We start from the raw sequence: 56385 nt of genomic DNA on the forward strand, positions 1-56385 counted from the left end.
GCGCGCGCAATCGCACCGTGAGCCGGCCCGACTCGAGATCGTTCAGGATCCCGTCGACCCGGCGGGGCAGCTCTCGCGCACGCTCGATCCCGAGCTGCACCTGCACCTGAGCGGTCATCGCCGCCGACCGCGGGTCGCCCATGTGCAGGGCGTACTGCGGCGCGCGCGAGAGGGCGCGCTTGATCATGTCGTAGTCGGGATCGAGTCGCCGCAGCGTTCCCTCGATGGCGCCGAGCGTGCGGAACCCGAGCAGCAGACCGGGCGGGAGTGCGAGTCGGTGGCGCCGGAGCACCTCGATCAGCGCGGTGAAGAGGTGCTGGTCGGAGTTGGAGTTGTGTAGTCGTGTGAGGATGACGCCGATGTCGTGCTGCAGCGCCCCGACGTCGAGCTCGGCGTCGGCGCGGGGCTTCACGAGCATCAGCACGGCATCCGTCGCGCCGGAGTCGTCCTCGTTGTGGAGCGCGACGAGCATCGGCAGCAGTAGCCGCCGCATGCTGCGTTCGATGATGCCGACCGAGCCGAAGTCGATGAGGGCGACGATGCCGTCGGGCTGGAGGATGAGATTGCCCGGGTGCAGGTCGGCATGGAAGACGCCCCGCAGGGCGATCTGCCCGACGATGACGTCGAGCACGGCGTCGGCGATGCGCGTGGCCTGCTCGGGATCCACGGCCCCCGGTGCGTCGCTTCCCGGCTCGGGCAGTCGGCTGAACGGGATGCCCTGGACGTGCTCCATGACGATGAGCTGTTCCGTGCACAGGTCGGGATAGACGTCGGGTATCCGCACCGCGCGGGCATCGGCGGCCGTCATCGAGTCGCGCAGCATCTGCATGTTGCCCACCTCGACGCGGTAGTCGAGCTCTTCACGCAGGGCGACCGCGAACTGCGCGGCGAGGGCCGAGGCCCCGACATCCTTCGCCCACGTCGTGCGCCGCTCGAGGTCGGCGGCCGCCCGCTCGATGATGTCGAGGTCAGTGGCGACCTGCGCGCGTGCCTTCGGGCGCTGGATCTTCACCACGACGGGGCGGCCGTCCTTCAGATGAGCGCTGTGGACCTGGCCGACGGATGCCGCCGCCAGCGGCGTCTCGTCGATGTCGGCGAAGACGAGCTCGATCGGCCGGCCCAGCTGCTTCTCGATCGCCGCCTTCGCCTCGTGCCAGGGGATGGGGGTCGTGTCCATCTGCAGGGAGGCGAGCGCGCTGGTGATCTCGGCGGGGAGCAGGTCGTTGCGCGTGGAGAGGATCTGGCCGAGCTTGACGAAAGTGACGCCCGCGTCGTCGAGGGTGGCCGCGAGTGCCCGGGGCAGCTCGGCCCGCGCGGATTCGCTGCGCATCCCACCGAGACCGTGGCGCGAGGCGATCGCGACGATGCGGGCGTACCGCACCGCGCGTCGGCGCCGGTGCAGTGCCTCGCGCACGTAGGTGATGGGGCCGACCGGAGGGCGCGCCGGCCACATGAGCTCGAGCGTGATGAGGGCGATGAGGACGATCGCGAACAGCCAGGCCAGCACGAGGAACACGAAGCCGATGGCGACGGGCGCGTCGGTGAGCAGCCCGTTCTCCTGCAGCACGCCGGCGCCGCGCAGCACCCAGATGCCGAGCGGCCCGAAGACGATGAAGACCACGAGCGAGACGAGCGGTCCGCGCACCCAGCCGACGCGGGCCTCGAGCGCTCGCTTGGCCAACCACGTCGCGGCGACGGAGAAGACCACCGCCGCGATGGTGAAGAGCAGCCACTCCGGCATCGGTACCCCCTCGAGTCCGTCGACCTGCTTCGAGGCTAGGGCACCGGGCTCTGCCACGCCGGGCCGATCATGCGATCTCGGCGGAGGCGGACTACCCTGAAGCGTGTCCACTTCTGCTGAACAGTCTGTATCCGAGTCCGTCGACGAGCCGCCCGTCATCACCTTCCGCGACCTCGGGCTGGGGGAGCAGGTGCTCAAGGCGCTCTCTGATGTGGGCTACGAGACACCGTCGGCGATCCAGGCCGCGACCATCCCGACGCTCCTCGAGGGACGCGACGTCGTGGGGCTCGCTCAGACCGGAACCGGCAAGACCGCGGCCTTCGCGCTGCCGATCCTCGACCGGCTCGACCTGACGCAGAAGACCCCGCAAGCCCTGGTGCTGGCACCCACGCGCGAGCTCGCCCTGCAGGTCTGCGAGGCGTTCGAGAAGTACGCGTCGCGCACGAAGGGCGTTCACGTGCTGCCCGTCTACGGCGGTCAGGGCTACGGCGTGCAGCTTTCGGCGCTGCGCCGCGGAGTCCACGTGATCGTCGGAACCCCCGGCCGCATCATGGACCACCTCGACAAAGGCACGCTCGACCTCTCGGAGCTGAAGTATCTCGTGCTCGACGAGGCCGACGAGATGCTGAAGATGGGCTTCGCCGAGGATGTCGAGACGATCCTCGCCGACACCCCCGACACCAAGCAGGTCGCGCTGTTCTCGGCGACGATGCCGGCAGCGATCCGCCGGATGTCGAAGCAGTACCTCAACGATCCCGAAGAGATCACCGTCGCCTCGAAGACGACGACCTCCTCGACGATCAGCCAGCGCTACCTGATCGTGTCGTACCAGCAGAAGATCGACGCGCTCACCCGCATCCTCGAGGTCGAGAACTTCGAGGCGATGATCGTCTTCGCCCGCACCAAGAGCGCGACCGAGGAGGTCGCCGAGAAGCTGCGCGCCCGCGGCTACTCGGCAGCCGCCATCAACGGCGACGTCGCCCAGGTGCAGCGCGAGCGCACCGTCAACCAGCTGAAGTCGGGCAAGCTCGACATCCTGGTCGCCACGGATGTCGCGGCCCGAGGCCTCGACGTCGAGCGCATCTCGCACGTGGTGAACTTCGACATCTCGACCGACACCGAGTCGTACGTCCACCGCATCGGCCGCACCGGGCGTGCGGGCCGCACCGGAGACGCGATCAGCTTCGTGACCCCGCGCGAGCGCGGGCTCGTGGGCGCGATCGAGCGTGCGACCCGCCAGCCGCTGACGCAGATGCAGCTGCCGAGCGTCGACGAGGTCAACGTCACCCGCCTCTCGCGCTTCGACGACCGCATCACCGCGGCGCTGGAGGAGACGGAACGGCTCGAGCGCTTCCGCGACATCGTCGCCCACTACGTCCGTCACCATGACGTCCCCGAGGTCGACGTCGCCGCCGCGCTCGCCCTCGTCGCTCAGGGCGAGACCCCGTTGCTGCTCGAGCCCGACCCCGAGCCGCGTGCCCGAGCTCCGCGAGAGGACCGCGCCTCGCGCTCGTTCGACCGCGACGATCGTGACGGTCGCCCCGAGCGCCGTCCGCGCGCGAGCAACCCCAACATGACCACCTATCGCATCGCGGTGGGGAAGCGGCACCGTGTCGAGCCCCGCCAGATCGTCGGCGCGCTCGCGAACGAGGGCGGCCTCAGCCGCGGCGACTTCGGCGCCATTCAGATCCGCCCCGACTTCTCGCTCGTCGAGCTGCCGTCCGACATGCCGCAGTCGACGCTCGATCGGCTCGCCGACACCCGCATCTCGGGCAAGGCGATCGAGATCCGCGTCGACACGGGCGGCCCGAGCCGCAGCCCGCGCGGTCGATTCGATCGCGATGACCGCCCGCGTGACCGCGACCGCGACGACCGTCCCGCGCGCAAGCCCCGCCACCGCTCGGATACCGGCGACTGACATCGCGGCGTCGCCCCGGGAGCTGAGCGCGTCTCGCACGCATCCGCTCTCGGGGCAAGCCCGGTTCGCGGCATCCGCTTCGCGTGCACAGTGGAGGTGTCCCGCAGGCGCGGGGCGTCACACGAGCCGATCGGAGAAGTGACATGAGCGCGGACCATCACGGACGAGACGACGAGCACCAGCACGAGGGCGACGACGCGGCATCCGCCGGTTCGGAGTCTCCCGAAGAGGGCGCCGAGGCCGAAGAGGCCGCGGAGGAGGCCCGAACCGATCGGTGACGGCCACGTCGCCGTGACCGCCATCGGCGGTGCTCTGTTCCCGGGATACTGGGGAGCATGAGCACCGCCGACGTCGTCGTTCCCGCGTTCCCCGTTCCTCTCGTCCCGTCCGAGGCCTGGCCATGGGAGGTGCGCGAGGACGGCCTCGCCGTCACCGCGAAGCCGCACAGCGACCTGTTCGTCGACCCCAGCGGAGCCGGCAGCACGGCGGCCGAGTCGATGATGAACGCCGTGAGCCTGACCGCGGTTCCGCCCGCAGGAGACTTCACGCTTCAGGCACGCGTCGGCGTCGACTTCGGGGCGACGTTCGACGCGGGGGTGCTGCTGATCTGGATCGACGAGCGCCGGTGGGCGAAACTCTGCTTCGAGGCCGCGCCCGCGGGCACGCCCATGGTGGTCTCCGTCGTCACCCGCGACGTCTCCGACGACGCCAACGCGTTCGACGTCGACGGCGACGCGGTGTGGCTGCGCCTCGCGCGCGTCGGACGCGTGTTCGCCTTCCACGCGTCGACCGACGGGGAGACGTGGTCGATGGTGCGAGCCTTCGCGCTGCCCCATGCAGGCGGCGACGAGGTCCGTGTCGGCTTCGAAGCGCAGAGCCCCACGGGCGATGGCTGTGACGTGCGGTTCTCCGACATCGTGTTCACCGAGCGCACGCTGGCCGATCTGCGCGACGGGTCCTGAGAGCCGCCGCGCGAATAGCGGCTGCGGCGGACGAGCGCAACGGGGTACGGCATCCGTGCCGCGCGGATCGATCCTGCGACGATGAGCGCGACCACTTCGCACCCCCACCTCGCCGGCCGGACGATCGTCGTGGTCGGCGCGTCCAGCGGGATCGGTCGCGCCGTCGCGCTGCGGGCGGCCGCGGCCGGGGCGAGCATCGTCGTCTTCTCGCGCCGCGCGGACGCGCTGGATGACCTCGCCCGACGCATCCGGGAGCGCGGCGGTCGGGCGCACGTCGTGCCCGGCGATGTCGGCAGCACCGATGATCTCGAGCGCCTCGCCGGCGAGGCGGAGCAGATGTTCGGGCCGATCGATGTCTGGGTCGGCAATGCCGGGGTCGCCACGATCGGGCCGTTCTGGGAGGCACCCCTCGACGAGCACCTCCGCATCGTCGACACCAACCTCGCCGGGGTGATGCGCGGGATGCATGTCGCACTCCGCCGGTTCGTCGCGCGAGGAAGCGGCGTCATCGTCAATACCGCGTCGGTCGAGAGCGTTGTCCCGCTGGCGTCCCAGGCGTCGTATGCCGCGACGAAGGCCGGCGTTCTCTCGCTCACCCGCGCAGTGCGCCAGGAGTTGCGGCTCGCGGGGGTCGACGGCGTCGCGGTGACGGCGGTGCTGCCCTGGGCCGTCCGCACACCGTTCTGGCGCCATGCGGGCAACCACGCCGGCCGAGCGCTGCGACTGCCGCTGATGGATGAGCCCGAGGTCGTCGCAGACGCGATCCTGCGGGCCGCGGTCGTTCCGCGCGAGCGGGTCGCGGTCGGCTGGAAGGCGCGGGCGGCCCTCGCGGGGTACCGCATCGCACCGGGCCTGACGACGCGATCGGCCGCCGACCTCGTCCAGGCCTGCCTGCGACATGGTGCCGAGGCGGCACCGAGCTCGGGCGCGGTCCACCGGAGTCTCGACGATCCCGCGACCGCTGCCGAGACGCCGCGGTCGCCTCGATCGCCCTAGCCGCGCCCGAATGCGCGGCGTGCGCCACGGATGACGATCCATCCCGCGAGCACCCACGGACCCGCGACGAGGATGGGGTCGAGCCACGTGTGGCGCTGGTCGATGCGTCCGCGCCCGAACCGCGACCGGATCGGATGTCGCCGCGCTTCGCTCAGGACGCCGGTCTCGGTGATCGGGTTGTCGGGCCGCGTCGTCGCGAACGAACGCACGTGAGCGCCGATGGCCTCGACCCGGTCGCCCGCCACGAGCAGTAGCCAGTGCGCGGCACGCCCCTCGCTGAAGCGCGCGTACGCCAGCCGGCGGATGCGTCCCGACAGGCCGTGGAGCGGCTGCGCCGTGCCGTACACGGGCGTGAGGAAGGCGTGCTCGATCGAGCGCTCCCGGCCGGGGTCCGCCGCCTGCCGTGGCGGCATCCCGCGGTCGGCGGCAGCCGGGTCGATCCTCTCGACGGTGCCCGACGGGCGATCCGCGGGGTCGAGGTCGACGCCCCAGCCCGGAATGCGCGCGCGCAGCGCCGCGCGGTCGGGTGCCGGTCGGGGCACGCTCGCGGTGTACGGGGTCGGGATCTCAGCGGAGTTCGTGCTCATGGGTCAGCCTTCCGAGGGGACGACGACGGTCTTCACGCAGTCATCGAGCTTGGACGAGAACATGTGGTATCCCTCGGCGATGTGTTCGAGAGGGATGCGGTGCGTGATCATGTCGCTCGGTGAGATGTAGCCCGCGCGGATGTGCTCGAACAGCCGCGGCCACTGCCGTTTGACCGGTGCCTGGTTCATGCGCAGCGTCAGTCCCTTGTTGAGGGCGTCGCCGAACTTCACCGCGCTGAACAGCGGACCGTACGCGCCGATCACCGACACCGATCCGCCTTTGCGTGTTCCGTCGATCGCCCAGTTCAGAGCGACAGGCGAGCCGCCCTGGAGCTTGAGCTTGGCCGAGGTGACGTGCTGGGTGACGTTGCCGTCCGCCTCCGCGCCGACGGCATCGATGACGACATCGGCACCGAGGTAGTCGGTCATGCGCTTCATCTCCACGACGACGTCGCGGTGCTCCGAGATGTTCACCGTCTCGGCATGGGTGAAATCGCGAGCTTTCGCCAGACGGTAGTCGAGGTGATCGAACGAGATCACCCGTCCCGCCCCCATGAGCCAGGCCGATTGCGCCGCGGCGAGGCCCACGGGCCCGGCTCCGAGCACCATGACGGTGTCGCCTTCGACGATGCTGCCCAGCTGGGCTCCGAAGTAGCCCGTCGCGTAGGCGTCGGTGAGCATGAGAGCATCCTCGTCCGACATCCAGTCGGGGATGACGGTCGGACCCACGTCGGCGAAGGGGACGCGCACGAGCTCGGCTTGACCGCCGTCGTAGCCGCCCGCCGTGTGCGAGTATCCGTAGATGCCGCCGACGGCGGTCGCGTTCGCGTTGACGTTGTGGCAATTCGAGAACAGCCCGCGTGCGCAGAAGTAGCACGAGCCGCAGAAGATGTTGAAGGGCACCATCACGCGGTCGCCGACGGCGAGGTTCGTCACAGCAGCACCGAGCTGCTCGACGACGCCGATGAACTCGTGGCCGAACGTGTGGCCGATCCGGGTGTCGGGCATCATGCCGTGGTAAAGGTGCAGATCCGAGCCGCAGATGGCGGCGAGCGTCACCCGCACGATCGCGTCGTGGGGGTGTTCGATCCGCGGATCGGGTTTGTCTTCGACGCGCACCTTGTATGGTCCGCGATAGGTCATCGCCTTCATCGATCGCCTTTCTCCAGGTGTTCGTGCTGTCCTCGTGCCGTGTGTTCGTGCCGTCGTGCCGCGCGCCGATGCAAGGGATCGTCGCCGACACCCCGGCCGGAACGGCATCCGGTCGGGGTGTCGGGCGAGATCCCTTGCATCCGGGCACGGCCGGGTCGCCCGGGGTCGTCAGAGCTTGTCGCGGATGACGCCCTCGGCCTTGTCGATGATGTTCGGCTTCGCGTCGGTGCCGTAGAAGCGGGGATCCGGCTGCGTGGGCGGCGGCATCGGAACCGAGGTGTCGGGCCCGTCGAGGTAGGTGAACTCACCCTTGCCGTCGGGGGTCGGGCCCGACGCCCACGAACCCTCGGCGGCCGCGGCGCCGTCCGAGAAGTTGATGTACTTGTACGCGTGCTCGCGCGCCTCGTTCGAGAGCGGGAAGTTCGACGGCACGGGGATGTCCTCCACTCCCTCTTCGCGCAGCTCCTGGGCCGCCCGGATCCACTGGTTCTGGTGCATCGTGTCGCGCGCAAGGAGGAACGAGAGCATGTCCCGGACACCCTTGTCATCGGTCATGTGGTAGATCCGCGCGACCTGCAGCCGCCCCTGCATCTCGGCGTTCGCGTTGGCCGTGAAGTCGGCGAGCAGGTTGCCGCTCGCCGTCACGTAGGAGCCCTGCCACGGGTTGCCGTTCGAGTCGACGGGGCGCACACCCGCACCGGCGACGATCGCGGCCTGCACGTCCATGCCGCCGATCACGGCCCCGAGCACGGGGTCGGATTTCGCTGCGGCCTCGGACTGCTCGGCCGGAGCCTTCTCGAGCAGCTGCGCGATCATGATCGCGAGCATCTCGACGTGACCGAACTCCTCGGCGCCGATGCCGTAGAGCAGATCGCGGTACTTGCCGGGAATGTGTGCGTTCCACGCCTGGAACCCGTACTGCATCGCGACGGTGATCTCGCCGTACTGGCCGCCGAGCACTTCCTGCATGCGCCGCGCGAAGATCGCGTCGGGCTTCTCCGGGCGCGCCTCGAACTGCAGTTCCTGTCGATGAAAGAACATCTCGCCTCCTGGGGATCGGCCGAGCGCGGACTGCGCCGGCGCGGCGAACGTAGGTCCGCGCCAGACGGGATGCCACGGGCCTTGACTCGTCTCGAGTCGGGTGCGACCATCGCGCCCACGTGGCGGGTGGCTGCCGACCGGCCTGTCAACCCCCGAGCGCTCGCCGGTGGGGATCCGCATCATCGATCGCGACCGAAGGAGGAGCGATGTCCGTACTCCGACCGCGTGTGTCCGAGGTCGCGGAGGGCGTGTTCCAGCTCGCGCGCGGCGGGGTCAACGCCTACCTCATCGCCTCGCACGATGGCCTCGTCCTCGTCGACGCCGGACTCCCGCGCACTTGGCCGCTGCTCGAACAGGCGCTCGCTGCCGTCGGCGCGCGTATCGCCGACATCGACACCGTGCTGTTGACCCATGGACACTTCGACCACGTCGGGATGTGCGAGCGGCTGCGCGAGGAGCACCATCTCGTGGCGAACGTGCATCCGGGCGACGAGGAGCTGACGCGGCATCCGTATCGCTACGCGCACGAGTCCGCGCGGTGGCCCTACCCCGTGCGCTACCCCGGAGCTCTGCCGGTCCTCGACCGCATGATCGCGGGAGGCGCGCTGGAGGTCTCGGGTGTTCCCGCCAACCCGACCATCGTCGCGGGCCATTCGATTCCCCTGGCGGGCGGCATCCTCCCGATCGCGACGCCCGGTCACACCGACGGACATTGCGCGTTCCTCCTCGAGGCCCGCGGCATCCTGCTGACCGGCGACGCCCTCGTCACCCTCGATCCGTACACGGGGCGGACCGGCCCGTGCGTCGTCGCCCGCGCCGCGACCGCCCACAGCAGCGAGGCCCTTCGCTCGCTGGATCTGCTCGCCGACACGGCGGCCCGACTCGTGCTGCCCGGCCACGGCCCGGTCTGGGATGACGGCGGGGTCGCCGCCGCCGTGGCGACCGCCCGCTCCCGCGGCGTCGACTGAGATGACGGATGAGGCCACCGCGTGTCAAGCCCCGTGAATCCGAGGCGCAGTCGGGGTCGGGTAGACGCAACGTTCGACGACAGAGAGGGATGACCATGGAACCCCAGCAGCAGAACGTCCCGGGGACCGACCAGCAGATGGTGCCGAAGCCCGACTATGGCGAAGAGACCTACCGCGGGTCGGGAAAGCTCACCGGCAAGCGCGCTCTGATCACCGGCGGCGACAGCGGCATCGGCAAGGCGGTGGCGCTCGCCTACGCCCGTGAGGGGGCGGATGTCGCCATCAGCTACCTCGACGAGCACGAGGATGCCGAAGAGGCCAAGCGCTTCGTCGAGCAGGCGGGCCGACGCGCCGTGCTCATCCCGGGTGACATCTCCGACCCCGCGCACTGCCGCGAGGTCGTCCGCCGCACCGTCGAGGAGCTCGGCGGGATCGACATCCTCGTCAGCAACGCCGCTTTCCAGATGAACCGCGAGACCGTCGAGGAGATCCCCGACGACGAGTGGGACTTCACCTGGGCGACGAACGTCGATGCATACTTCCACCTCGTCAAGGCGGCGCTGCCGCACATGGGGCCGGGGTCGGCGATCATCGGCTCGAGCTCGGTGCAGTCCGACCAGCCTTCGCCCAACCTGCTGCCGTACGCGGCGACGAAGGCGGCCATCGCGAGCATCACGGCCTCGCTCGCGCAGATGCTGGGCGAGCGAGGCATCCGGGCCAACAGCGTCGCACCCGGTCCGATCTGGACCCCGCTGATCCCGGCGACCCTGCCCGCCGATGCGGTCGAGACCTTCGGCGAGCAGACGCCGCTCGGGCGGGCCGGTCAGCCCGCGGAGTTGGCATCGGCATACGTGTTGCTCGCATCGGATGAAGCGTCGTACATCTCCGGTGCCCGCCTTGCGGTCACGGGAGGCAAGCCCATCCTCTGACCCCGGCTCTCGGTACCGACGGCGACGCCGTTCGTTCACGCAACGCTCGTCCGTGGTTCATTCATCACGGGCGGGCGTTGCCGCACGATGGATCGCACCCGCCGCGTCGATCCCGAAGGTCATCCATGAGCGTTCCGCTTCGCGTCCTCACCCTCACCGAGGGATTCTTCGCGGGCGGGGCGCGCATCCTGCACAGCGAGGTCGTCGGCGGTCTCCACGCTCGGGGTGAGCAGCACCACAGCATCCTGGCGATCGCGTCGCGGGCACGGCGCGACTCCACCGTGCAGCACATGGCCGCCGATCCCCGTTATCGCGCGTTACGCGCCGCCGGCGTCGCCATCACGTCGCTGGGCAAGACCGCGGGCGCGGCCCCGCACGCACCGCACGCGTTCTCGTCACGGCAGCTTCGCGCGGCCTCACGCGCGATCGCCGCGGCCGACGTGGTCCTCACGCTCAAGGAGCAGCCGCTCGGACTGCTGCTCGCGCTCGACGATGCGATGATGCTGCCCGCCCGCCCCGTCGTGACGTGCCTGCACCGCTCCGATCCCGAGCACTCCGGCGACGCGGTGGCGTGGCTCGCCGATGGCGTCCGTCGCCGCATCGTCACCGCCGCGGTGTCGTGCGCCCGGTCGACGGATGCCGCTTACGCGCCCGTCCTCGGCGATTCCCGGCGCCACGTCGTCGACAACGGCATCGACCTGTCGCGGTTCCGGCCGTCGATCACCCGCGGAGACGACCCGCTGCGCCGCGAGCTCGGCATTCCCGATGACGCGGTCGTGATCGCCTACGCGGCTCGGTTCGACGCGATGAAGGACCCCGAGCTGTTCCTGCGGTCGGTGGCCGCACACCGCCGGGCGGTGCCGGATGCGCACTATGTCATGTGCGGCGCGGGCATGACGCGCGACAACCCTCGGCTGCTCGAGATGCTCGCCACGGTGGGCGACGACCACGTGCACGCCCTCGGCATCCGCGACGACATGCCCGCGATCTACCGCGCCGCCGACGTCGTCGCGCTCACGAGCGCTTTCGGTGAGGCGGCTCCGTTGTGCCTGCTCGAGGGCGCCGCAAGCGGTGCCGTTCCCGTGACGACGGATGTGGGTGACGCGGCCCGCCTCGTCGCGGGGATCGGCATCGTCACCCCGCGTGACCCCGACGCGGTCGCCGCGGCGTGGCGTCGCGCCGTCGACGAGCGCCGCGTGTTCACCGGGGCCGCGCTCGCGGCCCGCGGCCGGTTGGGTCGCGATCGGATGATCGCCGAGTACGCCGCGGTCATCGCCGAGCACCGCGGACGCCTGCGCATCGCGGCCTGATCCTGCGCGTCGCGGCCCGGTCCCGACGAAGTCAGCGGGTCTCGGAGGGCCGCCCGGGTCAGGGGAGCAGGCCGAGGCGCCGAGCGCGCGCGACGGCGGCGTGACGCGTCGATGAATCGAGCTTGGCCATCGCGGCTTGGAGGTACGACTTCACGGTGCCCTCCTTCAGACTCAGTGCGGCTCCGATCTCGGCGTTCGTCGAGCCGAGGGCGCAGCATGCCAGGACGTCCAGCTCGCGCGGTGAGAGCTGCACGTCGGCATCCTTCGCCGCGTTCGCCCCATCACCGGCGACCGTCGTCAGGCGGCGTTCGACCGCGGCCAGACGCGCCCGCAGATCGGCGTCGTCGACGGTCGCGGCGATGCTTCGCAGTTCGGCGAAGCTCTCGCGCAGGTCTTCGCGGGCGGCGGCCGACAGGCCCGCCGCGGCCTCGGGCGCCGGCGCGAGGGCGAGCCGCCGCTGCACCTCGTCGCGGATGCGCAGCTCGGTGCTGATCGCATCGGCTGCCCGGAAGGCGGGCCGCGCGACGAGGTCGCCGACGGGCGCCTGCGACCACGAGCCGCAGTACAGCACTCCGCGCGCTCGCCCGTCGGTCACGATCGGCACGGCGAAGAGCGTCGAGATGCCTTCGCCGAGGATCGCCCGGTCGTAGTCGTGGGTGATGGTGCGTGCCGTGCGGTAGTCGAGGGCGAGGCGCGGGCGCTTCTCGACCATCGCGGCGCCGCCGAGTCCGCGGCCGATTCTCACCACGAGGTCGTCGATCGAATGCGATCGGGCCCCGGCGATGGCGGTGACGTGCACCGAGCCCTGACTCTCGAGGCCGCCGAAGACGACGGGGAAACGTGTGCTGCGCGCGAGGTCGTCCACCGCTCGGGAGACCAGGTGAGCGTCGTTCTCGGGTGCCGCCAGTGCTGTCACGCACTACCTACTTCCGGGGGTGACGGCCTCGTTGCCGCCTTTCGTAGCGTCGACCCTACCACCGCGGTCGCTCGACGACGACGGCCGCCGGAGAGCTGCTCACCATGAGGCAAGGAGGCCACATGAACGCATCGCCCACCCACTCGCCGCCGCCCGGCGCAGTGGATTACGTCGCCGTCGAACACTCGGCGCCGTTCCAGGAACTCAAGCGCAAACACCGCAGCTTCGTGTGGCCGCTGACCGTCGTCTTCCTCGTCTGGTACTTCGTGTACGTGCTGCTGTCGTCGTTCGCGACCGACTTCATGGCGCAGCGCGTCTGGGGTGACATCACGGTGGGTCTGCTGTTCGGGCTCGGTCAGTTCGTGACGACCTTCGCGATCACCATGGGCTACGTCTGGTACGCCAACCACAAGCTCGACCCGATCTCGGCCTCGATCCGCCGCGACCTCGAGCGACAGGAGGCGGGTTCGTGAACGGATTCTGGGAAGCGGTGAACGGCCTCGGAGCGGCCGTCGTCGCGGCGGGGGAGACCGTCGATAACAACCCGGTGCTGAACATCTCGATCTTCGGCGCCTTCGTCGCCGTGACGCTGTTCATCGTCATCCGGGCCAGCCGGAACAACAAGACGGCGGCTGACTACTACGCCGCCGGCCGCTCGTTCACCGGGCCGCAGAACGGCTTCGCGATCGCGGGTGACTACCTGTCGGCGGCATCCTTCCTGGGCATCTGCGGCGCCATCGCGATCAACGGCTACGACGGCTTCCTCTACTCGATCGGATTCCTCGTGGCCTGGCTGGTCGCGCTGCTGCTCGTCGCCGAGCTCATGCGCAACACCGGCAAGTTCACGATGGCCGACGTGCTGTCGTTCCGGCTGAAGCAGACGCCGGTGCGCATGGCCGCCGCCATCACGACGCTCGCGGTGTGCTTCTTCTATCTGCTCGCGCAGATGGCCGGAGCCGGCGGCCTCGTCTCGCTGCTGCTGGGCATCACCGAGCAGGTCGGGCAGTCGATCGTGGTCGCCGTCGTCGGCGTGCTGATGATCGTCTACGTGCTGATCGGCGGCATGAAGGGCACGACCTGGGTGCAGATCGTCAAGGCGTTCCTCCTCATCGGCGGGGCGCTCGTCATGACGATCTGGGTGCTGGCGATCAACGGATTCAACCTCAACACCCTTCTCGAGAGCGCCGTCGCCGCGTCGCCGAAGGGCGAGGCCATCCTCGGACCCGGTCTGCAGTACGGCGCGAACCCGTGGGACTTCATCTCGCTCGCGGTGGCGCTCGTGCTGGGAACGGCCGGGCTGCCGCACGTGCTGATGCGCTTCTACACGGTGCCCACCGCGAAGGAAGCCCGTCGCTCGGTGGTGTGGGCGATCTGGCTCATCGGCCTGTTCTACATCCTGACCCTCGTGCTGGGGTACGGTGCAGGCGCACTCGTCGGCCCCGAGCGCATCGCCGCGGCACCCGGCGGTGTCAACTCCGCGGCCCCGTTGCTGGCCCTCGAGTTGGGCGGACCGCTGCTGCTGGGCTTCATCTCGGCGGTGGCGTTCGCGACGATCCTCGCGGTCGTCGCGGGACTCACCATCACGGCTGCGGCCTCGTTCGCGCACGACATCTACGCGAACGTGGTGAAGAAGGGGAACGTGCCGCCCGACGGTGAAGTGAAGGTCGCCCGTCGCACGGTGATCGTGATCGGCATCCTCGCGATCGTCGGCGGCATCGGGGTGCAGGGGCAGAACGTCGCCTTCCTGGTCGCGCTGGCATTCGCCGTCGCGGCCTCGGCGAACCTGCCGACGATCATCTACTCGCTCTTCTGGCGCAAGTTCACCACACGCGGCGCGGTGTGGAGCATGTACGGCGGCCTGGCGGCAGCCATCATCCTCATCGTCCTGTCGCCGGTGTTCTGGGGTACCGAGACCAGCGTGTTCAAGAACGTCGGCACGGCGATCTGGCCGCTGAACAACCCCGGCATCGTGTCGATCCCGCTCGGCTTCTTCCTCGGCTGGCTCGGCTCGGTCACCGAGCGTCGGCAGGAGGACCCGGTCAAGGCCGCAGAGATGGACGTGCGCTCGCTCACCGGCCACGGCGCCGAGAAGGCGGTCGATCACTAGACCGCCGGCGAGCACCGATCGAAACGACGGCCCCGGGTGCGCTTCGCCCGGGGCCGTCGCCGTTCCGGCGCGGCCTACACGCGGCCGGAGCCTGCACCGCTCTCGAGGTCGAGCAGAAACCGCTTGCGTTCGGGGTGACCGCCGTACTCGCCGATCGACCCGTCGCTCCGGACGATGCGGTGGGCCGGCACGATCACCGAGATCGGGGTTCGCGCGCACGCCGACCCGACCGCGCGGTGCGCGCGCGGCGAACCGGCGGCGATCGCGATCTCGCCGTATGTCGCGACCTCGCCGTACCGAACCTCGCAGACGGCACGCAGCGCCTCGCCGGCGAAGCCGGAGGGGGCGAGGAGCCAGTCGATGGGGGTCTCGAATCGGCGCAGTCGCCCCGCGAAGTAGGCGTCGAGCTCGACGGTGGCATCGGCGGCCGCGCCGGGATCGTGCTCCGGCGGCGCGCCGAGAGCGAGGGTCAGATCGGCGAGGACGACGTCGGCGGGGCGGTCGAGGATGTCGAGGCTGGCCAGTCCGCTCTCGGTCATCACAAGAAGGGCGTCGCCGATCGGCGTGGGGTGCACCGCGAAGGCTGCGTCGGTCATGGCTCCATCATCTCGGGAGGTCACGTACCCGGCGTGCGCGGCGACCGGGCGGGGGACAGAGCCGCCGTTGCAGGCGCGGGGGAGGAACCGCCGATCGTCCGGCGTGTCGGCAATAGCGCGAAACTCGGTGGCGCCTGAGTGTCGGATGCCACGGCGCCGCTTAGGGTGTGTGCTGTGTGGCGAGGAGATCGAGGAGCCGTCCGTCCGGACGCAGCCGACGAGGTTCGGGTCGAATCGGTGACCCCGGCGCAGCTCGACGTCGCCGAGGAGAACGTCGCGGTCGCCCACGTGGCCGACCCGGAGCGCGAGCGAATCCGCGTGCAGGCTGCCCGGCTGGGCGGCCGGTCGACGCTGCTGCACTACATCGCTTCCGACGATGTCGGCATCGACATCACCAAGGCCCACCCCGGCAGCCTGCCGCAGTTCATCACGGGACGATCGACGCTGCTGTCGAACCTCTTCCGCGACGAGGTCGCGCTGCGAACCGCGCGGCTCGCCGCCGGGCGCATCACCGCGAAGGACGTCGAGCTCCGCACCACCCGCGGCCTCGACACCGTCCACCTCGGCGTCGGCTTCGCCTCCTGGCGTGCGGGGGGCCTCACCTACAACGCGCCCGTCCTCCTGCGGCCCCTCGCGATCCGCCGCCATCACGGCGACTTCGACCTCAAGCTCCACGGCTCCTTCGCGGTCAATCCCGAGCTCGTCGAGATCGCTCGCTCGCATTTCGGCATCGACCTCGACCGGCGAGGGCTCGCCGCGCTGGCTTACGACGGCGGCGTCTTCAAGCCGCAGCCGGTCATCGACCACCTGCGTGCTCTGACCGCCCACGTCGACACGTTCACGGTGCAGCCGCGCCTGATCGTGTCGACCTTCGCCGACGTCGCCGCCCGCGCGGAGCGCGACGCCGCAGACCTCGACGTGCCGGTGCTCAACGCGCTCGCGGGGCACGAGGACGACCGCGCGCTCGTCGCGACGCGGTATCCGGTGCCCGACGCGGTCGCCTCCGACGACCGGCCGCCGGCATCCGACCGGCTCCTGCTCGACGCCGACGCAGAGCAGGAGGGTGTCCTCGACCGGATCGTCGCCGGCCAGTCGCTCGTGGTCCACACGCTGCCGGGTACCGGTGGAACGCAGACGATCATCAACGCCGTCGGTGAGCTGGTCCGCCGAGGCAAGCGCGTCCTCGTCGTCAGCGCCCGCCGCTCGACCCTCGAAGGGGTGCGCCATCGCCTCGCCGGCATCGGGTTGCCGGGCCTCGCGGTCTCGCCGCGCGGCGTCCACCGCGACCTCATCCGCGCCATCGCGCGGAACGAGAAGGCACAGCACCCGAAGATGGGCGAGATCGACGACGCGCTGGTGCGCCTGCGGACGGTGCTTCGCGACTATCGCGTCTCGCTGACGCAACGGCATCCGATGCTCGGCGTCTCGCCGCTCGAGGTGCTGCAGAAACTGACGACGATCGCGGCCGAGACGCCGCAGCCGTCGGCCGCCACGCGCTTCGACGCCGCGACCCTGCAGCGCCTCTCGACGCGTCGCGCCGAGGCGGCGGCATCGCTCGCGACCGCGGCGCGGCTGGGGGAGTTCCGGTTCGGTCCCGACGACTCGCCGTGGTACGGCGTCGCGTTCGAGACGACCGAGCAGGCGCGCGCGGCCCACGCTCTGGCGGGTCGCCTGCACCGCAGCGAGATCCCCGAGATCCTCGAGCGCGGCTACGAGCTCATCGGGCAGACGCGGATGCGGCCGTTCACGACGCTCGCCGAGCTCGGCGCCTACATCCGTCTGCTCCAGGGCATCCGCGCCTCGCTCGACCGCTTCAGCCTGACCGTCTTCGAGCGTCCGCTGGGCGACCTCATCGAGGCGCATTCGACCCGCCGCGACACCCCCGAGATGAACGGCGCCACGCGGCGCCGACTGCGTCGCCTGTCGAAGGAGTACGTGCGTCCCGGCATGCACGTGACCGACATGCACGACGCCCTCGTGCGGGTGCAGAAGCAGCGCGAGCAGTGGCAGCGTCTGGCCGAGGTGGGCGTCGTGCCCGAGATCCCCGCGGGCCTCGATGCCGTCGCGACCTCGTGGCAGCGCGTCGACGCCGACCTCGGCGAGCTCTCGCGGGTGCTCGGCCCCGGGCACGACCTGCTCGCGACGCCGATCCCCGATCTCGTGCGGATCCTCGCCGGCTTGGCTGCCGACTCCGACGTGTTCGACAACCTTGTCGAGCGCGCGACTCTCCGCGGCGAGCTGGCGGCCCTCGGCCTCGAGGGGCTGCTGACCGAGCTCTCGGTGCGTCACGTGCCCGAAGACCGAGTCGCGTCGGAGTTCGAGTTCGCCTGGTGGCAGTCCGCCCTCGAGGCGATGCTCCGCAGCGACCGTGCGCTGCTCGGCGCGAACACCAGCGTCGTCGACCGGCTCGAACGCGACTTCCGCCTCGTCGACGAGGCCCACGCCGCCTCGGCCGGCCAGCAGCTGGCCGCCGAGCTCGCGACCCGATGGAAGATCGCGATCGTCGACGAGGCCGATGAGACCGCCGCGCTCAAGGCAGCGCTGCGCGAGGGCACCGCCTCGGCGGCCGAGTTGCTCGCCGTCGCGCCGAAACTGCTCCGAACGCTCGCGCCGGTGTGGATCGCCTCGCCGTACGAGGTGGCGGCGTTGCCCGCCCGGCCCGCGTTCGATGTCGTGATCCTCGCGGATGCCGGCGCCCTGAGCGTCGCCGAGTCTGCTGCCGCTCTCCGCCGCGGGCGCCAGGTCGTCGCGTTCGGCGACCCCGTGACGCAGCGACCGACACCGTTCGAGATCGCCGCCGACCGCGACCCGTCCGACGAGCCGATCGTCGACCCCGAGGAGCCGAGCGTCTTCGAACGCCTCGCCGAGATCGTCCCGGTCGAGACTCTGACCCGCAGCTACCGCGCGGGCGGCGAGGATCTCGCCGAGCTCGTCAACGAAGCCTTCTACGGCGGCGAGATCGTCTCGTTCCCATGGGCCGGCTCGTACCTCGGTCGCGGCAGTCTGAGCGTCGACTACGTCGAAGGCGGCGTCGGTGCACCCGACCCGGATTCCGGTGCCGTCGAGAGCCCCGACGCCGAGGTGGCCCGTGTCGTGACTCTCGTCGTCGAGCATGCCGTCAACCGGCCCAACGAATCGCTCATGGTCGTCACCGCCTCGACGAAGCATGCGCTGCGCATCCGCGCCGCCGTCGAGGCGGCTTTCGCCGGACGATCGGATGTCGCGGAGTTCGTCGGTCGTGAGACGGCCGAGCCGTTCGCCGTCCTCGGGCTCGAGGAGTCGGTGGCCGAGAGCCGCGACCGCGTGGTGTTCTCACTCGGGTACGGCCTCACTCGCCACGGCCGCGTCCTGAGCGACTTCGGTGTGCTCTCGGGGCCGGACGGCGAACGCCTGCTGACCGTCGGCATGACGCGTGCCCGCCGCTCGATGGTGATCGTGTCGTCGATCCGGCCCTCGGCCTTCGACGACGGCCGCCTCGAGAACGGCGCTGCCACACTCATGTCGATCCTCGGCGGTATCGCGGCCCGCGCGAGGGAAGCACGCCTCGAAGACCTCGCCGATCCGCTGACCCTCGCTCTCGCGCAGAACCTCCGCCGTCTCGGCGTGGCGGTCGACGTCGCGTACCGAGGGCTGTTGCCGCTGGTTGCCCAGCGCGACGGCAAGGCGGTCGTGGTCGAGGGTGATCCCGAGACGATCGGCCAGTCGCTCCGGGAGTCGCTGCGGTTGCGGCCGCAGATCCTGCGCCGGCTGGGATGGCATTACATCCGCGTGCACTCGTTCGACCTGTACAGCGACCCCGCCGGAGTGGCCGCGCGCGTTGCGGCGATCCTGGGCGTCGAGCCCGAGGCACCCACGGCCGATGCGAGCACCGAGCCGCTCGATGTCATCGAGTGACCGGCAGCGGGTCGAGCGGGTCGGTCGTCGTCGAGCACGACTGACCGCGGCCCCGGGGACGACTGCCGAGCCGACGTCGGCCGATGAGACGACGGATGCCCCGGCCGGCTCCGAGGGCGCGGCCGGGGCATCCGGTCCGAACGATGTGCGGATGCGGAACGAGGTTCCGCCGCACTATTGAATCGGTCAGGCAGGCGGGGCCGCCGGGGGAGTGCTCTGCGAGCGGCGGAGGGGCGCGTCGGCAGCCGGTGCAGCGGCAGCGGGCGCAGCCGAGGCGGCGTTGCTCTGCTCCAGCAGGTCGCGGATCTGGATGAGCAGTTCCTGCTCGGTCGGGAGCTTCGCGGTCTCCTCGACGACGCCGGCCTTCGCTGCCTGCCGCTCTTTCCACTTGTTCATCGGCACGACGAACACGAAGTACACGACGATCGCCACCGCGAAGAAGCTGATGATCGCGGTGAGGAGCGTGCCGACGGGGAAGATGACGGTGCCGTGCAGACCCTCGACGGGGAAGCCGGCATTCCCGTTCTCGTCTGCCTGCCACACGAGCGCGACGAGGGGGTTGATGATGCTGGCGACGATCGCGTTGACGACGGCGGTGAACGCACCGCCGATGACCACGGCGACAGCCAGGTCGATGACGTTGCCGCGCATGATGAAATCGCGGAAGCCCTTGATCATGGCTCTCCTCTTTCTCCGGACGCGCCGGGTGTCAGGAACCCGCCGCGGCGGGAGAGGACTTCGCCTCGGACTTCGATGATGCCGAAGTCGACGAGTCACCGCTACCGGTTGACGTGCTCGAGCCCGAGCCGGATCCTGAGCCGCTCGCGCGGGAGTCGGTGCGGTAGAAGCCGCCTCCGTTGAAGGTCACGCCGATCGTTCCGTACTGCTTGCGGAGCTCGCCCGAGCACTCGGGGCAGACCGTCAGTGCGGGGTCGGCGAAGGACTGGACCGCGTCGAAGCGGTGCCCGCACGACTTGCAGGCATAGGCGTAGGTGGGCATGGTTCCTCGGTGTTCAGCGTGCCTCGGGTGCGAGGACGACGGTTCGGGTGGGAGTGACGACGCCGGTGACCGGCTGATCGTGAAGATCGCGCGGCACCTCGTCGACGAGTTCGGAGTCGAAGAGCACGGCGTACACCGGCGGGCGGTTCTCCATCGAACCGAGGGTCTTGTCGAAGTAGCCGCGGCCCCAGCCGAGCCGCATGCCCGCGGCGTCGACGGCCGCGGCGGGGATGACGAGCAGGTCGACGTCTCCGACGGCGATGGGGCTAAGGACCTCGCCGATGGGCTCCGGTACGCCGAGGAGCCCGTCTGCGACGGCCGCGCCCGGCTCGGCGACGACCCAGTCGAGCAAGCCGTCGTTGCGACTGACCGGTAGCAGCACCCGGACGCCGGCAGCGACGGCTTCGTCGATGAAGGCCCGCGTCCCCGGTTCGGTCGGCGACGAGAGGTAGCACGAGATCGAGCGGGCGCCGGTCTTGGCGACGAGGTCGCGCAGCTGTTCGCGGATGCCGTCGGCGGCACTCTCGCGTGCGGCATCCGACATCCCGTACCGGCGTTCACGGAGGTCCGCCCGCAGCGCGCGCTTGGCGTTGTCGATCGCGTCGGACATGCCCCGATTGTAAAGGGTGTGCGCGTTACGGCTCGTCGGCCGTACGCGATAGATATGGTTGACCCATGTCTCAGCAGCGCATCAAGGCGGTCATCCCCGCCGCAGGCCTCGGCACCCGTTTCCTTCCCGCCACGAAGGCGATGCCCAAGGAGATGCTGCCTGTCGTCGACAAGCCGGCCATCCAGTACGTCGTCGAAGAGGCGACGCAGGCCGGCATCGATGATGTCCTGATCATCATCGGACGCAACAAGAACAACCTCTCGAACCACTTCGACTCTGTTCCCGAGCTCGAGCACAACCTCACCCGCAAGGGCGACGAGGTGAAGCTGCGCAAGGTGCAGGAGTCGTCCGACCTCGCCGACATCCACTTCGTCCGCCAGGGTGAGCCGAAGGGCCTCGGACACGCGGTGCTGCGTTCGCGCGCGCACGTCGGCGACTCGACATTCGCCGTCATGCTCGGCGACGACCTCATCGACGAGCGCGACCCCCTGCTGCCCAAGATGCTCGCCGAACAGGAGCGCTCGGGACTGACGGTCATCGCGCTCATGGAGGTCGACCCCGACCAGATCCACCTCTACGGCGCCGCAGCCGTCGAGCCGACCGACGATTCGGATGTCGTGAAGGTCACCGGACTCGTCGAGAAGCCGAAGAAGGAGGACGCACCCTCCAACTACGCGATCATCGGCCGCTACGTCCTCAAGCCCAATGTGTACGAGATCCTCGAGCGCACGGAGCCGGGCAAGGGCGGCGAGATCCAGTTGACCGACGCGCTGCAGGAGCTTGCGACGACCGAGGGCGTGCTGGGCGTCGTCTTCCGCGGACGGCGCTACGACACGGGCGACCGTCTCGACTACATCAAGGCGATCGTCCAGCTCGCCTCCGACCGCGACGACCTCGGCCCCGAGCTGCGGCCGTGGCTGAAGGACTTCGTCGGAACCCTCTGACACGAGAACGGGAACGCGCGTGGATGCCAGCGCACCCCGCCACCACGGACCGGTGGCTATTCGGCTGATCAGGCCGCGCGATGCCCGCACGTTGCAATCGGAGCTTCTGGCGAACCGGTCGTGGCTGCAACGGTGGGAGGCGACGAGTCCGGACGGGCCGGTGTCGTTCGACATGCGGCTCGGCATCCGGCGTCTGCTCCAGCAGTACCGCGACGGGGCCGGCGTGCCCTTCGTCATGGAGCACGAGGGGCAGATCGCGGGCCAGCTGAACGTCTGGGGCATCGCGCGCGGCTCGTTGTCGTCGGCGACGATCGGCTACTGGGTGAGCGAGCGGTTCGCGGGTAAGGGCATCACTCCGACCGCCGTCGCCCTGGCGACGGACCTGTGCTTCGAGGAGCTGCGGCTGCACCGGATGGAGATCTGCATCCGACCCGAGAACCGAGCGAGCCTGCGGGTGGTCGAGAAGCTCGGATTCCGCTACGAGGGACTGCGACGTCGCTACATCCACATCGACGGCGACTGGCGCGATCACTTCTCGTTCGCGCTCGTCGCGGACGAGGTGCCGCGAGGCGTTCTCGGGCGCTGGCTCGAGGGTGCCGTTCCCCCCGATGCGGCGGCCATCCCGCTCTCCGACCGCCGCGCAGCGGGGCTCGAACCTTAAAGTTGAACAAGAACTTCAGACACGCCTGTGTCTGGAGTGTCAGCGGGCGGGATGCCACGTACGGTTGTCCCCATGGGTGGGCAGGTTCTCGGCGGCGGCGTGATCGTCTTCGTCGCGGTCGCGTTGTGGATGGTCTATCTGCTGCCGTCCTGGCACAGTCGCTACCGCTATGACGCCGCCGAACGCAACGCCGTGCGCCTCAACCAGGCCCTGCGTGTGCTCGCCGAAACCGCGGAGACGCCCGGCGAAGTTCGGGTCGAGCTCTCGACGCGCACCGCACTGGCTCAGCAGAAGCTCGCGCGTCAGGTGCAGCACGAGAAGGAACAGCTGCGGCTCGAGAGCGAGCGCCGTCAGCTCATCGAGGCGCGTCGCGAGGTTCGCGCCGCGCGCACCGCGCGCATCGCTTCGGCCGAACACCGTGCACGCATCCGTCGTCGTGTCCGCCTGGCAATGACGATCGTCGCCCTCGTCGCTGTCGGGGCGACCGGCGCCGGCGGGTGGCTTCTGGCGACGTCCGGTTCCGTGGTCGTGCTGATCGCGGGTTTCACAACACTGCTGGCCGCATCCGTCGTGCTCAGCCGCATGGCCGCGGTGGCCCGTCGTGCCGCCCGCTCGGCGGTCTCTGCTCCTGCCGCGGTCGCACGTGTCGAGACCGCAGCCGCGGTCGTTCCCGAGTTCGAGTTCGCCGATGCGCGCGCCACCTGGACCCCGCGTGAGCTGCCGCGCCCGCTCACCGCTTCTGCCGGTTCGCGAGCCGCCGCCGTGCTCGATGAGGTCGATGCGCGCGAGGCGCTGCGTCAGGCCGCCGTCGGTGAGGCGATCCAGCGCGAGGCCGCGCGTCGCGCGCCGGCATCCCTTGCCGCCAGCCGAGCCGCGAAGGCACCCACACCTGCCTTCGTGCCTACTGGACAGGTCGACGACGCGCAGATCGAGGATCACGTCCGCCGGCTCCTCGCTCAGCGCGCAGCCGGCTGACACCGGCCTCAGCGCCGGAACAGTACGCGGCCGTTGCCGATGACGAGTTCGCGGTCGGGCGTGCGAACGAGGGCGTCCATCGGGTTCTCGGCATCGACGAGCACGATGTCAGCGCGTGAGCCCGCCTCCAGTCGGCCCGCCGGCAGTCCGGCGAACGGCGCGGAGCCGCCCGTCGCGATGTCGACCACACGGCGCAGGTCGTCGTCGCGGACGAGGCTCGAGGCGCGGGCGTACTGCCAGGCGATGCCGAGCAGATCACCGGTGCCGTAGGGGCTCCACAGGTCGCGGATGCCGTCGGTACCGAAGCCGAAGCGCACGCCCGCAGCATCCAGTTCATGAAGCGGCAGCTGGGGAAGGCGAAGGGGTGCCACCGTCGTCATCGTGATGTCGAGCGCGGACATCGCTTGGAGAAGGTCGCGGCGTTGCGTCGCGCCGACCTGCGCGAGCGCAAACCCGTGCGCGAGATTGACCCGGCCCGCGAGGCCGAACCGCTCGGTGCGCTCGATGATCAGCTCGATCTGGAAGGCGCCGAGCTCGGCGGGGTCGTGCAGATGCAGGTCGATCCCGACGCCGCGTTCGGCCGCGATGCGGAAGAGTGCGTCGAGCTGGCCGACCGGGTCGCGATCGATCGTCGCGGGGTCGAGTCCGCCGATGAACTCCGCACCCGCTGCGGCCGCTTCATCGAGCAGATCGATGACGCCCGGGCGACGTAGGACGCCGTCCTGCGGGAAGGCCACGATCTGAACCTGGAGGGCTCCGTCGTACGCGGCGACCGCTTCGCGCACCGCGTCGATGCCGCGTTGGGCGACGCCCAGGTCGACATCGACATGCGTGCGGATGGCGGTGGTGCCGTGACGGACGAACTGTTCCAGCACATGCGCCGTTGTCGACACGCTCGGGATGCCGAGTTCGTCACGACGCGCGCGCTCGTGCCGGATGCGGCCGTCGGTGCCGCCCTCGCCGCCGTACGACTGCCAGGGCAAGCCCCACCACGACTTGTCGACGTGAGCGTGGGCGTTGACGAGACCGGGCAGCGCGAGCATCCCGCGTCCGTCGATCTCGAGGCCGGTGTGGCCCGCGCCTGCCGACGGCGCCTGCGGCGCTGCCGGCTCGACGGCGGTGATCACGCCATCGGCGATGCGGATGTCGACGGCGGTGGCGTCGGAGACACGGACGTTGCGAATGACGGATGCCGCGGGGTGGTGCATGCCTCCATTGTGCGCGCACGGGTGCACCCTGACAGCGTGATAGTGTGGGGGAGTTCCGGGCCTGTGGCGCAGTTGGTAGCGCGCTTCGTTCGCAATGAAGAGGTCAGGGGTTCGAATCCCCTCAGGTCCACCGAAACGAGAACCGGCATCCATCAGGATGCCGGTTTCTGCATATACCGGTGGTCAGCCCGCAACCAGCTGCTCGCGAGCGACATCGACGAGGATCTGGTGCATCGCGCGCTCACCGGGAGGGCGCACACGGTCGCTGCGGTGTGCGATGACGATACGGCGCGACGGAGCCTCCTGGCCGAGGCTGACGATGCGGACGTCGGGTCGCGCTGACGTGACGGCCGTGCGCGGTGCGAGCGCGACGCCGAGCCCGACGCTCACCATCGCGAGGGCCTCCTGGTAGTCGTTGGCCTCGAACGCGATCGTCGGGCTGAAGCCTGCGGCCCGGCAGCTGCGCTCCAGCACCTCAGCGACGGGGTGATCGCGCTTGCGCACGATCCATTCCTCGTGCCGGAGCATCGACATCGTCACGTGGCGGGTGCGCCCGAGGCGGTGATCCTGCGACACCACCAGCACCGTCGGATCTTCGAACAGGGGAGTGATCGACAGATCGGGCTCGTCGATGCGATTCCACTCGTAGTCCCACAGCAGTGACAGTCCGATCGTGTTCTCCTGCAGGGCGGCAACGAGCTCGTCGAAGCGGGCGCTGTGCACGTCGAGGCGCACACCGGGATAGTCGCGGCGGAACCGACTGATGGCGACGGGCATGAGGGTGGTTCCGATCGTCGGGAATGTGCCGACCGCGATCCGACCGCGGCGCAGGCCGGCCAGCTCGCCCAGCTCGGACTCCGCTGCCCGGAGCCGACGCAGGATGTAGCGGGCATGCCCGGCGAGGAGGGCACCGGCCTCGGTGGACACGACGCCGCGCGGCTGGCGCCGGACGAGCGGCTGTCCGACCTCTTGCTCGAGGCGCTGAAGCTGTTGCGACAGCGCCGAGGGGGAGTAACCGAGTGTCTTCGCTGCGGCGGTGAGCGAGCCGTGATCGAGGATCGTCACCAGCACGGCCAGTCTTCGCACATCGAGCATCGGTGCCTCGCTTTCAGCCCCTACCGTACAGTCGACAAGCTGGATACTGAAAGCGCATGAAGCGGAACTTCACGCGACTGGCTCATCTGAGTGACATATCTGGCCTCCGGATGCGGCTGAGTGCGCGCAATCAGGCCCAAGCGAGACTGAAGCGCACCTTCACAGGGGTTAAGCATCCGGCGGTTTTCCTGAACGATGGCCGCAGCAAGCATGGATGCCGACACCTCAGGAGGCGGCCATGTTGGAGATCCCGGCGACACTCATGCGGGGCGGGACCAGCAAGTGCTGGGTCTTCAGCCGCAACGAGCTGGAGCGTGTCGGCGCACCCGTCGACGACATTCTGCTGCGCCTGTACGGCAGTCCCGACGAGCGGCAGATCGATGGCCTCGGCGGCGGCACCTCGACGACCAGCAAGGCCGTCATCCTGTCGCCGAGCCAGCGCGACGACGCCGACATCGACTACTCGTTCGCACAGGTCGGCCTCGCCGACGGGCGGGTCGACTGGTCGAGCAACTGTGGCAACTGCTCTGCTGCGATCGCGCCGTACGTGCTCCACGCGGGGTGGCTCGCCCCGCAGGGCGAGCGGACGGCGGTCCGCATCTTCAACACGAACACCGGTCAGCTGATCGTGGCCGAGGTTCCCACGCCCGGCGGCGTGTTCGACGAGTCGGGCGACGCGCACATCGTCGGCGTTCCCTACGCGGGCCTCGAGGTCGTGCTCTGGTTCGTCGATCCCGCCGGCCGCACGACGGGTCGCCTGCTGCCGACCGGCCTCGCCATCGAGCACATCGACGGCGTTCCGGTGACACTGATCGACGGGGGAGCGCCCGTCGTCATCGCCGAGGCGTCGGCGCTGGGCCTGACCGGCCTCGAAACACCCGCCGAGATCGATGCGCGACCCGAGCTGCTGGCCCGTGTCGACGGCATCCGTCGTGAAGGCGCCGTCCGCATGGGACTCGCGGCCGCCGCGGCTGCGGCGCTCAAGGCAGTGCCGAAGGTCGCCCTGGTGTCGTCCCGCAGCGCGGACGATCACGACTTCGGGGTCACGATGATGTCGATGGGCAAGGCGCACCCGGCGATCGCGATCACCGGCAGCGTCGCGCTGACGCTGGCGGCGGCTACCCCGGGCACGGTCGTATCGCGGATGGCCAAACGACCCGGCACCCGCGACGTCACCTCAATGCGCACGCCGTCGGGTGTGGTGAGCACCCGCATCGACCGTCACGGCGCACTGCCCGCAGTCGGAATCACCCGCTCGGCGCGGCGGCTGGCGGATGCCTCCGTCCCTCTGCCGCTGGAGCAACTGCCCGATCACGCGTCGGGACTGGTCGAGGAAGCCCTCCTCGTCCGATGATCAAATAGGCGGCCGATCTCGCTGAGGCGGATCCGGTCGCCGCCAACCCCCGTTGGGAGACAACGATGTCACCAGAGCTCATCTCGATACTCGCGTTGTTCGCGATGGTCATCATCGCCACCGTGCGGCCGATCAACATCGGCATTCTCGGATTCATCGGCACCTTCCTCGTCGGAACGCTCGTACTCGGACTCGACGAGAAGCAGATGCTCGCGGGCTTCCCCGCCGACCTCTTCCTCACGATCGTCGGTGTCACCTATCTGTTTGCCGTCGCGAAGCTCAACGGCACCGTCGACCTGATCGTCGACCGCGGCGTCCGCCTCGTACGGGGCCGGACGGCGCTGGTGCCGTGGGTGCTGTTCGGGGTTGCCGCGATCCTGACGGCCATGGGCACGTTCCCGCCGGCCGCCGTCGCCCTGGTCGCCCCCGTCGCGCTCAGCTTCGCCGCCAAGCACGGCCTCGACCCGCTGCCGGTGGGAATGACCGTCGTCTACGGGGCGCTGGCGGGTTCGCTCTCGCCGATCTCGGTGCTCGGCCTGCTCGTCAGCGGCATGGTGGGCGACACCCCCGGCTTCTCGCCCATGGTGCTGTTCGTGACGGCATTCGTCTACTCGACGCTGATCGCGATCCTCACGCAGCTGTTCTTCTCGTGGAAGAACCGCCTTCGCGGGGGAGCGTACTCCGGGCGCGGCGACGCGAGCGGCGCGGGCGATGGCGGCGCGGTGCCCGGGCCGCGCGTGCCCGCGACGGGGAACATCTCCGTCGGCGGCGCCGAGCAGGGTTCGGTCCTCACGCTCACGCAGACGCTCCAGACCCCTCGCGTGCGGACGACGCCGGCTCAGGTGCTGACGCTGCTCGCCCTGCTGGGGCTGGCCGTCGGGGCCATGGTGTTCCACCTCGACATCGGCATCCTCGCGCTCGTCGCCGGCACCGTGATCGCCTTCATCGAGAAGAAGCACCTCACGGCGGCCGTCGAGGGCATCAGCTGGTCGACCATCCTGCTCGTCGCGGGCATGATCACCTACATCAGCATCGTCGAAGAAGCCGGCGCGATCGAATGGGTCGCGAACGGGATCGGCAGCCTCGGTTCGCCCCTCATCGGTGTGCTCGTGCTCTGCGTCATGGCCGGTGTCGTCTCGGCGTTCGCCTCGTCGACGGCGGTCATCGCGATCTCGATCCCGATGCTCCTGCCGCTCATTCAGGACAGCCCCGTCGCCGGCGGGATGGCGATCTCTGCGGTCGCGATCGCCGCGAAGGTCGTCGACGTCTCACCGTTCTCGACCAATGGCGCGCTCGTCCTCGCGAACGCCCAAAACGTCGACCCTCCTGCGTTCTACCAGCGGATTCTGCGCTACTCCGGGGTCATCGTGCTGATCGGGCCCTTCCTCGCCTGGGCTACCCTCGTCGTGCCGTTCTCGCTCTGACAGAAGCGCCCCGCGCACCGCCTCACGCACCGACGGTGTGCGCGAGGCGGTGCGCGGCCACGTAGAATGCATGCAAATGAATCGATCCCCTGGGAGGTTTCGTCCATGACCACCTACAACGTCGGCGTCATCGTCGGCAGCATCTCGTCGACCTCGATCAACCGTCGTCTGGCGAAGGCGCTCACCAAGCTCGCCCCGCAGGCCGACCTCGAGCTCACCGAGATCCCGATCGCACCGCTGCCGTTCTACTCGGCCGACAACGACGCGTCGATCCCGGCCGAAGCGGCTGAGTTCAAGGCTGCGGTCGAGAAGGCCGACGGCGTCATCATCGTCACCCCCGAGTACAACCGGTCGGTGCCTGGCGTCCTGAAGAACGCTCTCGACACCGCGAGCCGTCCGTGGGGCGACAACAGCTTCGCCGGTAAGCCGTCCGCCGTCATCGGCATCTCGATCGGTGCGGTGGGCACGGCCGTCGCGCAGCAGCACCTGCGGTCGATCCTGTCGTTCCTCGCGTCGCCCGAGCTCTCGCAGCCCGAGGGCTACCTCCAGCTCACCGAGGGCCTCATCGACGACGACGGCACCGTCACCAACGAGTCGACGTCCGAGTTCCTGCTGTCGTGGCTCAAGGCCGTGCACGCGCACGTCGCGAAGAACCTCGCCGCCGTCGGCTGATCTGAGGATCGCCCTCGACAGGGCGTCCGGCCGCGCGGTCGGGCGCCCTGTCGTGATTACGCCAGCGGGGTGTGTTCGTCCCTCACGCCGAACCTTCGACAGCGTCGCATGATGGGTGCGTCACACGTACTCGACCCCGCGAGGGCGCCGCCCGTGCACAATCGCATTCAGGTAGGACACGATGCGGTCAGCCTCCGAGCCGAACGGGTTGTCAGAGACCATGTAGGTCCACGTGGATGAGGGCCTGGAGAGCTGCAAGTCGGAGAGAGTCTGGGCTTCTTCAGGGGCCGCGAGGAGGATCGCGCGCACCGCGTCCCGGAATTCATCTACGACCTGTGGCAGGTTACGGGCCGCGATCAACGCGAATTCGTCCAGCGGGTTCTGCCTGCCGAGAACTCGAAGGTGGATGCCCTCACGCACTTCCGCGAGACCCGCTAGGTGCTCAGACCAGGCTTCGTCCAGGTGGAGCAACGTCACCTCGCGGGCGAGGGCGCGGCGGTCATGTGAAGCCCAACGCTCGGCAAGCCCAGCTTCGCCCTCTCCCAAGCGTTCGATAAACCGCTCCAGCCCTGCATCAGAAAGGAGCGTCTCTCGCAGACGAAGCAGCGTGTCCCGCTGCTCGTCGATGATGGAGTTGTAGCGGCGTGTGTTCCGATGCAACTGGAGCAGCTTCCCATCGGCGACGCGCTGAGCGTGGTCGTACAGGCTGCGAAAGCGTTGATCATCGATCAGTCCGTCGGGCCCGATGCTGCGCGGAACCAGGTTGATGCGGAGGTTGTTCTTGACGACTGCATCGTCGAGGCTCGTGTAGAACACCGTGCGTCCTGGCTCGCCTTGTCTCCCCGATCGACCGCGAAGCTGCCGATCAAGCCGCGGCGAGTCATGGCGAGCGAGCCCGACGACGAAAAGTCCACCGGCACGGGCCGAGACAGGGGGCAACGCGATGTCCACGCCGCGTCCTGCCATCTGCGTTGAGACCGTCACCGCCCCGGGCTGTCCTGCCTGGGCGATGACGGACGCCTCCGCCGCATCGTTCTTCGCGTTCAGCACTCGGACTTCCAGACCATGAGCACGAAGGACGCCCGCAAAACTCTCCGACGCTTGTACGCTCTGCGTGCCGATGAGCACGGGCTGACCTCGATCGTGCGCCTTCATGACACCCTCTGCTGCCGCCGCGTCCCGCTCGGGCTGTGAGCGGTACAACCGGTCGGGCTCGTCGACGCGGGCGGGACTGCGGTGCGGAGGGATCGCAACCGTAGACATCCCGAGGTCCTCGTCCAAACGTTCCGCAGCTTCGAGTGCAGAGCCGCTCATACCGGCGACCGTCGCGTAGCCGTTCACGACGGTCTCAACCAAGATTTGATCGCGAATCTGTGCCTGCCCGGTGACCAACAGACCCTCTTTGCGTTCGAGGGCTGCCTGCAGCCCGTCAGGCCATCGCTGCCGTTCCACAACCCGCCCGCGTGGCTCGCTGATCAGCTTGAGGCGGGAGTCCGAAACGATGTAGTGCACGTCCCGCTGCAGGAGTGCCTGCGCATGCAACGCGACATGGGCAGCAGCGAGCAGCTCGGTGTGATCGGTCGCGTAAAGATCCGTGATTCCATAAGCCGCCTCCAGCATCGCCAAACCCGCATCTGTGAAAGCAGCGCTGCGGCCGTCACCGCTGACCTCGTAATGGACGCGTTCCTGCATCTGAGCGACCACATGCGGGAGCTCGGTATCCGACTCTTCCGCAGCACGATCGGCTGCCAGCACGAGGGGCACGACGGCGTCGTCGATGAGGACCGCATCGATCTCATCGATCAGTGCCACGTCAGTGGCGGGTAGGAGCCGGTCGGACTCCGATGTGCGCTGGCGGTCCCGCAACAGATCGAAACCGACCTGGTGTGCCGTCGTGTAGACAACATGCGAGCTATAACCGCGCTGCCGGTCTTCGCCGCTCATCTCATCGTCAACCGAGGCGACGTCGATACCGAGACGCGCGAAAAAGGCTCGCCCCGCCGCCGCGTCACGCTGCGCGAGATAGCTGTTCGCCGATAACACGTGAACACGCCTCCCGCTCGCGGCCCAGGCCGCGGACGCGAGGAAACCCACGAGGGTTTTGCCCTCACCGGTTGCCATGTCCACGACTCGTCCGCTCAAGAGACTGAACACGGCGGCGATCTGCTCGCGATACGCCTCCAGGCCTAGCTCTCGACGCGCGGCGTCCGCGATCAACGCGAGTAGCTCCTCGCCCGCGTCGAGATCCCATCGGAGGGCACCTCGTTGTGCTTCGGCGACCGCTGAGTCGAATTGGGCATCCGGCAGGCTTTCCAGCGCTCGGCGGCGCAACTCGACGCGATCAGCGACGTTCAGCGCCGACGAGATGTCGAGCGAGCCAGGAGACCCGATGAGGCGGCGGACGGGATCGAGAAGACGCGTCCACAGCGAGACGTCGCGAGGCGGGACACCCGGTGGGAATGCGAGGCGTGGGCTTGATGTGCTTCTCACCGGTCGCAACCCCCTGGCTCCGTGTGTGCCGACAGGCGTCTTGCCCACACTATGACTCGGATGGGCTTGTCCGAAAGTGTCAAGGCGATGCCGAGCGCCCAGCATCCTGTCGTGATTGTGGACGGCGCGGAGTGGCGGGTTCTCCCAGCCGCGGGGGCATACGATGGTCGGCGGGGCATCGGCCCGCGGCATCCGATCGCCGCGGTCCGCCCCTGATCGCCGGCAGATCCTCTTCTGCCGATTGTCGACCTGCGAGAAAAAGGAAGCGAGGTGAGGTGCTCAATGAGCGGTGATAGTTGCCATCGCGAGATCGACAGCGCCACGCCCGCTGCCCGCCCGCTCGTCGACCCGATCGACTCCTGAGCGGACGAGCCGCGGTGCGTCGCACCAGCAGGCTTCGCGATGTGGTCCGTGCCGTCGTCGTCGTGACGATGCCGCGGATGCGTGCGCGTCCACATGAGGAGGGCTCCCATGACTCCGGAGCAGATCAACGAACTGACCATCGTCGTCGACGGCATCGCCGCACCCCTGTCGCGGGGTGACCTGCCGTCTGCTGCGGCTGCTCTCGCCGCTGTCGAGCCCGAGCGTCTCGCCGAGGTGCTCGAGCGACTCGACGGTCGTCGTCGCGCCGTCGCCTACCGGCTGCTGCCGAAAGACCACGCTCTGCAGGTGTTCGAAGCGCTCTCGCCGAACATGCAGGGGGAGCTGATCGGCGACCTGCGCGACGCTGAGGTGGCGCACATCTTCGGCGACCTCGACCCCGACGACCGCGCCTGGCTCGTCGACGAGCTGCCGGCCTCGCTCGCGTCCCGGCTGATGCGCGGGCTTCCCGCTCACGAGCGTGAGATGACCGCGGCGGTCCTCGGCTACCGCCGCGGATCCATCGGGCGCCGGATGAGCCCGGAGTTCGTGTCGGTTCCGATCGGCAGCACGGTCGCGGGCGCGCTCGAGCGGGTGCGGGCCCGCCTGCACGACGCCGAGACGGTGTACACGCTTCCCGTGGTCGATGCGGGACGTCGCGTCGCGGGCGTCGTCAGTCTGCGCGATCTGCTCGCCGCCGAACCGTCCGACGCCGTGCGCGACATCATGCAGGCCGCGCAGACCGCCGGGGTGGACGACGACGCCGAGACCGCCGCCCGCCGCTGCACCGAGCGCGGCCTGCTCGCGCTGCCGATCGTCGACAGCGAGGAGCGACTCGTCGGCATCCTGACCGTCGACGACGCTGCGCGCATCCTGGAGCACGAGGAGAGCGAGGACGCCGCGCGTCAGGGCGGTGCCGAACCCCTCCGCCGGCCCTACCTGTCGACGCCCATCGCTCAGATCGTGCGCTCGCGGGTCGTCTGGCTGCTCGTGCTCGCCGTCGGCGCGACGCTCACCGTGCAGGTGCTGTCGGCATTCGAGGCGACGCTCGCCCAGATCACGGTGCTCGCGCTGTTCGTGCCGCTGCTCATCGGAACCGGCGGGAACACCGGAAACCAGGCCGCGACGACGGTCACGCGTGCGCTCGCGCTGGGCGATGTACGACCTCGCGACGTCGTGCGAGTGCTGAGCCGTGAGGTGCGCGTGGGGTTCTTCCTCGGCAGCATCCTGGGGCTCGTCGGATTCGGGGTGACCTCGCTCGTGTACGAGCCGCGCATCGGTCTCGTCATCGGGGCGACTCTGATCGCGGTGTGCACGATGGCGGCGACGGTCGGGGGAGTCATGCCGCTGCTCGCGAGGGCGATCCGTGTCGATCCCGCGGTGTTCTCGAACCCGTTCATCACGACGTTCGTCGACGCCAGCGGCCTGATCCTGTACTTCCTCATCGCCCGAGCCATCCTGCAAATCTGAGCCTGTGCGCGGGTTGTCGCGGTGCCGGGATGCAAGGGATCGGGCGCGGCACGCCGCGGTGGATGCCGTTTCGGCGGGGTGTCGGCGACGATCCCTTGCATCCCGGTTTGGGGGTCGGGGAGTGCGTGGCTCCTTCGGCCGGAGCCTCGGGTGTGCGGCATCCGGCCCCCCCGTTCCACCCCTGTCCTACCCGGCACCCACCGCCCCGGCCGGCTTCGGTTCGGGGATGCAAGGGATCGGGCGCGGCGCGCCGGGGTGGATGCCGTTCCGGCGGGGTGTCGTCGACGATCCCTTGCATCCCGGACCCAGACCCAGACGCACCCCGGCACCTCGCCGACCCCGGCCGGGGTCAGACCAGGGCGTCGCGGGCGGCCCCGGCGGCGAGGCGCTCGGCGGCGAGGGACTCCGCGGCGGCGAGCGGCGTGACGTCGCGCGCGGCGGCTTCGTCGAAGATGCGCCGCAGCACGTCGCCGATGCCCTCGACACGCGTGGCGATCTCGCTGCGATCGCGCTGCTTCGCGGCGAGGTCGAGGTAGATGACCCCGCCCGCGTTCACGACGAAGTCGGGGGCGTACAGGATGCCGCGCGCGGCCAGACGGTCGGCGCCGGAGCGATGTGCCAGCGGGTTGTTCGCGGGTCCGCATACTGCTCGTGCGTCGAGCGCGTCGATCACCTCGTCGGTGAGGACGCCTCCGATGCCCGCGGGCACGAAGACGTCGGCCGAGGCGAGGTGGGCCTCCGCCGGTTCGATCCACGTGGCACCGAGGCTCGTCGCGAGCTCGCGCTTCGCGGGGTTCACATCGGTCACGGTGAGCTCTGCGCCTTCGGCGGCGAGCTGCACGGCGAGGCGGCTGCCCACCTGTCCGAGCCCCGCGATCGTGATGCGGCGGCCGGCGACATCGCGAGCTCCGGTCACGCGCTCGAGGGTCGCGAGCAGCGACGCGTGCACGCCGATGCTCGTCGGACCCGCTGGTTCGCCCGAGCCACCCACGCGGTCGGGGAGGCCGACGACGTGCGCGGTGCGTTCGCTGACGGTGAGCATGTCGTCGGTGGTCGACCCCACGTCTTCGGCCGTGCGGTACAGGCCGCCCAGCGACTCGACGGCGTCACCGAGATCGAGGAACGCCGCACGCCGCCGCTCGGCATCCAGCACCGTTCCCGGGGGCAAGCCGATGACGGCCTTCCCGCCGCCGGCATCCAGCCCCGCCGCCGCGTTCTTCAACGTCATCGCCGCGGACAGGCGGAGGGCGTCGCCGAGTGCGTCGCTCCAGTGCGGGTACGTCCACACGCGGGCGCCGCCGAGAGCGGGGCCGAGGACGGAGGAGTGCAACGCGGCGGCGATGAAGAGGCCGCTCCGCCGTCCCGTCATCACCTCCACGCGCTCGTGCGTGAAATCGGGCAGGGGCAGGGCGTGGGTCATCGCGATCCTCTTTCGGCGGAGCCTTGTGGGCTCATGCTCTCCGTGCCGCGGCGTTGCGGCATCCAGCCCATTGTGCCTCTTCTAGAGTGTCAGCGTGACCACCGATCTGCCTTCGCGAAGCCGTATCGTTCACGAGTCCCTGCGTGCCGCCGGCATCGCCAGCGACATCGTCGTGCTGCCGGATGCCGCTTCCACGGCCGCCCTGGCCGCGGCGGCGCTCGGCGTGGAGGTGGGGGCGATCGCCAACAGCCTGGTCTTCTGGTCGGACGGTGAGCCGCTGCTGGTCATGACCAGCGGCGCGCACCGCGTCGACACGGCGGCTCTGGCCGAGCGCACCGGACGCACCGAGATCAAACGAGCCAGCGTCGATCAGGTCCGCAGTGCGACGGGGCAGGCGATCGGCGGCGTCGCGCCGACGGGACATCCCGCGCCCCTCACGACGTTCATCGACGAAGATCTCGAGCAGTACGACGAGATCTGGGCGGCCGGCGGCACACCGCACACGGTCTTCCCGCTGACGTTCGACGAGCTCGTCCGACTCACGGCCGGAACGGTCGTGGCCGTCGGCTGACCCGGGATCAGCCCGCAGGTCTGCGCACCCCGGCGCTCAGCTCTTCGGGCTGTCGAAGCTCCACGCGTCCGGATCGGTCGCGGTCGCGACGTCCCAGTCATCGGTCCGCCACGTGAAGGTGGCGACCGCGCACGTCGGCATCCCGCCGATGCCCCCGTTCGACAGTCGCTCGGCGAGCACCGTCATCCCCGGGTCGTGCGCGACGACGAGCACGGACTGCACCCCGCTGCCGCTCGCCGCGTCGAGGAGCACGCGCGCCGAAGCGCCATAGAGCTCGTCGCGCAGGTCCGGTTCGAGTCCGAACGCAGCGCCGAAAGCTGCCGCGGTCGTCCGAGCGCGGAGCGCTGTGGAGGCGAGGATGCGCTCGACGGAGACGTCCGTGGACGCCAGGCGCTCGGCCATCACGGGAGCGTCGCGCATGCCGCGGTCGTTCAGCGGACGGGCGTGATCGTCGAGTGCGGCCGTGCCCCAATCGCTTTTGGCATGTCGCACGAGGATGAGCGTCGTCATGGATTCATCCTCCCGCGCCGAAGACCGCGTGGGCGATCGTGTAGATGACGAGTCCGGCGAGCGATCCGACGATCGTGCCGTTGAGCCGGATGTACTGCAGGTCGCGGCCGACCATGAGCTCGATCTTCTCGGTCGTCTCCTGCGCGTCCCAGCGTTCGACGGTCTCGGTGATGACCGACGCGATGTCGGCGCGGTGGCGGGCAACGAGCGTCGCGGCGGCGTCGATGACGCGTGCGTCGATGCGTTGCTGCAAAGCCGGCTCGGTCGCGAGGCGTTCGCCGACCTCGGTGAGCGCCGCCGCGATACGCCGGCGGAGGGGACTCTCGGCATCGCCGAGCGATCGGACGAGCCCGGCTTTCGCGGTGCCCCAGGCCTCGGCGGCGAGAGCGCGAACGCGGGGACTATCGAACACCGCGGCCTTGGCCGACTCCAGTCGCGCCGCCGTCTCGGTCTCGCCCTGCAGATCTCCGGCGAGGCGATCGAGGTAGCCGTCGATGGCCTTGCGTGCCGGGTGGTCGGGATCGCTCCGCACGGCCGCGACGAACGTCAGCGCTTCGCGATAGACGGTGTCGTCGACGAGCCGGGTCGCCACCGATGGCACCCACGAGGGCAGGCGGCGGGAGACGAGCCCGGTGAATACCGAGCGGTTGGCGACGAGCCAGGTCTCGATGTTGTCGATCGCCAGGTCGACCGCTCCGTGGTGCGCGCCCGCGCCGACGACGCGTTCGAGCCACCCGCCGATCGATGGACCCCATGACGGGGCGAGCAGATGCTCGCGCGCCAGGTCTTCGAGCAGATCCTGCACCTCGTCGTCGCTCAGCGCGGTGAGGATGCCCGATGCCGCCGCCGACACCTCGGCCGAGACGCGCTCGGCGTTCTCGGGCCGGCGCAGCCACGCGCCGAGCCGCGTCGCGATGCCCATCGACTCGAGCTTGCCGCGGATGACGCCGGCCTCGAGGAAGTTCGTCTCGACGAACTCGCCGAGGGTGCGGCCGATCTCGTCCTTGCGCTTCGGGATGATCGCGGTATGCGGGATGGGCAGGCCGAGCGGATGCCGGAACAGCGCGGTGACGGCGAACCAGTCGGCCAGCGCACCCACCATGCCGCCTTCCGCGGCCGCTCGGACGTACCCGAATGCGGGCACCGTCTGCTGCAACGGGAACGAGACCGCGAAGACGATCGCCATGAACACCAGCGCGCCGAGAGCGACGGCCTTCATCCGCCGCAACCCCTGGCGACGAGCCTGGTCGGCGGGGGAGAGCAGGGAGGTCGGCGTGCGTGCCATCCGGTCATCCTCCCATGGCGGTTCGCCGGCCGGGGCCGGTCACGGCGTATCCTGACCGCGTGATCGACGACATCCAGAAGCGCGCCCTGCGCCGCACGAGCATCCTCGAAGGCCAGGTCCGCGGGCTCGCCCGGATGATCGAGAACGAGGACTACTGCATGGACATCATCGCCCAGTCGCGGGCCATCCAGAAGGCTCTCGCATCGCTCGACAAGCTCCTCATCGAGAATCACCTCCGCACGCACGTGACGCACATGTTCGAGAGCGGCGGCGCCGAGCGCGAGCAGGCCGTCGCCGAGCTGCTCAAGGCGTACGACCTCGAGACCCGCTGACGGCATCCCGCCCGTCTTGTTCAGCTCTGCTGTCCTTGTCGGGTCGCCACGGAATGCGGATGCAGCGACCCCAGGACCCGCGGTTTGTGGCGAGTCGACTTGCCGACGGCGAGCCGGGGCGGGTCAGGGGGAGACGGGGCCGAGCCAGGCTGCGGCGACCGTGCTGTGAGCCGACTCGGGGTCGGAGGGGTGGAACATCCCCGCGATGACGTCGCGGTAGAGGCGGCCGAGCTCGGACCGCGAGAAGTACGACGATCCGCCCGCCACGAGCATCGCCTCGTCGACGACCGTCTTCGCCGCGCCGACGGCGCGGTGCTTCAGGCCGCTCAGCTTCGCGAACCACAGTCCGCCGTGGTCGGACTGCGCATCGATGTCGCGCGCGATCGCCTCGAGCTGCGGCAGCATCCCGTCGTACGTCAGCGCCATCTCGGCGATGCGCCAGCGGATGTCGGGATCCTGGCTGTACGCCAGTCCCGTCTTCTTCGACGTGCGCGACTGAGCGGCGATGACGGCGAGGTCGAGGGCACGTCGGGCGATGCCGGTGTACACCGACGCCAGCAGCAGCTCGAAGACCGAGAAGATGCCGAAGACGAGCGGATCGGGGTTCGGGCCGGGGGAGAGGCGACGCACGACGCGGTCGGCCGGGGCGACGGCCCCGTGCAGCTCGGTGGTGCGTGACTGGGTTCCGCGCATGCCCACGGTGTCCCAGTCGTCGCGCGTGCGCACGGCATCGCTGCGATCGACGAAGGCGAACACCAGCTGCGGAGCATCGGGGCTCGTCGTGTCGAGTCCGTGCAGCCCGAGGTGATCCCATACCGGAGCGAGCGAGGTGAAGATCTTCGTGCCCGTGAAGCTGTAGCCGCCGTCGGGCTGCGGCTCGGCGGCGGTGTCGCTGCCGAACAGGACGAGGTCGTTGCCCGCCTCGCTGATGCCGAACGCGAAGACCTCGCCCGCCGCGGCCCCCTCCTGCACGAAACGCAACGCGTCGTCGCCCCGGTCGAAGAGCACCTTCGCGACGCCGGTCCACACGAGGTGCATGTTGATCGCGAGGGCCGTCGCGGGCGCCGCTCCGGCGAGCCGCTGCTGCAGGACGGATGCCTGGGCGAGCGAGAGCCCCGCACCGCCGAGCTTCTCGGGCACCAGGATGCCGAGGTAGCCGGCCTCGCGCAGTTCCGCGAGGTCATCGTCGGGGAAGACGTTCTCGACATCGACGACGGCGGCACGCCCGCGGATGCGCTCGAGGAGATCGTCGGAGAGGTAGCGGGCCGGGTCGAAGTCGCTCACGGCATCCATTCTGCTCCCGCCGCTCCTCGCCCGGTCGCCTGGTGCAGGATGGGGACATGATCTCGACCGACGCCGCACTCGCCCTGCGCGAGGCCGGGCTCGTCTGGCATCCGGCATCCGGCGACCGATTCCAGTTGAACGAGCCGGAGTTCGAGGCCGACATCTTCACCGTCAGCGAGATGACGATCGAACCGCGCCGCTATCCGAGCGGCACGATCCTCGCGTTCAACGGCACGACGGAATGGGCACTCGACTCCGTCGCGCTCGACGAGGCGCTGTGGCTTCCTCGCGAGGATCAGCTGCGCGAGATGCTCCGCGGCGGATTCCGCAGCCTGCGCCGACTGGCCGACACGCACCGCGTCGAGATCGAGTTCGCCGGTGAGGCGCTGTCGTTCGAACACCCACAGCCCGAGGATGCCTACGCGGCGGCCGTGCTCGCGATGCTGCGACGCGTCAACGACTGAGCGACCGGCGCGGCGCGTGCCGCCTCAGGTGATGGTGTGGACCGGCGCGGTGTCGGGAATGGGCGATGCGTCGCGTCCCCGCAGATCGGGGAACCACCGCACGCAGCTCGCCGCGACGATGAGACCGGCTGCCGCAAATAGCGTGGCGGCGACGTAGGCGCCCTGGGGACCGACGCCGTCGATGAGGAAGCCCGCGATGGCCGACCCTGCGGCAGCTCCGATGAGCTGTCCGGTGCCGATCCAGCCGTATGCCTCGGCCGTCTCGCTGAACTTCACGCTCGCCGAGGTGATGGCGAACATGACCGCGAGTGCCGGAGCGATGCCGATGCCGGCGACCAGCAGCGACCCGCCGAGCCACCATGCGTTGAGCGAGAAGATCGTCGCCGCTAGCCCCACGGTGACGATGAGGAAGCGGCGGGCCATGGCCCAGCGGCCGATCGGGATGTGGCCGAACGACAGGCCGCCGGCCAGGCTCCCGACGGCGAAGACCGCGAGCACGAGACCGGACTCGAGTCCGCCGTGACCGAATGAGGCGACGACGCCCGCTTCGACGGCCGAGCACGCGCCGATGAGGAGGAAGCCGGTCGCCGTCGCGAGCAGGACGGGGGGCTTGAGGAGCACGCGGCCGAGGCTGCGGCGGCTGCGCGGGATGCGCACGCGGCCGAGCTCGGGCGAGGAGATGAACCACGCGCCGCCGCCGATGAGGATGACGACCACGAGCAGGAGGCCCGGAACGGTGCCGGCCTGCAGCGCCACGAAGGTGATGAGCACCGGCGCGATGATCCAGATGATCTCCTGCAGCGAGGCGTCGAGCGAGAACAACGGCGTCAGCTGACGCGAGGTCACCATCTTGGGATAGATAGTGCGCACGGCCGATTGCACGGGCGGGGTCGACAGCCCCGCGATGAGACCGAGCGCCATGTAGATCCACAGGGGCACGTCGAGCACCGCGAGCAGCCCGATCGCGGCCGCGCACACGACGAGCGTCAGTGTGAGCACGCGCCGCATGCCCCAGACGCCCATCCATCGGCTCGTCACCGGGCCGGCGATCGCCTGTCCGACTGAGGTGGCCGCCAGGACCAGACCGGCGGACCCGTAGGAGCCGGTCACGTGCTCGATGTGGAGAAGGATGGCGAGGCTCGTCATCCCGCTCGGAAAGCGCGCGGTCAACTGTGCGGCGATGATGCGCGCGACACCTGGTGTGCGCAGCAGTTCTCCGTATCCCGCCACCCCTCAACGGTAGCGATTCCCGGGGCGTCTCGGCGACGCCCGGGCGGGTGCCGTCGCGACACGCCCGCGACACGCCGACGCGACGAGATCCGTCGGAATCGGATGTCGGTGGGCCCGTCTACCGTCCGACCTGTGGACAGACTCGGTCGCCACGCGTCGGAAGCGCGTAATCACGCGTCGAACCGGGCCTCGATCGAGTCGCGGATCTGTGGATGAAACGGTGGACAAGATGTGTTGTACCTGGGGAGAGCGGTGCAAAACTACAGACTTGTAACTACTACCCCTTGTGGTGCCCCCCGATGTCGGCACCCATATGTAGTATTGAGGCTCCGGCAGGTTCTCAGCCGGAGATGCGTAAGAAGCGAAGGGAAACCACACTCGACATGGCGATCACGGTCTACACCAAGCCCTCCTGCGTGCAGTGCAACGCGACGTACCGTGCGCTGGACTCGAAGGGCATCGAATACGACGTCCTCGACCTCTCCGAGGACCCGGCGGCACTCGAGCGCGTCAAGTCGCTCGGCTACCTGCAGGCCCCCGTCGTCATCACTGACGAGGACCACTGGTCGGGCTTCCGTCCCGACAAGATCGACGAGCTGGCCGCTCGCTTCGCCTGAGCCATGAGCACGGCGGTCGCGACGCGGGCGCCTCTGCTCGTGTACTTCTCGAGCGTCTCCGGCAACACCGCGCGATTCATCGACAAACTCGGATTGCCGGCGCTCCGCATCCCCCTTCACTCCTCACCGACGCCCCTCGTCATGACCGAGCCTTTCGTGCTCGTCACTCCCACCTACGGCGGGGGACAGGGGCGCGGTGAGGAGAAGGGTGCGGTGCCCAAGCAGGTCGTCCGATTCTTGAACGACGTGCGCAACCGCACCCTGCTGCGTGGAGTCATCTCCACCGGCAACACGAATTTCGGCGAGTCGTACTGCCTCGCCGGCGACATCATCAGCCGCAAGTGCTCCGTGCCGCACTTGGACAAGGTGGAACTGTTCGGCACGCCCGAAGACGTCGAGCGCGTGAGCGCAGGATTGGAACGATGGTGGAATCAGCACTGGAAACAGCCTTGACCGATAACGGCTTCAAGGTCGACACACGCTTCGACGGGCTCGACTACCACGCCCTCAACGCGATGCTCAACCTCTACGGCGCGGACGGCAAGATCCAGTTCGACGCCGACAAGCGCGCGGCGCGGGAGTACTTCCTCCAGCACGTCAACCAGAACACGGTCTTCTTCCACTCCCTCAAGGAGCGCCTCGACTACCTCGTCGAGAAGGAGTACTACGAGCCCAAGGTCATCGAGAAGTACTCGCTCGAGTTCATCCAGAAGCTCAACGACTTCGCGTACGGCAAGAAGTTCCGCTTCGAGACCTTCCTCGGCGCGTTCAAGTACTACACGAGCTACACGCTGAAGACCTTCGACGGCAAGCGTTACCTCGAGCGCTTCGAGGACCGCGTCGTCATGACCGCCCTCGGCCTCGCCGACGGCGACGAGAACCTCGCGATGCAGCTCGTCGACGAGATCATCTCGGGTCGATTCCAGCCCGCCACCCCGACGTTCCTGAACACGGGCAAGGCCCAGCGCGGCGAGCTCGTGTCGTGCTTCCTGCTCCGCATCGAAGACAACATGGAGTCGATCGCCCGCGGCATCAACTCCGCCCTGCAGCTCTCGAAGCGCGGCGGCGGTGTGGCGCTGCTGCTGTCGAACATCCGCGAGGCCGGTGCTCCGATCAAGCAGATCGAGAACCAGTCGTCGGGCATCATCCCCGTCATGAAGCTGCTCGAAGACAGCTTCAGCTACGCCAACCAGCTCGGCGCGCGCCAGGGTGCCGGCGCCGTGTACCTGTCGGCCCACCACCCCGACATCCTCAAGTTCCTCGACACCAAGCGTGAGAACGCCGACGAGAAGATCCGCATCAAGACGCTGTCGCTGGGTGTCGTCATCCCCGACATCACCTTCGAGCTCGCCAAGAACGGCGAGGACATGTACCTGTTCTCGCCCTACGACGTCGAGAAGGTCTACGGCGTGCCGTTCGGCGACATCTCGGTCACCGAGAAGTACCGCGAGATGGTCGACGACGCGCGCATCAAGAAGACGAAGATCAATGCGCGCGAGTTCTTCCAGACGCTCGCCGAGATCCAGTTCGAGTCGGGCTACCCGTACATCATGTTCGAGGACACGGTGAACAAGGCCAACCCGATCAAGGGCCGGATCAACATGTCGAACCTGTGCTCGGAGATCCTCCAGGTCAACACCCCGACGACGTACAACGAAGACCTCTCGTACGCCCAGATCGGTAAGGACATCTCCTGCAACCTCGGGTCGATGAACATCGCCCTCGCGATGGACGGCAAGAACCTCGCCCAGACGGTCGAGACCAGCATCCGCGCCCTCACGGCGGTCAGCGACCAGAGCCACATCGCCTCGGTCCGCTCGATCGAGGACGGCAACGACCGTTCGCACGCGATCGGCCTCGGGCAGATGAACCTGCACGGGTACCTGGCGCGTGAGCACGTGTTCTACGGGTCGGAAGAAGGCCTCGACTTCACGAACATCTACTTCTACACGGTGCTGTTCCACGCCCTGCGGGCATCGAACAAGATCGCGATCGAGCGCGGCACGTACTTCGAGGGCTTCCCCGACTCGACCTACGCGTCGGGCGAGTTCTTCGACAAGTACGTCGAGCAGGAGTGGGCGCCGCAGACCGACAAGGTGAAGGGTCTGTTCGAGGGTATCCACATCCCGACGCAGGATGACTGGCGCGAGCTGAAGGCATCGATCCAGCAGCACGGCATCTACAACCAGAACCTGCAGGCGGTGCCCCCGACCGGCTCGATCTCGTACATCAACAACTCGACGTCGTCGATCCACCCGATCGCGTCGAAGATCGAGATCCGCAAGGAAGGCAAGCTCGGCCGCGTCTACTACCCGGCGCCGTTCATGACGAACGACAACCTCGAGTACTACGAAGACGCGTACGAGATCGGCTACGAGAAGGTCATCGACACGTACGCCGCCGCCACCCAGCACGTCGACCAGGGCCTGTCGCTGACGCTGTTCTTCAAGGACACCGCGACCACGCGCGACATCAACCGGGCCCAGATCTACGCCTGGCGCAAGGGCATCAAGACGATCTACTACATCCGCCTGCGGCAGATGGCGCTCGAGGGCACCGACATGTCCGAGTGCGTCAGCTGCATGCTGTGACGGATGCCGGAACCCGAACCAGGAACTGAAGCGATATGACTCCCGAACCGCTCAAGCTCGTCGACCACGTGCAGGCGATCAACTGGAACCGCATCCAGGACGACAAGGACCTCGAGGTCTGGAACCGTCTGGTGAACAACTTCTGGCTGCCCGAGAAGGTGCCGCTGTCGAACGACATCCAGTCGTGGAACACGCTGACGCCCGACGAGCAGACCCTCACGATGCGCGTGTTCACGGGGCTGACACTCCTCGACACGATCCAGGGCACCGTCGGTGCCGTCTCGCTCATCCCCGATGCGATCACCCCGCACGAGGAGGCCGTCTACACGAACATCGCGTTCATGGAGTCGGTGCACGCGAAGAGCTACTCGTCGATCTTCTCGACGCTCGCCTCGACGCCCGAGATCGACGACGCGTTCCGTTGGTCGGTCGAGAATCCGAACCTTCAGAAGAAGGCCTCGATCGTCATGGACTACTACCGTGGCGACGAGCCGCTCAAGCGCAAGGTCGCCTCGACCCTGCTCGAGTCGTTCCTCTTCTACTCGGGGTTCTACCTGCCGCTGCACTGGTCGGCGAAGGCCAAGCTGACCAACACCGCCGACATCATCCGCCTCATCATCCGCGACGAGGCCGTGCACGGCTACTACATCGGCTACAAGTTCCAGAAGGGCTACGAGCAGCTCTCGCAGCCCGAGCGCGACGAGATCAAGGACTACACGTTCTCGCTGCTCTACGAGCTCTACGACAACGAGGTGCAGTACACGCAAGACCTCTACGACGCCGTCGGTCTGACCGAAGACGTCAAGAAGTTCTTGCACTACAACGCCAACAAGGCGCTGATGAACCTCGGCTTCGAGGCGATGTTCCCCGCGACGGTCACCAACGTGAACCCGGCGATCCTGTCGGCCCTGTCGCCGAACGCCGACGAGAACCACGACTTCTTCTCGGGGTCGGGCTCGTCGTACGTCATCGGCAAGGCCGAGGCCACCGAAGACGAGGACTGGGACTTCTGATTCCTGCGTGATCCCGCGGATCCAGCGCAATGACAAGGCCTCCGGCCGGTCACCCATCAGGGCGGTCGGCCGGAGGCCTTTTCTGGCGGGGCTTCGCCGTCACCGTTGACGCCCCACCACCGTGCCGCGTAGTGTTGCAAGGCTGCGCCACGAGGCACGGCATCACCGGAGGAACGACATGACCACGCGCAACGAGCGCCTGATCGCAGCGGGCCTGGACCAGTTCCAGCTCCGCAATGAGTCGTACCCTCCGGTGCGAGACGTCTGACACCGCCACTGTCAGAACGCCCCGCACCGCACAGGTCCGGGGCGTTCGTGTGTTCCTCTCCATGCGCCCGTTCCGGACCGTCGTCACAAGGAAAGGAACCATGGAGAAGCTCTCGAACAGGCTCTTGTCGTGGGCGAGCATCATCGACGAGAAGACTCTCGATCAGGCTCGCACCGCGTCGGGCATGCCGTTCATCCACCCGCACCTGGCGCTCATGCCCGATGCGCACCTCGGCAAGGGGGCGACCGTCGGATCGGTCATCCCGACACTCGGCGCGATCATGCCGGCAGCCGTCGGCGTCGACATCGGGTGCGGCATGATCGCCGTCCGCACCCAGTTCACGAAGTCGCAGCTGCTCGGCCGCGACCTGGCGGCGCTGCGTGAGCAGATCGAGCGGGCGATCCCGCTGTCGGCCGGTCGCGACAACCGCAAGATCGTCGCGACAGCCGAGCCGCGCATCGCCGAGCTGGAGGAGCTCGCCGACAAGAACGAGTTCGACCCGGCTCGCTATGCCGGACATTGGCGTAACCAGCTCGGGTCGCTCGGGTCGGGCAACCACTTCATCGAGGTCTCGGTCGACGAGACCGACGCGGTCTGGATGTTCCTGCACTCCGGTTCGCGGGGAGTGGGCAACAAGATTGCGACGCACCACATCGGAGTCGCGCAGCGGCTCGCCAAGCAATGGTGGATCGACCTGCCCGACCCCGACCTGGCGTACCTCGTCGAGGGCACGGAGGAGTTCCGCCGCTACATCCGCGAGCTCCGGTGGGCGCAGCACTTCGCGCTCCTCAACCGCGAGGAGATGATGGACCGCGTCGCTCGTCAGCTGTCCGAGACGATGGGCGGCGAGGTCGAGGAGCTCGAGCGCATCAACTGCCACCACAACTTCACCGAGAGCGAGAAGCACTTCGGCAAGCAGGTGTGGGTGTCGCGCAAGGGCGCGATCCAGGCGGATGCCGGCCGGCCCGGCCTCATCCCGGGATCGATGGGCACGGCGTCGTACGTCGTCTCCGGGCTCGGGAACCCGCTGTCGCTCAACTCGTCGCCGCACGGCGCGGGTCGGGAGTACTCACGGTCGGCCGCGCGCCGGACCTTCACGCACGACCAGCTGCGTGCGGCGATGGCGGGCATCGAGTTCCGCGACACGGATGCCTTCATCGACGAGATCCCGCAGGCGTACAAGCCGATCGACCGGGTGATGGACGACGCCGCCGACCTCGTCGAGGTGCGGCACACGCTGCGTCAGCTGGTCAACGTGAAGGGCGATTGAACCGTACTGTCGGCGGTGGAGATCCGCACGTCGGAGGGTGGCGGCTCTCAGGAGCCCGCCCTCCGACGTGCTGACGCCGCGGGAGCACTCCGGCGCGGACCGTGGCCTACGCTGACGACATGGATTCCGAGACTCGAGACCGTCCCGGGTACCCCGTGCGCTCGAAGGCTCTCCTCGAGCAGTGGCTGGCCGACTACCTCGCGACGGGGCCACGGACGTCGTCGTCGTTCAAAGTCGCGGTGCAGGACGAGAGCCTCGGCAAGGACACCGGTCTGGTGATCATGGTTCCGTTCGGGACGCCGGCAGAGGTCTACATGCAACCTGCGGGACCCGACCGAGCTGAGTGGGTCATCACGCTCACCGGGCGGGACGAAGACCTGACGGTCAGCGCACAGCAGCTGGCCGGCTTCGCAGCCGAATTGCGCGTCGCGAGCGACCTGTGCGCGTACCTGCAGTTCCGGTCGATCGAGTGGGACCGGATGTCCGGCATGGGGTGAGCCCTTCGTCGCCGCCTCGATCACCGCGCGTCTTCTACGAGATGACCGCACGAACCGCTGCGACAGCCTCGGCCGGTGACCCGTGGAACTCCGGTCCGTGTCCGGGCAGCACCCACTCCGCGGCGAGATCGGCTATGCGGTCCAGCGAGGCGACTGCTTCGGCAGGATGTCGCCGTCGGAGATCTCCTCGAGGGCGGTCAGCCACTGCGGCCGCATCCCTTTTCGCATTCCGTAGGCGGCGAATTCCGCGGAGCAAACCTGCACGTCGGAGGCCGGCTCCCCGGGAAACCGCCCTCCGACATGCAGATGCCCTCCGGTCAGGCGTCGCCCTGGCCGATGTCGGCAGCCTCGGCGACAGCTGTCTCGTGCGGGCGGCCGAGGTGGCCGAGCGTCCGTCCGGCGGCGGCGAGGATCGCGATCGCGACGACGAGCGCGGCGACGCCGAGCCAGTACGGCGCGCTCGGGGTGAGTGCAGCGGCGAGTGGACCGGCGACGGCGGGAGCGATCGCGCCGCCGATGAATCGGACGCCGGAGTAGGTGCCGCTCGCGACGTTCCGGGGCAGATCGGTCGCCTCCATGACGGCCTCGGTGAGCGCCGTGTTGAGCACACCGAGGAAGAGCCCCGCGACGATGACGGTGACGATCAGCACGGTGGCGCTGTCGATGCCGATCGCGAGCACGGCTTCGGCGACGGCGAGCAGCCCGAGCATGGTGAACAGCACGGGCCGAAGGCCCAGCCGACGGGTCAGCACGGGAGCTGCGAGCACCGACGTCAGTGCGACGGCGAGTCCCCAGCCGAAGAAGACGAGCCCGAGCTCGTGGGCCCCGAATGTCATTCCGGCTTTCACCGCGGCGGATTCGATGGGGTACGGGCTGTATGCCAGCAGCACGAAGAACGCCACGTTGTAGAAGAAGGCCGTCAGCGACAGTGTCAGCAGCGCCGGGTTGCGCAACGCGCGGAACGACGCGAGGAACGACACTTTCGCGGGCGCGGCGGCACCGGCCGCGGGCGCAGGGGAGCGGAACACGACGAGGATCGCCAGCAGCGCGACGGCCATGAGCGCGGCGGTGCCGAAGAACGGGCCGCGCCACGACAGCTCTCCGAGCGCGCCGCCGAGGAGCGGTCCGACGGCGAGGCCGATGCCGAGGGATGCCTCGTAGAGAACGATCGCCTGACGGCTTCCGCCGCTCGCCGCCCCGACGATCGCGGCCAGCGCCGTCGCGATGAAGAGCGCGTTGCCGATTCCCCAGCCAGCGCGGAAGCCGATGATCTCGACCACTCCGCCCGACAACCCTGCCGCGGCGGCGAACACGACGATGAGGGCGAGACCGAGCAGCAGCGTCTTCTTGACCCCGAGCCTCGACGACACCCAGCTGGCGAACAGCATGACGATTCCGGTGATGAAGAGGTAGCTGGTGAACAGCAGCATCGTCTCGGAAGGGGTGGCGTCGAGCTCCCGGCTGATCGCCGGGAGGATCGGGTCGACCAGGCCGATGCCCATGAACGACACGGTGCAGGCGAAGGCGATCGCCCAAACGGCGACGGGCTGTCGCCAGATCGACGCCTTCGCGGTCTCGGCCGTCGCCTTCGTCTGCTCGCCGGTCGTCGACCGTTCTGTGTTCATCGCGCTCGTCACGCGCACCTTCCTCTCGTCGGGGTCTGTCGGGGTCATCGCAGTTCCGGTTCCTCGAGCAGTGCCGCGAGAAGCTCGGCGGCGCGCGCGAGGGTCGACCGGTCGGCGGCGCTCAGTCGCGCCCAGGCGGGACCCGTGACATCGAGCGCCTGCGAGCGGAACGCCTCGAACTGTCGCCGCCCTTCCGCCGTGATCGACACGAGCGAGGCCCGGCCGTCCTCGGGATCGGGCGCGCGCTGCACGAGCCCGTCCTGCTCCATGCGGCGAACGAGCGTCGTCATGGTGGGCTGGCTGACGCGCTGCCACTCGGCCAGGTCGCTCACCCGCGTGGGGCCGAGCTCGTCGAGGGCGGCCAGCGCACGCCACGTTCCCGCGGCGGCGGACGTCTCGACGCGACGGGCCACGGCGCGGTTGAACCTGCTCGACGCCGACATCAGCCGGATGGGAGAGTCAGGGAACTGCATAGCGTGACTATACAACATGCATAGGCAAGCTATGTAAATGGCACCACCTCGGCCGGACGAGACGACCGGACATGACGAAGCCCCCGGCATCCTCCTCGCGAGAGAGGATGCCGGGGGCTTCGCGTGGCGTCAGCGGCCGCCGTTGATCAGTCCGAGCCATTGACCGAACGGCTTCTCGCCGCGGATGTCGGTGTGCTGCTCGTTCTGCTCTTCGTCCGTGATCATGGTGACCTCCCCGCTTCTTCCGTGGAACTCATCATGAACATCCGATCGCACAGATGCGCGGTCCTTGACGAACCGCGTTCGGGGCGTTAGGCGCACGACACAGCTTCTCTCGGTCGCCATCACCGCACGACACAGCCCGCGCCTCCTACAATCGTGACCGTGTCGGAAACTCCTGCCCTCACGCGCGAGCCGCGCTTCAGCCCGGTCATCGCGCTCATCGCCGTCTCGGCGTCGTGGGAAGGCCGGCTCTCCGCAGCCCTGCGCGACCTCGGCCTCTCCACCCGCAAGTTCGGCCTGCTCGGACACATCGGCTCCGAGCCCGGGATCTCATTCTCCGAGCTCGCCCGCCGCTCTCACATCACGGTGCAGTCCGCGCACACCGCCGTGCGCACGCTCGTCGACGAAGGCCTGGTCGCCGACGCGACGGCGCACGCCGGCTCGGCATCCGATCTGCGCATCACGGCGAAGGGCATCGCCGTCATGGAGCAGGCCCACCAGCGGCTGCTCGAGCTCGACGCCACGCTGAGCGACAACATGCCGGGCCTGGCCTCGTCGATGGACGGCATCCGCGCAGGAATCGTCTAAGTCCGCTGGATAGGGTTCGAGGGTGTTCCGAACCCCGCTGACCGCATTCCGCTCGCTCGCGATCGCCGAGGCCTTCTCGTGGACGCTGCTGATCCTGGGTCTCGTCCTGCGTTCGGCCTTCGACCTCCCGATCGCCGTGACGATCGGCGGTGGCATCCACGGATTCGTGTTCCTCTGCTACGGCGCGACCGCGGTCCTGGTCGCCTGGAACAACCGCTGGTCCATCGTGCCGACGGTCTGCGCCGTCGCCGCGGCGGTGGTTCCCTATGCGACGGTTCCGACGGAGATCGTGCTGCGCCGCCGCGGGCTCCTCGACGGCGAATGGCGCACAGAGGCGACCGATGACCCGCGCGACCAGCGCGTGCTGGACCGGTTCTTGCGGTGGTTCGTGCGGCGCCCGGCGGTGCTCGCCGTCATCCTCGCCGTCGGCATCATCGCCGCGTACATCGTGCTGCTGGTGATCGGACCTCCCGGACGGGCGTAGCGTGATCGGATGCCGCGCATCGTTGCCCGCTTCGCCCTCGCCGCCCTGTTGATCGTTGCCGGGTCCGCTCATCTGACCGTGCTCCGGCGGGGATACCGCATCGCGGTGCCCGACTGGGCGACGCGGCTGCTGCGAACCGATAAGGACATGATCGTCGTCGCCAGCGGCGCGGTGGAGATCATGCTCGGCGCGGGGCTCGTCGCTCTGCCGCGCGAGCGACGACGGGTCGCCGCCGCGATCGCCGCCTTCTTCGTCGCCGTGCTCCCGGGCAACATCCACCAGTGGCGTATCGGAGCGTCGGCTCCCGGCCTCGACACCGATGCCCGCCGCTTCGGTCGCCTGTTCCTCCAGCCCGTGCTCGTCGCGTGGGCTCTGTGGGTGGGCGGCCCCGGAGCAGACGCGCCCGGGTCGCCGCGCTGAGACCGCAACAGACCGACACGGAATTTCTCGTGGAGGGCGCGCGTTTGGTTGCCTGTCATGGTGAGCACATCCGCATCCGCAGCAGCATCCGTCTCGTCGGCCGAGTCCGACTACCGAGCCTGGGCGGCTTTCCGTCGTGAGTCCGTCGCGGCTCCGCAGGGATCGCTCGCTCTCGTGCTCACGCACTGGTCGGCTCCGGGCGAGCCCGCCGTCGACGACGAGGCCGCCCGCGCGGGCCATCCGGTCGATGCGCTGCTCACGCGCCTCCAGCGCACCGACATCGAGACCGGCCTTCCGCAGGAGGGCTACCGCATCTGGCGTCAGGACTCGCCCGCCAACGAGGCGTTCGAAGACATCGAGCGCTGGGACTACGACCCGGCCTGGGTCATCGAGGGCCGCTTCGAGCTGGTCGACGAAGACCGCGTCGTGCCGTTCGAGCACATCAAGGACGGTGGCGCGACGCGCGGCCTCCCGGTCTCGGGCGACCTCGTCTTCGAGGTCGGCGGCGCCGAGTACCGACTCGCCGCGTTCGACACCAACTATGGCGGCCCGAAGCTGCACCTCGTCTTCGGTGACCAGACCAACGGCGCTGAGTCCTATGGAGCCGGCCGGTTCCTCTTCCTCGACCACCCCGGCGCGACGGGCGACCTCGCTCCCGGGGACAGCATTCCGGTGACGGTCGACTTCAACCGGGCTGTCGTGCCGCCGTGCGGGTTCTCGAACCAGATGAACTGCCCCCTCCCGCCGCTTCAGAACCGCCTGCCCTTCCCGGTTCGCGCCGGCGAGAAGAAGGTCCGGTTCGCCGGCGACTTCTCCCTCTGAGTTCCCCCTGCACCATCCCGATACGGCGGAGCGCCCGCACCTCGCTCCGCCGCCCCTCCACACAGCAAAGGAACACCCGTGACTTCACGCGGCTTTTCCCGGATCGTCGCCGCCACCGCGGCAGCGACGGCCGGTCTTCTCGTCCTGGCCGGATGCTCCGGATCAGCTGACCCCGCCGGTTCCGCCGGCGCCGCCGACCCGAGCGCTGAGATCGTCGTCGGATCGCAGAACGAGCCGACCAACCTCGACCAGATCTTCGGTGGATCGTCGGGGGTGACCGAGGTCTTCACGGGCAACGTCTACGAGGGTCTGTTCCGCATCACCGACGACGCGCAGGTCGAGCCGCTGCTGGCGGCCGAGACCACGGTGTCGCCCGACGGCCTCGTCTACACCTTCACCCTCGAGGACGCCACGTTCCACTCGGGCAAGGAACTGACCGCCGATGACGTGAAGTACAGCCTCGAGCGCTTCGTGGGCGACGAGTCGATCGCGGCGCGCAAGCGCCAGCTGAGCGTGATCGACACCGTCACCGCGGTCGACGACAAGACCGTCGAAGTGACCCTCTCGCAGCCGTCGATCAGCTTCACCTACAACCTCGGGTACGTCTGGATCGTCAACGAGGATGCCGGTGACCTCACGGCCACCGCCGACGGCACCGGACCCTACGAACTCGGCGATTACCGCAAGGGCGACTCGATCACCCTCGACGTCAACGACGCCTACTGGGGCGACGCGCCGGCCAACGGCGGCGTAGTGTACCAGTACTACGCCGATCCGACGGCGCTGAACAACGCGCTGACGACCGGGGCGGTCGACCTGGTGACGAGCCAGTCGAACCCCGACAGCATCGCGGAGTTCGAGGCTGCCGGCTTCCAGATCATCGAGGGCACCTCGACGACGAAGGAGCTGCTGGCGTTCAACGACCGCATCGCTCCGTTCGATGACGCGCGCGTGCGCAAGGCGATCTACTCGGCGATCGACCGCGAGAAGCTGCTCGACGCGATCTGGGACGGCCGCGGCGAACTCATCGGCTCGATGGTCCCGCCCTCCGAGCCCTGGTACATCGACCTCGCCGACAACAACCCGTACGACCCGGCGCTGTCGGAGAAGCTCCTCGCCGAGGCCGGCCAGTCCGACGGCTTCACCTTCACGGTCGACACCCCCGACTCGGGCGTCCACTCGACGGTCGCGGAGTTCCTGAAGTCGGAGCTGGCGAAGGTCGGCATCACGCTGAACATCAACATCATCACCGATGACGAGTGGTACCAGAAGGTCTACACCGAGAAGAACTTCGAGGCGACGCTGCAGGGCCACGTCAATGACCGTGACATCAACTTCTACGGGAACCCCGACTTCTACTGGGGCTACGACAACGCCGACGTGCAGACCTGGCTCGCCGATTCTGAGGCCGCGGCCTCGGTCGATGAGCAGACCGAGCTGATCAAGAAGGCGAACCAGCAGATCTCGGACGACGCCGCGAGCGTCTGGCTCTACCTCAACCCGCAGCTGCGCATCGCGGCCGAGGGAGTGGCGGGTGTGCCCAAGAATGGACTGAACTCGCTGTTCTACGTCTCCGACATCACGAAGGCCTGATCTCCATCACCCGGTATCTGATCCGACGGACAGGATTGCTGCTGCTGGCGTTCGCGCTGGCGGTGGTGATCCTGTTCGTCGTGCTGCGTGTGCTGGGAAACCCGGTGTTCGCCCTGATCTCGGTCGGGGCGACGGATGCCGAGATCGCGGCCGCTGCGGCGCGACTCGGCGTCGACCGGCCGATTCCGGAGCAGTTCCTGGCATATCTCGGTCAGCTCGCGAGCTTCGACCTGGGGCGGTCGTTCACCAACAACCTGCCAGTGGGCGACGAGATCCTGCGTCGGCTGAACGTCACCCTGCCCCTGACGCTCATCGCCTTCACGCTGTCGGTGGTCATCGCGGTTCCCGTCGGCTTCATCGCGGCCTGGAAGGCGCGCACCTGGTACGGAACCGCCTTCTCGGCCGTGTCGCAATTGGGCGGAGCAGTCCCGGTCTTCTGGGTCGGCATCCTGCTCGTCGCGGTCTTCGCGCTGAACTGGCGGCTGTTGCCGGCCGGTGGCTTCCCGCGCCGCGACTGGGAAGACCCCGGTGCCGCGCTCGTATCGCTGACACTCCCGGTGCTGACCATCGCGCTCGTGGCGGGCAGCGACCTGGCACGCTACGTCCGAAGCGCGACGCTCGACGTGCTCGGCCAGCAGTACCTGCGCGCGGCGCGCGCGACGGGACAGAGTTTCGCCACCGCGATCTGGCGCCACGGCGTGCGCAACGGGGTCGTTCCGCTGATCTCGATCCTGGCGATCCAGTTGTCGACGACGTTCGTCGGCGCCGTCATCATCGAGCGGGTCTTCGCCCTCCCCGGTCTCGGCGACATGCTGCTCGTCGGCATCAAGGAGCAGGACTTCCCGAGCGTGCAGGGGGTGCTGCTGTTCTCGACCGCCCTGGTGCTGCTGCTCGGGTTCGCGGCCGACATCGCGCAGCGCCTCATCGACCCGCGGCTGCGCGACACGATCTCGGGCAATCGCAGAGCGAGGGCTGCGGCGTGACGGCGACGACCCTTCCCGATACGGGTACCGTCGCGGTTCCCGAGCGCAGACGCCCTCGACGCCGGCGCTCGGTGAACCTGGCCGTCGGCGGCATCCTGTTCGGTGCCATCGCCGTGATCGGCCTGATCTCGTTGTTCTGGACCCCGTTCACCTTCGACGACACCAGCGGCGGCCGGCTGCAGCCGCCGTCCGCCGAGCACTGGGCCGGAACCGACCGGCTGGGGCGCGATCTTTTCACGCAGCTCATGATCGGGGCGCGGCTCGCCCTGACCGTCGGCTTCGGGTCGGTGCTGATCGCGGCGATCATCGGCATCGCTTTGGGGCTCACCGCGGCCGTCGCCCGCCGATGGGTGGACGACGCCCTGACGAGCCTGCTCGACATCGCGATCGCGTTCCCGACCCTGTTGCTGGCGATGCTGATCGTCGCCTGGCGCGGCGCGTCGGTCGAGTCGGCGATCCTCGCGATCGGCCTGGCGGGCTCCGCGGTGATCGCACGGCTCACCCGCATCGCGGCGACGCGCGTTCTCGCGATGGACTACGTCACGGCGGCGCGGACATCGGGAACGGGAAGGGCCGGAATCGTGTTCCGGCACGTGCTGCGCAACGTCTGGCCCACCCTCATCGTGCCGCTCGCCCTGCAGTTCGGCGGAGCGGTCGGCGCCGAGGCGTCGTTGTCGTACCTCGGGCTCGGCTCGCCGCCGCCCAACGCCTCGTGGGGTCGGATGCTCGAGGAGGCCCAGAGCACGGTGCTCGTCTCGCCCACGGCGGCGATCCTTCCGGGGGTTCTGCTGGTCGCCTTCATCATCGGCGCGAACCTGCTGGCCGACGGCCTCCGCGACATCGCCGACCCGACGACGAGGAGCATCGGATGACCGCCGCGCTGACCGCATCGGGCCTCGGCATCCGGATCGGCGATGATCGCACGCTCGTGCACGGCGTCGACGTGGCGCTCGAGCCCGGTGAGCGCCTCGGCATCATCGGCGAGTCCGGCTCGGGCAAGTCGCTGACCGCGCTCGCGATGCTCGGCTTGCTCGCCTATCCGCTCACCTCGTTCGGTTCGGCGACGATCGCGAGCGCCGACGGCACCGTCGAGGTCGTCGGAACCCCGTCGCGCCGGCTCGACCGCGTCCGCGGTCGCACCATCTCTGCCGTCTTCCAAGAGCCGCTCGCCTCGCTCGATCCGCTCATGCGGGTGGGCAAGCAGCTGGCGTGGCCTCTGGCGAAGCACCGCGGCCTGTCGGGCGACGAGCTCCGGCGCGGAGTGCTCGACGCCCTCGCGGATGTACAGCTGCCCGATCCGGAGCGCATCGCGCGGTCGTTCATCCACGAGATCTCGGGTGGTCAGCGGCAGCGGGTCGCGATCGCGCTGGCGCTGGCGGCGGGACCGAACATCCTCATCGCGGACGAGCCGACGACTGCGCTCGACGTGACGGTCCAGGCCGGCATCCTCGACCTGCTCCAGCGCGAGGTCACCGAGCGGGGGATGACCCTGATCTTCATCAGTCACGACCTGCCGGTCGTCTCACGGATCGCCGATCGCGTGCTCGTGATGCGCCACGGGCGTCAGGTCGAGCTCGGTGAGACTGCGCAGTTGCTGCGGTCGCCCCAGCACGAGTACACCGCGCAGCTGGTCGCCGCCTCGCGCGCGCTCGACGATTTCCTGCCGGCGAAGGAGGACCGATGACCGCCGAGGGCAACGCGACGCTCGCGCTCGAGAACGTCGACTTCGCCTATGGGCGTCGAGACGCGGTGCTCCATGACGTTTCGCTGTCACTCGCTCCCGGCCAGACGGTCGGTCTCGTGGGGGAGTCGGGCGCGGGCAAGACCTCCGTGCTGCGGGTGCTGTTGGGTCTGGCCTCGCCGACGGCGGGGCGCGCGCTGTTCGAGGGAGCTCCGATCCGGCCGGGCGACCGGGCCCAGATGCGCTCGCTGCGCCGGGCGGTGCAGCCGGTGTACCAGGACCCGTTCTCGTCTCTCGATCCTCGGATGACGGTGGGGCAGTCGATCGCCGAGCCGCTGCGCTCGTTGGACATCACGCGAGATCGGCGTCGGATCGACGCGCGGGTCGCCGAGCTGCTCGCGGCCGTGGACCTCGACGACGACGCCGCCGGCCGCTACCCCGACGCGTTCTCCGGTGGACAGCGCCAGCGGATCGCGATCGCCCGCGCGCTCGCGCCGCGACCACGGTTGCTCCTCGCCGATGAGCCGGTGAGTGCTCTCGACACGTCGGTGCGCATGCACGTCATCGAACTGTTCAAGCGCCTCGCGGCAGAGCAGGGCATCGGCATGCTGCTGGTCTCGCACGACCTCACGATCGTGTCGGCGCTGTGCGAGCGGATGACGGTTCTCCGGGCCGGTCGCGTCGTCGAAGAGGGCCCGACATCGCGACTGCTCACCGCACCGGCCGACCGCTACACCGCGCAGCTGGTCGACGCCGTGCCGC

The 56385-nt window shown here is 69.0% G+C and carries 54 protein-coding genes and 1 tRNA gene (2 of these 55 only partly in view); 36 read left to right on the forward strand and 19 right to left on the reverse strand.

The features are described from left to right. Positions 1–1741 carry the 5' portion of an AarF/ABC1/UbiB kinase family protein gene (locus tag DEU36_RS14935; protein WP_147374444.1) on the reverse strand. It extends 236 nt beyond the left edge of the window, so 1741 of the gene's 1977 nt are visible here — the first part of the coding sequence; it begins with the start codon at positions 1739–1741; its stop codon lies beyond the left edge, outside the window. 103 nt (positions 1742–1844) lie between these two features. On the opposite strand from DEU36_RS14935, the gene DEU36_RS14940 reads away from it, so the two are divergent. From DEU36_RS14940 to DEU36_RS14950, 4 genes are all read left to right on the forward strand, one after another. Beyond that, complete coding sequence (locus tag DEU36_RS14940; protein ID WP_120265099.1) at positions 1845–3659, forward strand: DEAD/DEAH box helicase; 1815 nt, start codon at positions 1845–1847, stop codon at positions 3657–3659. A gap of 143 nt (positions 3660–3802) precedes the next feature. After that, positions 3803–3937: a hypothetical protein gene (locus DEU36_RS16365; protein ID WP_259455397.1), complete on the forward strand. Its 135-nt coding sequence runs from the start codon at positions 3803–3805 to the stop codon at positions 3935–3937. A 57-nt stretch (positions 3938–3994) separates the two neighbouring features. Further along, a complete protein-coding gene (locus DEU36_RS14945; RefSeq protein WP_120265100.1) occupies positions 3995–4621 on the forward strand; it encodes a DUF1349 domain-containing protein in 627 nt (208 codons plus the stop codon). Between the two features lie 81 nt (positions 4622–4702). Continuing rightward, entirely contained in the window at positions 4703–5617 is a 915-nt protein-coding gene (locus DEU36_RS14950; protein WP_120265101.1) for an SDR family oxidoreductase, read from the forward strand. Here the strand turns inward: DEU36_RS14950 and DEU36_RS14955 are convergent. From DEU36_RS14955 to DEU36_RS14965, 3 genes are all read right to left on the reverse strand, one after another. Next, positions 5614–6204: a hypothetical protein gene (locus tag DEU36_RS14955; RefSeq protein WP_259455398.1), complete on the reverse strand. Its 591-nt coding sequence runs from the start codon at positions 6202–6204 to the stop codon at positions 5614–5616. The two genes, DEU36_RS14950 and DEU36_RS14955, sit on opposite strands and share 4 nt — an antisense overlap. 3 nt (positions 6205–6207) lie before the next feature. Next, complete coding sequence (locus DEU36_RS14960; RefSeq protein ID WP_120265102.1) at positions 6208–7356, reverse strand: zinc-dependent alcohol dehydrogenase; 1149 nt, start codon at positions 7354–7356, stop codon at positions 6208–6210. 168 nt (positions 7357–7524) lie between these two features. Continuing rightward, positions 7525–8397, reverse strand: coding sequence for a manganese catalase family protein (locus DEU36_RS14965; RefSeq protein ID WP_023954662.1), 873 nt, complete (start codon positions 8395–8397; stop codon positions 7525–7527). A gap of 206 nt (positions 8398–8603) precedes the next feature. Here DEU36_RS14965 and DEU36_RS14970 point away from each other — a divergent pair, with 206 nt between their 5' ends. The 3 genes from DEU36_RS14970 to DEU36_RS14980 all read left to right on the forward strand — a co-directional run bounded on the left by DEU36_RS14970 (position 8604) and on the right by DEU36_RS14980 (position 11604). After that, the gene (locus tag DEU36_RS14970) at positions 8604–9365 is read left to right on the forward strand and encodes an MBL fold metallo-hydrolase (RefSeq protein ID WP_120265103.1); all 762 of its coding nucleotides are present in this window, start codon (positions 8604–8606) and stop codon (positions 9363–9365) included. An 89-nt stretch (positions 9366–9454) separates the two neighbouring features. Next, on the forward strand, positions 9455–10294 hold the full coding sequence (locus DEU36_RS14975) for an SDR family oxidoreductase (protein WP_120265104.1): 840 nt from the start codon (positions 9455–9457) through the stop codon (positions 10292–10294). Between the two features lie 125 nt (positions 10295–10419). After that, positions 10420–11604, forward strand: coding sequence for a glycosyltransferase (locus DEU36_RS14980; protein WP_120265105.1), 1185 nt, complete (start codon positions 10420–10422; stop codon positions 11602–11604). A gap of 58 nt (positions 11605–11662) precedes the next feature. Here the strand turns inward: DEU36_RS14980 and DEU36_RS14985 are convergent, their stop codons facing one another. Beyond that, the gene (locus DEU36_RS14985; protein WP_120265106.1) at positions 11663–12520 is read right to left on the reverse strand and encodes a LuxR C-terminal-related transcriptional regulator; all 858 of its coding nucleotides are present in this window, start codon (positions 12518–12520) and stop codon (positions 11663–11665) included. A 122-nt stretch (positions 12521–12642) separates the two neighbouring features. Here DEU36_RS14985 and DEU36_RS14990 point away from each other — a divergent pair, with 122 nt between their 5' ends. Next, the gene (locus tag DEU36_RS14990; protein ID WP_120265107.1) at positions 12643–12993 is read left to right on the forward strand and encodes a DUF485 domain-containing protein; all 351 of its coding nucleotides are present in this window, start codon (positions 12643–12645) and stop codon (positions 12991–12993) included. 17 nt (positions 12994–13010) lie between these two features. Further along, the gene (locus DEU36_RS14995) at positions 13011–14627 is read left to right on the forward strand and encodes a cation acetate symporter (protein ID WP_120265193.1); all 1617 of its coding nucleotides are present in this window, start codon (positions 13011–13013) and stop codon (positions 14625–14627) included. Positions 14628–14701: 74 nt separating this feature from the next. Here DEU36_RS14995 and DEU36_RS15000 read toward each other — a convergent pair whose 3' ends face one another. After that, positions 14702–15223 carry a methylated-DNA--[protein]-cysteine S-methyltransferase gene (locus DEU36_RS15000; RefSeq protein ID WP_120265108.1) on the reverse strand — a complete coding sequence of 174 codons (522 nt, stop codon included), beginning with the start codon at positions 15221–15223 and terminating at the stop codon, positions 14702–14704. A gap of 165 nt (positions 15224–15388) precedes the next feature. Between DEU36_RS15000 and DEU36_RS15005 the strand changes: the two genes are divergently transcribed. Further along, positions 15389–19117, forward strand: coding sequence for an ATP-binding protein (locus tag DEU36_RS15005; protein ID WP_120265109.1), 3729 nt, complete (start codon positions 15389–15391; stop codon positions 19115–19117). A 186-nt stretch (positions 19118–19303) separates the two neighbouring features. Here the strand turns inward: DEU36_RS15005 and mscL are convergent, their stop codons facing one another. From mscL to DEU36_RS15025, 3 genes are read right to left on the reverse strand one after another with little or no spacing between them, the layout of a single operon-like run. Continuing rightward, positions 19304–19795 carry a large conductance mechanosensitive channel protein MscL gene (gene mscL / locus DEU36_RS15015; RefSeq protein WP_120265111.1) on the reverse strand — a complete coding sequence of 164 codons (492 nt, stop codon included), beginning with the start codon at positions 19793–19795 and terminating at the stop codon, positions 19304–19306. 31 nt (positions 19796–19826) lie between these two features. Next, positions 19827–20117: an FmdB family zinc ribbon protein gene (locus tag DEU36_RS15020; protein WP_120265112.1), complete on the reverse strand. Its 291-nt coding sequence runs from the start codon at positions 20115–20117 to the stop codon at positions 19827–19829. Positions 20118–20130: 13 nt separating this feature from the next. Then, entirely contained in the window at positions 20131–20727 is a 597-nt protein-coding gene (locus DEU36_RS15025) for a 5-formyltetrahydrofolate cyclo-ligase (protein ID WP_120265113.1), read from the reverse strand. A 65-nt stretch (positions 20728–20792) separates the two neighbouring features. Between DEU36_RS15025 and galU the strand changes: the two genes are divergently transcribed. The 3 genes from galU to DEU36_RS15040 all read left to right on the forward strand — a co-directional run bounded on the left by galU (position 20793) and on the right by DEU36_RS15040 (position 23307). Further along, entirely contained in the window at positions 20793–21671 is an 879-nt protein-coding gene (galU, locus tag DEU36_RS15030; RefSeq protein ID WP_120265114.1) for a UTP--glucose-1-phosphate uridylyltransferase GalU, read from the forward strand. Between the two features lie 19 nt (positions 21672–21690). Further along, positions 21691–22332, forward strand: a complete 642-nt coding sequence (locus tag DEU36_RS15035; protein WP_120265115.1) for a GNAT family N-acetyltransferase — start codon at positions 21691–21693, stop codon at positions 22330–22332. A 72-nt stretch (positions 22333–22404) separates the two neighbouring features. Beyond that, positions 22405–23307: a large exoprotein gene (locus DEU36_RS15040; RefSeq protein ID WP_120265116.1), complete on the forward strand. Its 903-nt coding sequence runs from the start codon at positions 22405–22407 to the stop codon at positions 23305–23307. An 8-nt stretch (positions 23308–23315) separates the two neighbouring features. Here the strand turns inward: DEU36_RS15040 and DEU36_RS15045 are convergent, their stop codons facing one another. Further along, the gene (locus DEU36_RS15045; protein WP_120265117.1) at positions 23316–24515 is read right to left on the reverse strand and encodes an amidohydrolase family protein; all 1200 of its coding nucleotides are present in this window, start codon (positions 24513–24515) and stop codon (positions 23316–23318) included. 57 nt (positions 24516–24572) lie between these two features. On the opposite strand from DEU36_RS15045, the gene DEU36_RS15050 reads away from it, so the two are divergent. Beyond that, positions 24573–24645: transfer RNA gene (locus DEU36_RS15050), tRNA-Ala, on the forward strand. A gap of 53 nt (positions 24646–24698) precedes the next feature. Here the strand turns inward: DEU36_RS15050 and DEU36_RS15055 are convergent. After that, positions 24699–25610, reverse strand: coding sequence for a LysR family transcriptional regulator (locus tag DEU36_RS15055; RefSeq protein WP_120265118.1), 912 nt, complete (start codon positions 25608–25610; stop codon positions 24699–24701). Positions 25611–25848: 238 nt separating this feature from the next. Here DEU36_RS15055 and DEU36_RS15060 point away from each other — a divergent pair, with 238 nt between their 5' ends. The 3 genes from DEU36_RS15060 (at position 25849) to DEU36_RS15070 (ending at position 29060) form a co-directional block, all read left to right on the forward strand. Next, positions 25849–26964 carry a PrpF domain-containing protein gene (locus DEU36_RS15060; RefSeq protein WP_120265119.1) on the forward strand — a complete coding sequence of 372 codons (1116 nt, stop codon included), beginning with the start codon at positions 25849–25851 and terminating at the stop codon, positions 26962–26964. 65 nt (positions 26965–27029) lie between these two features. After that, positions 27030–28388, forward strand: coding sequence for an SLC13 family permease (locus DEU36_RS15065; RefSeq protein ID WP_120265120.1), 1359 nt, complete (start codon positions 27030–27032; stop codon positions 28386–28388). A 105-nt stretch (positions 28389–28493) separates the two neighbouring features. Then, on the forward strand, positions 28494–29060 hold the full coding sequence (locus DEU36_RS15070; protein ID WP_120265121.1) for an NADPH-dependent FMN reductase: 567 nt from the start codon (positions 28494–28496) through the stop codon (positions 29058–29060). A gap of 120 nt (positions 29061–29180) precedes the next feature. Here DEU36_RS15070 and secA2 read toward each other — a convergent pair whose 3' ends face one another. After that, on the reverse strand, positions 29181–31550 hold the full coding sequence (gene secA2 / locus DEU36_RS15075; protein ID WP_183045427.1) for an accessory Sec system translocase SecA2: 2370 nt from the start codon (positions 31548–31550) through the stop codon (positions 29181–29183). A gap of 471 nt (positions 31551–32021) precedes the next feature. Between secA2 and mgtE the strand changes: the two genes are divergently transcribed. After that, a complete protein-coding gene (mgtE, locus tag DEU36_RS15080) occupies positions 32022–33380 on the forward strand; it encodes a magnesium transporter (RefSeq protein WP_120265123.1) in 1359 nt (452 codons plus the stop codon). A 349-nt stretch (positions 33381–33729) separates the two neighbouring features. On the opposite strand, the gene DEU36_RS15085 is transcribed toward mgtE, so the two are convergent. Further along, positions 33730–34800 (reverse strand): Glu/Leu/Phe/Val dehydrogenase family protein, encoded by a 1071-nt coding sequence (locus tag DEU36_RS15085; RefSeq protein ID WP_120265124.1) that lies wholly within the window; start codon positions 34798–34800, stop codon positions 33730–33732. Between the two features lie 94 nt (positions 34801–34894). Between DEU36_RS15085 and DEU36_RS15090 the strand changes: the two genes are divergently transcribed. Further along, complete coding sequence (locus DEU36_RS15090) at positions 34895–35371, forward strand: YbaK/EbsC family protein (RefSeq protein WP_120265125.1); 477 nt, start codon at positions 34895–34897, stop codon at positions 35369–35371. A 36-nt stretch (positions 35372–35407) separates the two neighbouring features. On the opposite strand, the gene DEU36_RS15095 is transcribed toward DEU36_RS15090, so the two are convergent. Continuing rightward, positions 35408–35881 carry a histidine phosphatase family protein gene (locus DEU36_RS15095; RefSeq protein WP_120265126.1) on the reverse strand — a complete coding sequence of 158 codons (474 nt, stop codon included), beginning with the start codon at positions 35879–35881 and terminating at the stop codon, positions 35408–35410. A gap of 4 nt (positions 35882–35885) precedes the next feature. Next, a complete protein-coding gene (locus DEU36_RS15100; RefSeq protein WP_120265127.1) occupies positions 35886–37166 on the reverse strand; it encodes a DUF445 domain-containing protein in 1281 nt (426 codons plus the stop codon). Between the two features lie 59 nt (positions 37167–37225). On the opposite strand from DEU36_RS15100, the gene DEU36_RS15105 reads away from it, so the two are divergent. Next, positions 37226–37498: a metal-sensitive transcriptional regulator gene (locus DEU36_RS15105; protein WP_120265194.1), complete on the forward strand. Its 273-nt coding sequence runs from the start codon at positions 37226–37228 to the stop codon at positions 37496–37498. Positions 37499–37621: 123 nt separating this feature from the next. Here DEU36_RS15105 and DEU36_RS15110 read toward each other — a convergent pair whose 3' ends face one another. After that, positions 37622–38791: an acyl-CoA dehydrogenase family protein gene (locus DEU36_RS15110; RefSeq protein ID WP_120265128.1), complete on the reverse strand. Its 1170-nt coding sequence runs from the start codon at positions 38789–38791 to the stop codon at positions 37622–37624. Positions 38792–38838: 47 nt separating this feature from the next. Here DEU36_RS15110 and DEU36_RS15115 point away from each other — a divergent pair, with 47 nt between their 5' ends. Continuing rightward, positions 38839–39246: a pilus assembly protein CpaE gene (locus DEU36_RS15115; RefSeq protein WP_120265129.1), complete on the forward strand. Its 408-nt coding sequence runs from the start codon at positions 38839–38841 to the stop codon at positions 39244–39246. Positions 39247–39270: 24 nt separating this feature from the next. Here the strand turns inward: DEU36_RS15115 and DEU36_RS15120 are convergent, their stop codons facing one another. Then, positions 39271–40476 carry an MFS transporter gene (locus DEU36_RS15120; RefSeq protein WP_120265130.1) on the reverse strand — a complete coding sequence of 402 codons (1206 nt, stop codon included), beginning with the start codon at positions 40474–40476 and terminating at the stop codon, positions 39271–39273. 383 nt (positions 40477–40859) lie between these two features. On the opposite strand from DEU36_RS15120, the gene nrdH reads away from it, so the two are divergent. From nrdH to DEU36_RS15150, 6 genes are all read left to right on the forward strand, one after another. Further along, positions 40860–41093, forward strand: a complete 234-nt coding sequence (nrdH, locus tag DEU36_RS15125) for a glutaredoxin-like protein NrdH (RefSeq protein WP_023954603.1) — start codon at positions 40860–40862, stop codon at positions 41091–41093. A gap of 3 nt (positions 41094–41096) precedes the next feature. Beyond that, positions 41097–41546, forward strand: a complete 450-nt coding sequence (gene nrdI / locus DEU36_RS15130; protein ID WP_023954602.1) for a class Ib ribonucleoside-diphosphate reductase assembly flavoprotein NrdI — start codon at positions 41097–41099, stop codon at positions 41544–41546. Then, positions 41516–43684, forward strand: coding sequence for a class 1b ribonucleoside-diphosphate reductase subunit alpha (gene nrdE, locus DEU36_RS15135; protein ID WP_120265131.1), 2169 nt, complete (start codon positions 41516–41518; stop codon positions 43682–43684). The genes nrdI and nrdE overlap by 31 nt, the downstream gene beginning before the upstream one ends. Positions 43685–43719: 35 nt before the next feature. Further along, positions 43720–44697, forward strand: a complete 978-nt coding sequence (gene nrdF / locus DEU36_RS15140) for a class 1b ribonucleoside-diphosphate reductase subunit beta (protein WP_120265132.1) — start codon at positions 43720–43722, stop codon at positions 44695–44697. A gap of 368 nt (positions 44698–45065) precedes the next feature. Beyond that, positions 45066–46235: an RtcB family protein gene (locus DEU36_RS15145; RefSeq protein ID WP_120265133.1), complete on the forward strand. Its 1170-nt coding sequence runs from the start codon at positions 45066–45068 to the stop codon at positions 46233–46235. 119 nt (positions 46236–46354) lie between these two features. After that, the gene (locus DEU36_RS15150; RefSeq protein WP_120265134.1) at positions 46355–46732 is read left to right on the forward strand and encodes a hypothetical protein; all 378 of its coding nucleotides are present in this window, start codon (positions 46355–46357) and stop codon (positions 46730–46732) included. A 317-nt stretch (positions 46733–47049) separates the two neighbouring features. On the opposite strand, the gene DEU36_RS15155 is transcribed toward DEU36_RS15150, so the two are convergent. Together DEU36_RS15155 and DEU36_RS15160 are read right to left on the reverse strand one after the other, a co-directional pair. Then, complete coding sequence (locus DEU36_RS15155; protein ID WP_120265195.1) at positions 47050–48357, reverse strand: MFS transporter; 1308 nt, start codon at positions 48355–48357, stop codon at positions 47050–47052. Positions 48358–48401: 44 nt separating this feature from the next. After that, positions 48402–48830: a MarR family winged helix-turn-helix transcriptional regulator gene (locus DEU36_RS15160; protein WP_183045428.1), complete on the reverse strand. Its 429-nt coding sequence runs from the start codon at positions 48828–48830 to the stop codon at positions 48402–48404. A 384-nt stretch (positions 48831–49214) separates the two neighbouring features. Here DEU36_RS15160 and DEU36_RS15165 point away from each other — a divergent pair, with 384 nt between their 5' ends. The 9 genes from DEU36_RS15165 to DEU36_RS15205 form a co-directional block, all read left to right on the forward strand. Next, a complete protein-coding gene (locus DEU36_RS15165; RefSeq protein WP_112617533.1) occupies positions 49215–49640 on the forward strand; it encodes a MarR family winged helix-turn-helix transcriptional regulator in 426 nt (141 codons plus the stop codon). A 22-nt stretch (positions 49641–49662) separates the two neighbouring features. Further along, complete coding sequence (locus tag DEU36_RS15170) at positions 49663–50124, forward strand: DUF3817 domain-containing protein (RefSeq protein WP_120265136.1); 462 nt, start codon at positions 49663–49665, stop codon at positions 50122–50124. Positions 50125–50133: 9 nt separating this feature from the next. Further along, on the forward strand, positions 50134–50544 hold the full coding sequence (locus tag DEU36_RS15175) for a hypothetical protein (RefSeq protein ID WP_120265137.1): 411 nt from the start codon (positions 50134–50136) through the stop codon (positions 50542–50544). A 57-nt stretch (positions 50545–50601) separates the two neighbouring features. Further along, complete coding sequence (locus DEU36_RS15180; RefSeq protein ID WP_120265138.1) at positions 50602–51366, forward strand: DUF1684 domain-containing protein; 765 nt, start codon at positions 50602–50604, stop codon at positions 51364–51366. A 78-nt stretch (positions 51367–51444) separates the two neighbouring features. Next, on the forward strand, positions 51445–52959 hold the full coding sequence (locus tag DEU36_RS15185) for an ABC transporter substrate-binding protein (RefSeq protein WP_183045429.1): 1515 nt from the start codon (positions 51445–51447) through the stop codon (positions 52957–52959). Positions 52960–52979: 20 nt separating this feature from the next. Continuing rightward, the gene (locus DEU36_RS15190) at positions 52980–53942 is read left to right on the forward strand and encodes an ABC transporter permease (RefSeq protein ID WP_310790745.1); all 963 of its coding nucleotides are present in this window, start codon (positions 52980–52982) and stop codon (positions 53940–53942) included. After that, positions 53939–54814: an ABC transporter permease gene (locus DEU36_RS15195; RefSeq protein WP_120265140.1), complete on the forward strand. Its 876-nt coding sequence runs from the start codon at positions 53939–53941 to the stop codon at positions 54812–54814. The genes DEU36_RS15190 and DEU36_RS15195 overlap by 4 nt, the downstream gene beginning before the upstream one ends. After that, positions 54811–55626, forward strand: a complete 816-nt coding sequence (locus DEU36_RS15200) for an ABC transporter ATP-binding protein (protein WP_120265141.1) — start codon at positions 54811–54813, stop codon at positions 55624–55626. Before DEU36_RS15195 ends, DEU36_RS15200 begins: the two co-directional genes overlap by 4 nt. Continuing rightward, positions 55623–56385: the 5' portion of an ABC transporter ATP-binding protein gene (locus DEU36_RS15205; RefSeq protein ID WP_120265142.1), read on the forward strand. The gene runs 17 nt beyond the window's last position; the window shows 763 of its 780 coding nt (coding positions 1–763); the start codon lies at positions 55623–55625; its stop codon lies beyond the right edge, outside the window. The genes DEU36_RS15200 and DEU36_RS15205 overlap by 4 nt, the downstream gene beginning before the upstream one ends.

The sequence above is a fragment of the Microbacterium sp. AG238 genome, from assembly GCF_003610405.1.
Classification (GTDB): Bacteria; Actinomycetota; Actinomycetes; order Actinomycetales; family Microbacteriaceae; genus Microbacterium.

Excerpts from the sequence above, each read along its gene's own strand:
- DEU36_RS16365 (WP_259455397.1), top strand. The coding sequence starts at position 3,803 with ATGAGCGCGGACCATCACGGACGAGACGACGAGCACCAGCACGAGGGC.
- DEU36_RS14945 (WP_120265100.1), top strand. The coding sequence starts at position 3,995 with ATGAGCACCGCCGACGTCGTCGTTCCCGCGTTCCCCGTTCCTCTCGTC.
- DEU36_RS14950 (WP_120265101.1), top strand. The coding sequence starts at position 4,703 with ATGAGCGCGACCACTTCGCACCCCCACCTCGCCGGCCGGACGATCGTC.
- DEU36_RS14955 (WP_259455398.1), bottom strand. The coding sequence starts at position 6,204 with ATGAGCACGAACTCCGCTGAGATCCCGACCCCGTACACCGCGAGCGTG.
- DEU36_RS14960 (WP_120265102.1), bottom strand. The coding sequence starts at position 7,356 with ATGAAGGCGATGACCTATCGCGGACCATACAAGGTGCGCGTCGAAGAC.
- DEU36_RS14965 (WP_023954662.1), bottom strand. The coding sequence starts at position 8,397 with ATGTTCTTTCATCGACAGGAACTGCAGTTCGAGGCGCGCCCGGAGAAG.
- DEU36_RS14970 (WP_120265103.1), top strand. The coding sequence starts at position 8,604 with ATGTCCGTACTCCGACCGCGTGTGTCCGAGGTCGCGGAGGGCGTGTTC.
- DEU36_RS14975 (WP_120265104.1), top strand. The coding sequence starts at position 9,455 with ATGACCATGGAACCCCAGCAGCAGAACGTCCCGGGGACCGACCAGCAG.
- DEU36_RS14980 (WP_120265105.1), top strand. The coding sequence starts at position 10,420 with ATGAGCGTTCCGCTTCGCGTCCTCACCCTCACCGAGGGATTCTTCGCG.
- DEU36_RS14990 (WP_120265107.1), top strand. The coding sequence starts at position 12,643 with ATGAACGCATCGCCCACCCACTCGCCGCCGCCCGGCGCAGTGGATTAC.
- DEU36_RS15000 (WP_120265108.1), bottom strand. The coding sequence starts at position 15,223 with ATGACCGACGCAGCCTTCGCGGTGCACCCCACGCCGATCGGCGACGCC.
- mscL (WP_120265111.1), bottom strand. The coding sequence starts at position 19,795 with ATGATCAAGGGCTTCCGCGATTTCATCATGCGCGGCAACGTCATCGAC.
- DEU36_RS15020 (WP_120265112.1), bottom strand. The coding sequence starts at position 20,117 with ATGCCCACCTACGCCTATGCCTGCAAGTCGTGCGGGCACCGCTTCGAC.
- DEU36_RS15025 (WP_120265113.1), bottom strand. The coding sequence starts at position 20,727 with ATGTCCGACGCGATCGACAACGCCAAGCGCGCGCTGCGGGCGGACCTC.
- galU (WP_120265114.1), top strand. The coding sequence starts at position 20,793 with ATGTCTCAGCAGCGCATCAAGGCGGTCATCCCCGCCGCAGGCCTCGGC.
- DEU36_RS15040 (WP_120265116.1), top strand. The coding sequence starts at position 22,405 with ATGGGTGGGCAGGTTCTCGGCGGCGGCGTGATCGTCTTCGTCGCGGTC.
- DEU36_RS15045 (WP_120265117.1), bottom strand. The coding sequence starts at position 24,515 with ATGCACCACCCCGCGGCATCCGTCATTCGCAACGTCCGTGTCTCCGAC.
- DEU36_RS15055 (WP_120265118.1), bottom strand. The coding sequence starts at position 25,610 with ATGCTCGATGTGCGAAGACTGGCCGTGCTGGTGACGATCCTCGATCAC.
- DEU36_RS15060 (WP_120265119.1), top strand. The coding sequence starts at position 25,849 with ATGTTGGAGATCCCGGCGACACTCATGCGGGGCGGGACCAGCAAGTGC.
- DEU36_RS15065 (WP_120265120.1), top strand. The coding sequence starts at position 27,030 with ATGTCACCAGAGCTCATCTCGATACTCGCGTTGTTCGCGATGGTCATC.
- DEU36_RS15070 (WP_120265121.1), top strand. The coding sequence starts at position 28,494 with ATGACCACCTACAACGTCGGCGTCATCGTCGGCAGCATCTCGTCGACC.
- mgtE (WP_120265123.1), top strand. The coding sequence starts at position 32,022 with ATGACTCCGGAGCAGATCAACGAACTGACCATCGTCGTCGACGGCATC.
- DEU36_RS15085 (WP_120265124.1), bottom strand. The coding sequence starts at position 34,800 with ATGACCCACGCCCTGCCCCTGCCCGATTTCACGCACGAGCGCGTGGAG.
- DEU36_RS15095 (WP_120265126.1), bottom strand. The coding sequence starts at position 35,881 with ATGACGACGCTCATCCTCGTGCGACATGCCAAAAGCGATTGGGGCACG.
- DEU36_RS15100 (WP_120265127.1), bottom strand. The coding sequence starts at position 37,166 with ATGGCACGCACGCCGACCTCCCTGCTCTCCCCCGCCGACCAGGCTCGT.
- DEU36_RS15110 (WP_120265128.1), bottom strand. The coding sequence starts at position 38,791 with ATGGATGCCGTGAGCGACTTCGACCCGGCCCGCTACCTCTCCGACGAT.
- DEU36_RS15115 (WP_120265129.1), top strand. The coding sequence starts at position 38,839 with ATGATCTCGACCGACGCCGCACTCGCCCTGCGCGAGGCCGGGCTCGTC.
- nrdH (WP_023954603.1), top strand. The coding sequence starts at position 40,860 with ATGGCGATCACGGTCTACACCAAGCCCTCCTGCGTGCAGTGCAACGCG.
- nrdI (WP_023954602.1), top strand. The coding sequence starts at position 41,097 with ATGAGCACGGCGGTCGCGACGCGGGCGCCTCTGCTCGTGTACTTCTCG.
- nrdE (WP_120265131.1), top strand. The coding sequence starts at position 41,516 with ATGGTGGAATCAGCACTGGAAACAGCCTTGACCGATAACGGCTTCAAG.
- nrdF (WP_120265132.1), top strand. The coding sequence starts at position 43,720 with ATGACTCCCGAACCGCTCAAGCTCGTCGACCACGTGCAGGCGATCAAC.
- DEU36_RS15145 (WP_120265133.1), top strand. The coding sequence starts at position 45,066 with ATGGAGAAGCTCTCGAACAGGCTCTTGTCGTGGGCGAGCATCATCGAC.
- DEU36_RS15150 (WP_120265134.1), top strand. The coding sequence starts at position 46,355 with ATGGATTCCGAGACTCGAGACCGTCCCGGGTACCCCGTGCGCTCGAAG.
- DEU36_RS15155 (WP_120265195.1), bottom strand. The coding sequence starts at position 48,357 with ATGAACACAGAACGGTCGACGACCGGCGAGCAGACGAAGGCGACGGCC.
- DEU36_RS15160 (WP_183045428.1), bottom strand. The coding sequence starts at position 48,830 with ATGCAGTTCCCTGACTCTCCCATCCGGCTGATGTCGGCGTCGAGCAGG.
- DEU36_RS15175 (WP_120265137.1), top strand. The coding sequence starts at position 50,134 with ATGCCGCGCATCGTTGCCCGCTTCGCCCTCGCCGCCCTGTTGATCGTT.
- DEU36_RS15180 (WP_120265138.1), top strand. The coding sequence starts at position 50,602 with ATGGTGAGCACATCCGCATCCGCAGCAGCATCCGTCTCGTCGGCCGAG.
- DEU36_RS15200 (WP_120265141.1), top strand. The coding sequence starts at position 54,811 with ATGACCGCCGCGCTGACCGCATCGGGCCTCGGCATCCGGATCGGCGAT.